This is a genomic window from Inhella proteolytica, assembly GCF_016093275.1.
Taxonomy (GTDB): Bacteria; Pseudomonadota; Gammaproteobacteria; order Burkholderiales; family Burkholderiaceae_C; genus Inhella; species Inhella proteolytica.
The window spans coordinates 1-45,241 of the sequence record NZ_JAEDAK010000024.1; the positions used below are offsets into that span (position 1 = coordinate 1).

Consider the following 45,241-nt stretch of genomic DNA (forward strand, 5'->3'; position numbering starts at 1 on the left):
CAGCGCGCCGCACGCCGCCGCCCCCGCGGCCCACCCCGCCCAACCCGCGGCCGCGGGCGCACCGGCGGCCCCCACCGGCACCTGGGGCGGCGCCACCGCCGTGGCCCCCAGCAACCGCCTGAACCCGGCGCTCACCTTCGACACCCTGGTGCCCGGCCGCGCCAACCAGATGGCGCGCACCGCCGCCCTGCACGTGGCCGGCGCCCCGGGCGCCATGTACAATCCGCTGTTCATCTACGGCGGCGTGGGCCTGGGCAAGACGCATTTGATGAATGCCGTCGGCAACCAGCTGATGAAGGACAAGCCGGACGCCCGCGTGCTCTACCTGCACGCCGAGCAGTTCATCACCGACGTGGTGAAAAACTACCAGCGCAAGACCTTCGACGAGCTCAAGGCCAAGTACCACTCGCTGGACCTGCTGCTGATCGACGACGTGCAGTTCTTCGCTGGCAAGGAACGCACCCAGGAAGAGTTCTTCAACGCCTTCGAGGCCCTGCTGGCCAAGAAGGCGCACATCATCATGACCTCGGATACCTATCCGAAGGGCCTGGTGGACATTGACGAGCGCCTGACCTCCCGCTTCGACTCCGGCCTGACGGTTGCCATCGAGCCGCCCGAGCTGGAGATGCGCGTCGCCATCCTGATGCGCAAGGCCGAGCAGGAGGGCACGCAGATGCCCGAGGACGTGGCCTTCTTCGTTGCCAAGAACGTGCGCGCCAATGTGCGTGAACTGGAAGGCGCGCTGCGCAAGGTGCTGGCCTATTCGCGCTTCAGCGGCAAGGACATCAACATCCAGCTCGCGCGCGAAGCCCTGAAGGACCTGCTCTCCATCCAGAACCGCCAGATCGGTGTGGAGAACATCCAAAAGACGGTGGCCGACTTCTACAAGATCAAGGTCGCGGACATGTACAGCAAGAAGCGCCCGGCCTCGATCGCCCGCCCGCGCCAGATTGCGATGTACCTGGCCAAGGAACTGACGCAGAAGAGCCTGCCCGAGATCGGCGACCTGTTCGGTGGCCGCGACCACACCACCGTGCTGCACGCGGTGCGCAAGATCGGTGGCGAGCGCCAGAAGGACACCGAGCTGAACCAGCAGCTGCACGTGCTGGAACAGACCCTCAAGGGCTGAACCGCAGAGCCGATCCGGCCGGCGGCCGGATCAGGGTCCGCCCCTCCAAGAGGGCGATGGGGCGCTGGGTGACAATCCCGCGCCCCCTAGAAGACTTGCTAGCCAGGAGACGCTCCAATGATCGTGTTGAAAGGCCCCCAGGACCAATTGCTCGCCGCCCTGCAATCGGTGGCCGGCATCGTGGAGCGCCGCCACACCCTGCCCATCCTGGCCAATATCCTGCTGAAGCGCGAGGGCGATGAGGTCGAGTTCATCTCCTCCGACCTGGAAATCCAGATCCGCACCCGCGCGCCCTTCGCCGGCGATGCCGAGCCCTTCGCCACCACGGTAGGCGCGCGCAAGCTGATCGACATCCTGAAGAGCCTGCCGTCCGACCAGATCTGCAGCCTCTCCAGCAGCCAGAACAAGCTGACCCTGCAGGCGGGCAAGAGCCGCTTCACGCTGCAGACCCTGCCGGCCGAGGACTTCCCGCTGGTGCAGGAAGCGCCCGATTTCGGCCCCGCCTTCGCCGTGCCGCAGGCCACGCTCAAGGCCCTGATCAACCAAGTGCACTTCGCCATGGCGGTGCACGACATCCGCTTCTACCTGAACGGCATCCTGTTCGTGGCCGAAGGCAAGACGCTCACGCTGGTGGCCACCGACGGCCACCGCCTGGCCCTGGCCCAGGCCGAGCTGGAGATCGAGATGCCCAAGCAGGAGGTCATCCTGCCGCGCAAGACCGTGCTGGAGCTGCAACGCCTCTTGAAGGACAGCAGCAAAGACGAGAACGCCGCCATCGAAATGCGCTTCTCCAGCAACCAGGCGCGCTTCAGCTTCAGCGGCATGGAGTTCGTGACCAAGCTGGTCGAGGGCAAGTTCCCCGACTACAACCGCGTGATCCCCAAAGGTCACCGCCACCACCTGGTGCTGGGCCGCCAGCCCCTGCTGGCCGCGCTCAACCGCGCCGCCATCCTGACCAGCGAAAAGTTCAAGGCCGTGCGCCTGTCCTTCGCCGACAACCTGCTCACCATTGCCGCCAGCAATGCCGAGCAGGAGGAGGCCAAGGAAGAGATCGAGATCGACTACGGCGGCGACCCGATCGAGACCGGCTTCAACGTCACCTACCTCACCGACGTGCTGGCCAACATGCCGCAGGAAATGGTGGGGCTGGACCTGCACGATTCGGCCAGCTCGGCGCTGTTCAGCATCCCGGAACGCACCGACTTCAAGTATGTGGTGATGCCGATGCGCATCTGAGGCCCGCACGCCTCCACCCAGCGGGCCTCGGCCCGCTTCTGTGTTTCTAGAGTTCCCCGAAAGTTCCTGTCATGAGCGACCAAGCCACCCCCGAGAACCAACCGCAACAGCCGGCCCCCGGCTACGGCGCGGACTCGATCCAGATCCTGGAAGGCCTGGAGGCGGTGCGCAAGCGCCCCGGCATGTACATCGGCGACACGTCGGACGGCACCGGCCTGCACCACCTCGTCTTCGAAGTGGTCGACAACTCCATCGACGAGGCCCTGGCCGGCCATTGCGACGACATCACCGTCACCATCCACTCCGACAACTCGATCTCCGTCATCGACAACGGCCGCGGCATCCCCACCGGCGTGAAGATGGACGACAAGCACGAGCCCAAGCGCTCGGCCGCCGAGATTGCGCTGACCGAGCTGCACGCCGGCGGCAAGTTCAACCAGAACAGCTACAAGGTCTCGGGGGGTCTGCACGGGGTGGGCGTGAGCTGCGTCAACGGCCTCAGCAAGTGGCTGCGCCTGACCGTGCGCCGCGACGGCAAGGTCCATCAGGTCGAGTTCAAGCAGGGCGTGCCGCAGGACCGCCTGATCGAGGTCGTCGACGGCTTCGAGACCAGCCCGATGCGCGTCATCGGCGAGACCGACAAGCGCGGCACCGAGGTCCACTTCCTGCCCGACACCGAGATCTTTCAGCAGAACAACGAGTTCCACTACGACATCCTGGCCAAGCGCCTGCGTGAACTCAGCTTCCTGAACAACGGCGTCAAGATCCGCCTGGTCGACGAGCGCAACCAGAAGGAAGACCTGTTCGCCTATGCCGGCGGCGTGAAGGGCTTCGTCGAGTTCATCAACCAGGGCAAGAAGACCCTGCACCCGAACATCTTCCACGCCATCGGCGACAAGATGAGCGAGCAGAACACCAACATCGGTGTCGAGGTCGCGATGCAGTGGAACGACGGCTACAACGAGTCCGTCCTCTGCTTCACGAACAACATCCCGCAGCGCGACGGCGGCACCCATCTGACCGGCCTGCGCGCCGCGATGACCCGCGTACTGAACAAGTACATCGTCGACAACGAGCTGGCCAAGAAGGCCAAGGTCGAGGTCAGCGGCGACGACATGCGCGAAGGCCTGGCCTGCGTCGTCTCGGTCAAGGTGCCCGAGCCCAAGTTCAGCTCGCAGACCAAGGACAAGCTCGTGTCGAGCGAAGTGCGCGCGCCGGTCGAGGACATCGTCAGCCGCCTGCTGAACGACTGGCTGCTCGAGAACCCCAACGACGCCAAGATCGTCTGCGGCAAGATCATCGAAGCCGCCCGCGCCCGCGACGCCGCCCGCAAGGCGCGCGAGATGACGCGCCGCAAGGGCGTGCTGGACGGCTTCGGCCTGCCCGGCAAGCTGGCCGACTGCCAGGAGAAAGACCCCGCCGGCTGCGAGATCTACATCGTCGAGGGCGACTCCGCCGGTGGCTCCGCCAAGCAGGGCCGCGACCGCAAGTTCCAGGCCATCCTGCCCCTGCGCGGCAAGATCCTGAACGTCGAGAAGGCGCGCTACGAAAAGCTGCTCAGCTCGAACGAAATCATCACCCTCATCACCGCGCTGGGCACCGGCATCGGCCGCACCGGCGGCAATGACGACTTCAACCCCGACAAGCTGCGCTACCACCGCATCATCGTCATGACCGACGCGGACGTGGACGGCGCCCACATCCGCACCCTGCTGCTGACCTTCTTTTACCGCCAGATGCCCGAGCTGGTGGAGCGCGGCCACATCTACATCGCCCAGCCACCGCTCTACAAGGTCAAGGTCGGCAAGCACGAGCAGTACCTGAAGGACGCCCACGAGCTCGACGGCTTCCTGCTCAAGGTGGCCCTGCAGGACGCCAGCCTGGACACCGGCGACGGCAGCACCTCGCTGAAGGGCGACAGCCTCGACACCCTGGCCCGCAAGTACGTGGCGGCCCAGTCCGTCATCGAGCGCCTGAGCAACTGGATGGACGGCGAGGCCCTGCACGTGCTGGCCGGTGGCCTGGCCATCAACCTGGACAGCAAAGACGCCGCCGAGGCCAGCGCCGCCAAGCTCAAGGCCGCGCTGCACGACGCCGAGGTCACCGCCGAGACCGACCCGCGCACCGACAAGTTCTTCCTCAAGATCGCCCGCATGCACCACGGCAACGTGCGCGCCAGCGTCATCCACGCCGACTTCGTGCATGGCGCCGACTACGAGGTACTGGCCGACGCCGGCATCAGCTTCCAGGGCCTCATCCAGCCCGGCGCCATCGTGCGCAAGGGCGAGGGCGAGAAGGCCAAGGAATCCAAGGTCGAAGACTTCCGCGCCGCCATGGCCTGGCTGATGCAGCAGGCCGAGAACGCCGTGGGCCGCCAGCGCTACAAAGGCCTGGGCGAAATGAACCCCGAGCAGCTGTGGGAAACCACCATGGACCCCACCGTGCGCCGCCTGCTGCGCGTGCAGATCGAAGACGCCATCGAAGCCGATCGCGTGTTCACCATGCTGATGGGCGACGAGGTGGAGCCGCGGCGGAATTTCATTGAGGCGAATGCGTTGAGGGCGGCGAATATCGATGCGTGAGCTGCACCGCTATCACAGCCGAATCCGGAAGAGCCCTTTTTTCGTTGTGAATTCAAGGGCTTAGCATCACAGCCGGAATTCCTCGCGTGGCGATCCTTAACCACTTTTGGCTTCCTGCGGCTATCACAGCGGAATCCGGAAACCGAAGAAAAACTCAAACAAATCAACAGCTTGCTATCACATGGCAACCAAGCTCTGGGTTTCGGATGCGCTTGAAGCCTTGGGCGAAAGCCTGACGCCGATTCCCCATGAGCTGAACGAGCTGGACTGGAAAGCCCGCCTCTCGGACCACAAGGACCGGCTGGCCGAGCACTTGATGGCATTCGCCAATCACCCCAACGGCGGCTACCTCGTTTTTGGAGTCGCCGATGACGGGCAGTTCGTTGGCGTAGCCCCTTCCGAGGCGCGCGAGATCACGGCCAGGCTCGCCAATCTGGGCCGTGAAGCGGTGGAGCCCCCAGTCGCCCTAGACCATGCCGTGGTCGACCACTCCAGTGGTGTGCCCCTCTTGTTGGTCCGCATCCCAGAGCAGCCGGTCAAACCCATCCATCGCCGCGGCAAGTCGGAGATGGAAACCTGGATTCGCTCGGGCGGCACCACCCGCAAGGCCTCGCGCCAAGAAGTCGGCGCGCTAATGCTCAACAGCAGCACACCCTGCTGGGAAGACCTCCGCGCCTCGCCCCTGCTCAAGCTAGAGGACGTGCAGGCCCTGCTGGACCTAGAGGCCATTGCCGCCTTGCTGCAGCGCCCCCAGCCCGAGGACCCCGATGACCTCGCCCGCTGGCTACTCGCCGAAGGCATTGCCATCCCAGAAGGCCGCGGCTACTACATCACCCACTTCGGCGCCATTGCCGCAGCCCGCAAGCTGGAAGACTTTCCCAGCTTGGATCGAAAGCGCATCCGCGTCGTGCGCTATCGCGGCACCAACAAGGTGGATGCCATCGACGAACTGCTGGGCCAGCGCGGCTATGCCGTCGGCTTCGAAGGCCTGATCACCCACCTGCGCCGGGTGCTCCCGCACTCCGAAGTCATCCAGCAATCCTTGCGCACCGAAACCACGGTCTACCCCGACATCGCGCTGCGCGAGCTGATTGCCAATGCACTGATCCATCAGGACTTCAACATCAGCGGCGCTGGCCCCATGGTGGACATCTACGCGGACCGCATCACCGTCACCAGCCCGGGCAGCCTGCTGCCCAGCAAGAAGCCGGACCGCCTGATCGGCACCACACCCGAATCCCGCAACGAGCGCTTGGCCAAGGCCTTCCGCCGCTACCGCATCTGCGAAGAACGCGGCACCGGGTTTCAGAAGGTGGTCAGCGCCATCGAGCTCTTTGGCCTGCCGCCGCTCGTCGTCACCCCGCATGAGAACGCCTTCAGCGTCACGCTCAGCGCGCCGCGCAAGTTTGCCGAGATGTCCGGCCCCGAACGCATCGAAGCCACCTACCAGCACGCGGTGCTGCAGTACCTGTCCAGCCAAGTGCTCACCAACACCTCGCTGCGCGAGCGCTTCAAGTTGTCCGACAAGCAGCGGAACAACATCACCAATCTGATCGGCGACGCCGTCGAGGCCGGCCGCATCAAGCGCAAGGACGGCAGCACCGGCAACAAGTTCGCCGAGTACATCCCCTACTGGGCCTGAGCGAGCCATCCGCTAGCGGAGGTCATGAGTTTGAGCTTCAGACCCATGCCCAGCCCCTCACCACCCCCATGAATTCCGACTGAGCTCCCGATGGCGATCAAGAAGTCTGACCTTTACTCCTCCCTCTGGGCCAGCTGCGACGAACTGCGCGGCGGCATGGATGCCAGCCAGTACAAGGATTACGTCCTGTTCATGCTGTTCATCAAGTACATCAGCGACAAGTACGCCGACTCCGACGACTTTGCGCCACCGGTGGTCATCCCGGCCGGCGCCAGCTTCAAGGACATGATCGCGCTCAAGGGCAAGAGCGACATCGGCGACAAGATCAACACCCAGATCATTCAGCCGCTGATCGACGCCAACGCCCGCCTCGCGCGCAGCGACTTTCCGGACTTCAACGATCCCAACAAACTGGGCGAAGGCGATGCCATGGTGCAGCGCCTGAGCAACCTGATCGCCATCTTCCAGAAGCCCGAACTCGACTTCTCGAAAAACCGCGCCGAGCATGACGACATCCTCGGCGATGCCTACGAATACCTGATGCGCCACTTCGCCACCGAGAGTGGCAAGAGCAAGGGCCAGTTCTACACGCCGTCCGAGGTCAGCCGCGTCATCGCCAAGGTAATCGGCATCTCACCGGACAACACCAAGGCCTCCACCACGGCCTACGACCCGACCTGCGGTTCGGGCTCGTTGTTGCTGAAGGTGGCCGCCGAAGCCGGCAAGCACATCACGCTGGAGGGGCAGGAGAAGGACGTGACCACCGCGGGCTTGGCGCGGATGAACATGATCCTGCACGACTTCCCGACCGCCAACATCCTCAGCGGCAACACGCTGGCCAACCCAAAGTTCCTGAACGGATTGCAGCTGCGCACCTACGACTACGTGGTCGCCAACCCGCCGTTCTCCGACAAGACCTGGAGCACCGGCCTCACCCCGTCCGACGACAAATTCCAGCGCTTCGCCTGGGGCGAGCCGCCGGCGAAGCAAGGCGACTACGCCTACCTGCTACACATCATTCGCAGCATGAAGGCCAGCGGCAAGGCCGCCTGCATCCTGCCGCACGGTGTGCTGTTCCGCGGCAATGCCGAGGCCGCCATCCGTAGGCAACTGATCACCAGCGGCGTCCTGAAGGGGATCATCGGCCTGCCGGCCAACCTGTTCTACGGCACCGGCATCCCGGCCTGCATCCTGGTGCTGGACAAGGAAAACGCCGCCGGCCGTAAGGGCGTGATGATGGTTGACGCCAGCAAGGGCTTCATCAAGGACGGCAACAAGAACCGCCTGCGCGAGCAAGACATCCACCGCATCGTGGACGTCTTCATGCGCCAGGCCGATGTGCCGCGCTACGCCCGCCAGGTGCCGCTGGCCGAGATTGCCGACGCGAGGAACGACTACAACCTCAACCTGCCGCGCTATATCGACAGCAGCGAGCCCGAGGACCTGCACGACATCACCGCCCACCTGCGCGGTGGCATCCCGGCGCGCGATCTGGACGATGCGGCCAGCCCACTGGCCCCCTACTGGCAGGTGCTGCCCGGTGTGCGCAGCAGCCTGTTCGAGCCCACTGGCCACGCGGGGTATGTGCAGCTCACGCTGCCCGTGGCGGAACTGAAGGCAGCCATCGGCGGCCACGCCGAGTTCCAGGCCTTCAACCAGCAGGCCACGCAGCGCTTTGCTCAGTGGCGCGCCGACGCCACCGAGCGCCTGAAGGAGTTCGAGGCGGGTGGCCATCCCAAGGCGCTGATCGAGACCTTGTCCGAGGATTTGCTCGCGGGTTTCAAGGACCTGCCCCTGATCGACGCCTACGACGTCTACCAGCACCTGATGGACTACTGGGCCGCCACCATGCAGGACGACGTCTACCTGATCGCTGCCGACGGCTGGGTGGCCAAGACCAGTCGCATCCTGGAGACCGACAAGAAGGGCAAGACCAAGGATCGCGGCTGGACCTGCGAGCTGATTCCCAAGCCCTTGATCGTGGCGCGCTACTTCGCCAAGGAGCAGGCTGCCATTGATGCCTTGCAGGCCGAACTGGACGCGGCCGTGGCCAGCCAAACCGAGCTTGAAGAAGAGCAAGGTGGCGAGGACGGCGTCTTCAACGGCTACGACAGCATCACAGCCGTGGCGGTGAAGGAGCGCATCCGCGAGATCGGCGCCAACCGCGACGGCGCCGAGGAGTTGAAGCTGCTCAAGCGATGGCAGGACCTGGGCAACTGCATCGCCGCTCTGAAGAGGCAGTGCCGCGACAGTGAGGCGGCGCTGGACACGCTGGCCTACGAAAAATACCCGGCGCTGACCCGAACCGAAATCCAGTCGCTGGTGATCGGTGACAAGTGGATGGCGACGCTGGCCGACACCGTGCGGGCCGAGCTCGACCGCGTATCGCAGACGCTAACGGGCCGCATCCGAGAACTGGCCGAGCGGTATGCGACGCCGCTGCCGAAGCTCACTGAACAGGTTGCCACCCTTGCCGCCAAAGTAGAGGCACACCTCGCGAAGATGGGGGCAAAGTGGAACTGACGTCCGGCTACAAGCGCACTGATGTCGGCGTGATTCCGGAGGATTGGGAGTGCGCGCCTATCGCAACAGTGGCGCGACTCGAGAGTGGGCATACGCCCAGTAAGCGAATGCCCAGTTACTGGGGAGGAAACGTCAATTGGGTCTCTCTGCACGACACCCAATCTCTAGACGGTCCGGAGATAAGTGCGACATCAAAATCGATCACAGAGGACGGGCTCAACAACTCATCGGCCCGACTACTCCCACAAGGGACAGTTGTCTTCTCGCGAACCGCCACGGTAGGCAAGGCAACAGTGATGGCTAGTCCCATGGCCACCAGCCAGGATTTCGCCAACTACATCTGCGGTCCCAAGCTGCATAACCACTTTTTGGTGTACCTCTTCCGCAGCATGGGGAGAACCTGGCGGGGGTTGATGGCCGGCAGCATCCACAACACGATCTACATGCCGGTTTTCGAAGCGCTGAAGATCGCGCTCCCTCCTGTGGCGGAGCAACATGCGATTGCGGCTGCATTGGGCGACGTGGACGCTCTGCTAGCCGGACTGGACCGCCTAATCGCCAAGAAGCGCGACATCAAGCAGGCCGCCATGCAGCAACTCCTCACCGGCCAGGCCCGGCTTCCGGGGTTTCAGGATGCGTGGGAGGTCAAACCTCTCGGCCAGTTGGTCAGCATCCAGAAGGGTCAGCTCATTACGGCCAAGACGTTGGCGCCCGGTCATGTTCCAGTGATTGCCGGTGGCAAGCAGCCTGCCTACTTCCACGCCTTTGCCAATCGATTTGGCCGCACGATCACGATCAGCGCTTCAGGGGCCAGTGCGGGTTATGTTGCCATCCACGAAGGACCGATATTCGCTTCGGATTGCTCAACGATTAGCGAAGCTGATGGCTACTCGCTTGACTTCGTCTATTACCAGCTTCTACTAAAGCAAGCACTGATTTACAAGGCTCAGACCGGTGGTGCGCAGCCGCACATCCATGCAAAGGACGTGAATCCAATTCCGTTCTTTGCACCTGCAGTCGATGAGCAGGCGGCGATTGCAGAGATTCTTCGATCCATGGACGCCGAACTGGCCGCCCTCGAAGCCCGCCGCGACAAGACCCGCGCCCTCAAGCAAGGAATGATGCAAGAGCTGCTGACCGGAAGGACCCGCCTCGTATGACGCCGCCCCTCCGCCCCGAACGCGTGACCCAGAACCGCGTCATCAAGCTGGTGACAACAGCCACCGCCGCAGATGGCCTCGGCTACACCAATCTAGGGGACTGGAGCAAGCGCGAGGGCAATCGCTGCATCGAGTTGGAGCTGCTTCGCGCCAACCTCAAGCAGCGCGGCTACTCCGACGCCCACACCTCGCAGGCTCTGCAGAAGCTGATGGCGGCTGCAGATGTCACTGGCATCACGCTGTACCAGGCGAATCTGCGCACCTACCAGCTGCTGCGCTACGGCGTGCCGGTGCAGGTAGCCGCAGGTGCGCCGCACGAGACGGTGCACCTGATCGACTGGACGACGCCAGGCAACAACCAGTTCGCGTTGGCCGAGGAGGTGACGCTGAAGGGCGGGCACGAACGCCGACCCGACATCGTGCTCTTCATCAACGGCCTGGCCGTGGTGGTGATCGAGCTCAAGCGCAGTTCCGTGGACGTGGCGAACGGCATCCGTCAGCTGATCAGCAACCAGGAAGCCATCTTCAACCAGGGCTTCTTCAGCACAGTGCAACTGGTGCTGGCGGGTAGCGACTCGCAAGGCCTTCGCTACGGCACGACGGGAACGCCGGAGAAGTTTTTCGTCGAGTGGAAGCACCACCTGAAGGCGGGCGAAGGTGCCACGCCTGCGGAAGGTGAACTGCTCGACGCGCCGCTGAGCCAGATCCTGGAGCCCACCCGGCTGTTGGACCTGATCCGCAACTTCGTCATCTTCGACGCCGGGCAGAAAAAGGTGCCGCGCCTGCATCAGTACGAAGGCGTGAAGGCCGCGCAGGAGCGCATCCGCAAGCGCGAGGGGGGCGTCATCTGGCACACCCAAGGCAGTGGCAAGAGCATCTTGATGGTGCTGATTGCCAAGTGGCTTCTGGAGCACGACCCCGAGGCGCGCATCCTGGTGGTGACCGACCGCGACGAGCTGGACAAGCAGATCGAAGGCGTGATGAAGAACGCCGGGGTGATCGGGGCCGAGGCGCCGTCGCCGCGCATCCAGTCGCGCCGTGAGCTGGTGGACAAGCTGGGCTCGGCCTCGCCGCGCTTGATGTGCGCGCTGATCCACAAGATCGATGTGGCCGACTTGAAGGGCGAGCCGCCGAAGATTGCCGGCCGCTTCTATGTGTTCGTGGACGAATGCCACCGCACCCAGGGTGGCGACATGAACAAGCAGATGAAGCGCTGGCTGGCCAGCGCCATCTTCATCGGCTTCACCGGCACACCGCTGCTGCGCCGCGACAAGCAAACCACGGCCAAGGTCTTCGGCACCTTCATCCACACCTACAAGTTCGACCAGGCGGTGGCCGACAAGGTGGTTCTGGACCTGAAGTACGAGGCGCGTGACGTGCCGCAGCGCCTGACCTCGCGCAAGGCCATCGACGACTGGTTCGAGAAGAAGACACAGGGGCTGAACAACTTCCAAAAGTCGGTGCTACGCAGGCGCTGGGCCACGATGGAAGAGCTGATGAGCGCGGGCGAGCGCAAGCAGCGCATCATTGCCGACATCGTTCACGACTTCGGCGTGAAGCCGCGCCTGAACAACGACCGCGGCACGGCCATCCTGGTGGCAGCTTCGATCTACGACGCCTGCCACTACTTCCGCCTGTTCCAGAACACGGGTTTCGGCGCCTACTGCGGGCTCATCACCTCGTACGAGCCGAACCACAACGCGATCTCGCAAGAGCCCAAGGACAGCGACGAGCGCTACAAGTTCGACACGTACACGAAGCACGTGCTGGCCAAAGATCAGACCACTGCGCAGTACGAGACCGAGATGAAGCGCCGCTTCATCGAGGAGCCGGCGAACCTGAAGCTGCTGATCGTGGTGAGCAAGCTGCTGACGGGCTTTGATGCGCCCAGCTGCACCTACATCTACCTGGACAACGAGCTGCGCGACCACAACCTGTTCCAGGCGATCTGCCGCACCAACCGCCTGGACGGTGACGACAAGGACTACGGGCACATCGTTGACTACAAGGAGCTGTTCAGCAAGGTGCAGGACGCGATTGCGGTCTACACCTCGGACGAGCTGGACATCGAGGCCTGCGGCGACGACGCCAATGTGGTGGTCAAGGATTGGCTGGAGGAAGGCAAGGCCAGGCTGGATGCGGCCCGTGAGGCGCTGATCTACCTGTGCGCGCCGGTGAAGCAGCCGCAGGGGATTGAGCAGCACATCCACTACTTCTGCGGGGATGCCGCCAACCCCACGGCGCTGAACGACACCGAGCCAATGCGGATCGCGTTCTACAAGGCCGTGGCGGCCTATGTGCGCGCCTACTCCGATCTGGTGTCCCATCTGCAGGAGGCGGGCTACAGCGCTGCGCAGATCGCGGCATTTGAGAAGGAGACGGACTTCTACGCGGAGGTCCGAGCGGCGATCAAGAACCACTCGGGCGAGGAGCTGGATATCAAGCCCTTCGAGGCGGACATGCGCCACCTCATCAACACCTACATCCAGGCTGACCCGGCCAATCCGCTGGGGGATTTGAGCTCGCTGTCGCTGACCGAGCTGATCATCGAGACCGGCATCCACGACGCGATCGCGAAGAAGCTCAACGAGAAGGGCAAGCTGTCGCGGGATGCGATCGCCGAGGGGATCATCAACAACGTCCGCAAGACCATCGTTCGCGAGCAGCTGACCGACCCCAAGTTCTACGAGGAGATGTCGAAGCTGCTGGAGGACTTGATCGAGCAGAAGCGCGATGAGACCGACGACTACGAGCAGTTCCTGAAGAACGCCGAGGCCTTGGTCAAGAAGCTGGCCCAGGGCAAGAGCGAGAACGAGGTGCCGGCCGAGTTGCATGGCAACAAGGAGGCGACGGTCCTCTTCAACAACCTGCCGACCATCTTGGCGGCTTCGGTGCAGCCCAACACGGCCGCAGAGCCGAGAGTCGTCCACGAAAGTGAACGCCTGTCCTTGGCCTTGAAGCTGGACAAGGCAATGCGCGAGAAGGCGCCCGCCGGCTGGAAGGGCGACCCGGCACGAGAGGCCCAGGTGCTGAACGCGATCTTCCCCATCATGGGCAAGGACAAGGCGGCCACCCTGGCGGTCTTCGAGATCATCAAGCACCAGCCGGGTTACTGATGGGTGACGTGATCGAGCTGGGCGAGGTGAGGATTCAGCTCACTCGCAAGCGTGTCAAGCATGTGCACCTGACCGTGCACCCGCCCAACGGGCGGGTGACGCTGGTGGCACCGCCGAACACTCGGCCTGAGGTGGCGCGTGCGTACGCGATCTCGAAGCTGGGGTGGATCAAGCAGCAGCAGAAGTCGCTCCTCAGCCAGGCGCGCGAGTCACCGCGGCGCTACGTCACCCGGGAGAGCCATCAGCTCTGGGGCCGGCGTCATCTGCTGACGGTCGTCGAAGCTGATGCCAAACCATGCGTGAAGCTCGACCATCGGCGTATCAAGCTGACCGTTCGCCCGGGTAGCGATGCTGCCAAACGCGCCGAGGTGATGCACGAATGGCACAAGCAGCTGCTGCACGCCGAGATCCCGGCCCTGATCGCCCGCTGGGAGAGGAAGCTACGCGTGAAGGTGTCGGGCTACTACCTTCAGCGCATGAAGACCAAGTGGGGCAGCTGCAACCACCGCGCCGGCAACATCCGACTGAACACCGAGTTGGTAAAGAAGCCCAAGGATCTGGTCGAGTACGTGGTGGTGCACGAGATGCTGCACCTGCTGGAGCCGACTCACAGCGAGCGCTTTGTGGCGCTGCTGGATCGGTGGTGGCCGCAATGGCAGGAGGCGCGGCGGGAGCTGAATGCGCTTCCATTGGCGCCTTAACTGATTCTGAGTGGCCGCCCTCCGCTGGCTAGGGCAAGGCCTGCCCTTTCGTCTCCCCCACCACCCGCACCAAGTACTCCACAAACGCCCGCACCCGCGCCGAGAGGTGGCGGTTGTGCGGGTACAGCACGTAGAAGGGGCGGGTGCGGCCGCCGGCCGGGCGCAGCACTTCCACAAGCTGGCCGGCCTCGACCAGGGGGCGCGCCACGAAGTGGTAGATCTGGAACAGCCCGCCGCCGGCCGCGGCCCAGCCCAGGCCGGCCAGCACGTCTTCGTGCACGCGCTGGCGGCTCTTGAAGGCGTAGTCGATCTCGTGGCCGTCGGCGTCGCGCAGGATCCAGGGCATGGGGCGGCCGGTGCTGGGCAGCACGAACTGGATGAGGTCGTGCTGGCGCAGGTCGTCGATGGACTTCGGGCGGCCGCGCCGCTTCAGGTACTGGGGCGCGGCGAACAGGCCCACCGGGGCGTCTTCGAGCTTGCGCGCCACCAGCCGGGAGTCCCGCGGCTCGCCCAGGCGGATGGCCAGGTCGTAGCCGTCCTCGATGAAGTCGATGTTGCGGTTCGAGACGTTGAGCTCCACCTCCACACCGGGGTAGGCCGCCATAAAACCGGGCAGCAGCGGCACCAGCCGGTGGTGGCCATACACGGTGCCCACGCTGATGCGCAGCAGGCCCTTGGGCACGGTCTGCCGGCCGGTGATGGCGCGCTCGGCCTCGGCGATCTGGTCCAGCGCCTGCTGGCACTGGGCCTGGTAGAGCTCGCCATCGGCGGTCAGGCGCACGCTGCGCGTGGTGCGGGTGAACAGGCGCACGCCCAGCCGGGCTTCCAGGCGCGCGATGGAGCGGCTGACCGAGGCCGGCGTCAGGCCCAGGTGCTCGGCGGCGGCAGTGAAGCTGCCCACCTCGGCGGCCTTGCAGAAGAGCTCGATGCTGCCGAGTTGGACGGGGTCGAAGGTGCGCCTCATTTGTTCATCGCCGTTATCAATCTTGTTCTTCTGGATCAGTTTATTGGCCGCGAGGTGCGCCCTACAGTGAGTGCACCGCGCCGCACAGCGCTTTACTGATGAACGACGGACACCCCATGAGCCCCCGCATCCTGATGATCGTGACCTCCAACGCCCGCATGGGCAGCACCGACAAACCCACCGGCCTGTGGGCCGAAGAACTGGCGGTGCCTTACTACGCGCTGAGCGACGCGGGCGCCGATGTGACGCTGGCCTCGCCGGCCGGCGGCCCGGCGCCCATCGATCCTTCCAGCGTGAAGCCGCGCGGCCAGAACGACGCCGTGGTGGAGCGCTTCCTGGCCGATGCGGCGCTGCAGGCCCGCCTGGCGGCCACGCCGCGCGTGAGCGACTTCGACGGCGCGCAGTTCGACGCGCTGTTCTTCCCGGGCGGCCACGGCACGATGTGGGACCTGCCGACCGACGCCGGCGTGACCCGCGCGGTGGAGCGTGCATTTGCGGGCGGACGCTTGATTGCTTCGGTGTGCCACGGCGCGGCCGGGCTGGTGACGGCGCGTCGCCCCGACGGTCAGTCCATCGTGAAGGACCTGCGCGTGAACGCGTTCACCGACGCGGAGGAGCGGGCGGTCGGCCTGCAGGACGTCGTGCCCTTCATGCTGGAAACGCGCCTGCGGGAGCTCGGTGGTCGGTTCGAGGGGGCAGACAACTGGCAGCCCTTCGCCATCCAGGACGGCCCGCTGGTGACGGGGCAGAACCCGCAGTCATCGCACCGGGTGGCGCAGATGCTGCTGCAGGCCCTGGGCGTGCGCGTGGCCGCCTGAGCCGCGCCGCGTTCAGGCGAGCTCGGCGCGCCGCGCCAGCAGCTCGGCAAACCGCTGCTCCAGGCCGGGGTGCACCGGCCCCAGGGCCTGCACCACGCGGGCGGCCCAGTCGAAGTACTGCTGGCGCCGCGCGGCGTCCCAGCCCTGCGGCGGGTGGGCCAGGATGTCGCTGAGGTTGCAGATCTTGTCGGCTAGCTTGACGAGCCGGGCCGCGGGCGAAAGCGTGGCCGCGTGCTCGATCTGCGCCTGCTTGCGCGCGGGCTTGGGCAGGCTCTTGTCGTCGGTCACTTCCTGCACCACGGCGGCGATCGGGGCGCCGAACAGGGCCTGCAGTTCCTCGGCCGTGGTTTCGGTGTCCTCCAGGGTGTCGTGCAGCACGGCGGCGCACAGCACGACGGGGTCGTGCACACCGCCCAGTTGCGCCAGCACCTGGGCCAGGGCAATGGGGTGGTTGATGTAGGGCGAGGCCTGGGCGTCTTTGCGGCGCTGGTGGCGGTGCTTTTCGGCCGCGAAGGCCACGGCTTGGACGAACAGCGGGAGGGGGTGGGTGGCTTGCATCGAAGGCTCCGGGAGTCGCTCTTGGGGGTTCGGGTTGAGTGTCAGGGCGAGGCGGCTGCCGGGCGCAAGCCCCTGGTGCAGCGGGTGAAAGGGCGGCTCCGCTAGGCTGGGCGCATGCCCAATTCCACGCTTCCCCGCCGCCTGGCCGTGCTGCTGCTGGCCCTGGCCGGCACCGCACACGCCAGCCCCGCCAGCCCCGCCAGCCCCACCACGCCACTGCCCGAGCTGAACCTGCCTGCCTACATGGGCCGCTGGCACCAGGTGGCGCTGGTCCCGAACCGCTTTCAGGAGCAATGCCTGGACAGCACCACGGCCACCTACACGCTGCTGGAAGACGGGCGCGTGCGGGTGCTGAACCGCTGCCGCACCAAGGACGGTTGGGACGAGACCGAGGGCATGGCGCGGCCGCGCACGGGCACGCAGCAGCGCGAGGGCAGCGTGGTGGCGCCGGCCTCGCTGGAGGTGAGCTTCCTGCCCGCGGCGCTGCGCTGGCTGCCAGTGGGCTGGGGCAAGTACGACGTGCTTCAGCTGGGCCCGCAGCAGCAGTGGGCGGTGGTGAGCGAACCGACGCAGCAGTACCTGTGGGTGCTGGCACGCACGCCGCAGCTGGATGCCGAGCAATGGGCGGCGGTGGAGGCCTTGCTGCGGGAGCGGGGCTTTGACCTGGGACGCCTGAAGCGCGAGGCGCCGCCGCAGGGAGGTTGAGGGCGCCTGAGCGCAGGGGCGAAGGGGCGCTTGCGCGCACCCGACATCGTCTTCCGCTCCTGGTGCGGCTAAAAGTTCCGCCCCGAGCAGGGCGCCGCTACAGGGGCAGCTCAGCCGCGCGCTGCAGGCGTTGCAGGTTGTCCGCCGCCACGGCCCGAAAGCCGTTGGAGATGCGGTCGTCTTGCGCCGCCTCGGCCCAGAAGGCCGTGGCCGCCGCCAGGGCCTGCCGCCACACATCGGCCTGCGCGGGGCTGGGCAGCGGCGGCGTGAACTCGCGCTGCGGCAGCTCGCCCCCGCCGAGCGGCGCGTAGGCCATGGGCAGCATGTCGTAGGCCGGCGCCATTTCGAAGCCGGAGCGGCCATCGGCCTGGCGCTGGGGCAGCAGGCCGAGGTTGCCGGCGTGCATGTCGCTGTTGGCGATCAGGCGGCCGAACGCATGCAGCAGTTCGATGCGCTGCAGGGTCTCGGCGCGAATGAACCCGACTTCCCGCAGCGCGCGGCCGGCCTGGGGCCACTCACCGGCGTGGCCGAGCAGGGCTGCATCCACCGTCTGCAGGCTGACGACCGGGCTGCGGCCGAAGCGGCCGTGGCGGTCGAAGCGCTCGCTTTCCAGGAAGGTGCGGCCACCGCCCTGCAGGATGCGGGAGCGCGCCACTGGCAGCGCGGTGTGCAGGGCCAGGGCCTGCAGGGCCAGGTGCTCGCAGACCAGCAGATCGGACCAGCGTTGCACGGTGGCCGAGCCGGCATCGGCGCCGGAGAACTTGACGATGCAATGCGGGGTGGCGGCCCCGGCCAGCTGGCGCTGGGTGATGAATTTGGGGAATTCGCCGGCGGCCGAGGAGCCGGCAATGCCTTCCTGCATCGTGCGCGTGGCCAGGTCTGCATAGCGCGCGCTCAGCTCGGCATCGCTTTCGGGTGTGGGGGGCGGCTGCAGCCATTGGGCACGCGCCTGCTCGAGCGCCGCATCGCCCAGCACCAGGTTGCCGGGCAAGTCCGCGCCCAGGCTGCGCAGCGCCAGCAGCACGGCGTCGTCGGACCAGCGTGTCGGGTCGGCGTCCAGCTGCAGCTCGCGCGCGTGGCGGCGCGCAAACAGGCGGCCCAGGAAGCCCTGCGGCCGCGCATCGGCCAGCGGGTAGGGCAGACCGGGCCACCAGCCCTCGCGCGCCTCACCCGCGCCGGATGGACCCAGGGGCCACAGCGAGGCGGTCAGGTCCAGATGGCAGCCCTCGGGTCGGATAGGGACCAGCCGGCCCAGCTGCGACACCGCCCCTGACGCATCGATGGCGTAGACGGGTTCATCAAAGAGCAGCCCGCGCAGCGCACGGCGCAGGGCAAAGCGGCGGCGGCGCGTCTGGCCCGCAGCCAGCAGCTCGGGGCCCAGCGCCTCCAGCTGACGCTGCAGGCTGCGCAGCGGCAGGCCGGTGCGTTCAGCAAGTTGCTGGCGCGACACCGGCGCGTGGCGGGCCAGGGTGGTGCGCAGGCTGTCTGAGGGGGGCGGCATGGCTGAATGGCCTGAAAATTGGCCCGAATCTTCGCACTTATGCGTTTGTCAAAACACGACTTTCGCCAAACAGACCCAAATTGTTGGCCTGAATAGTTCGGCAAATAAGCGGTACCCAGATCGGCATCCGCCACGCGCCGCGGCCCCTTTGCACACAGCGCATCTGTTCCACTCCCGCCGTGAAGTCCGCAACCCCTCCCGCCCCCAAGCCCCCCGCCCCGCCCTTCCCCCTGCCCCAGCCGCGCCACGCCGCGCGCCTGCCTGCGGGCCTGAAGCCCGAAGACTGGCAACGCATCCGCCAGGCCGCGCATGCGCTGCCGCAGGTGCTGGCGCCGGCCGACCTGGATGAGGACGGCGACGAGGCGCTGGAGCGGCTGGGCGCCATCCAGATCGGCAAGGCCGCGGCCGGTGGCCGGCCGAGCCGCTGGATCCTGCCGCAGCACATTGCCGTGGCGCTGGCCCAGCTGGACGCCACGCCGCTGAGCAACACCTTGCGGCCGCAGCTGCAGCAGCGCATGCAGCAGCTTGAATCCTTGGGCCTGCAGCGCGAAGGCCTGCTGTTCACGCGCCTGTGCATGCAGCCGCTGGAGCTGGCGCATGAGGGCTGGCGCATCGAGCTGGCGCACCGCGTGCCGGTGGACGAGGCGCCGCTGTGGGCCTTTGTGCGCGATGGCGACCTGGCCGCCCTGCGCCGCGCGCTGGGGCCGATGCCGCCCTACTCCCACCCGGCCGAGCTGACGCTGCACCTGAACCACCTGGTGGCGCGCAGCGAAGCCATGGGCCACCCCAGCCTGCTGCCATCCTTGCTGCCGCGCCTGCAGGCCGAGTGCAGCGTGCCGATGCCCTTTACGGAGCTGAAGGCGGCGCTGACGCGTGCGCAGGACCGCTGGGAAAACGCCGTCAACGAGCAGGACCGCCTGGCCAGCCTGGGCCGCGAGCTGGCCTTCCGCGGCTACCCGGACAGCTTTGATGTGGCGCGCCAGCTGGGCCGCCGGGTCACGCTCTTCCTGGGCCCGCCGAACAGCGGCAAGACGCATGCGGCGTTTGAGAAATTGGCGCAGGTGCAGAACGGGGCTTACTTGGCACCGCTGCGCTTGCTGGCGCTGGAGGGGCGCGACCGCCTGGCCGGCCGCGGCGTGCCCTGCTCGCTGCTGACGGGCGAGGAGCGCGTGCCGGCCGAGAACGCGCGCGTGGTCAGCAGCACCATCGAGATGGCGAACACGCGCGAGCCGGTGGACGTGGCGGTGATCGACGAGGCGCAGATGCTGTTCGACGACTCGCGCGGCTGGGCATGGACGCAGGCCATCTGCGGCGTGCCGGCGCGCGAGCTGATCATCATTGCCTCGGCCTACGCGGCACCCGCCATCGAGCGCCTGCTGGCGCTGTGCGGCGAGCGCGCCGAGCGGCGCCTCTTTGAGCGCAAGCAGCAGGTGCAGCTGATGCCCGCCCCGGTGCCGATGACGCATCTGCAGCCGGGTGATGCGGTGGTGGCCTTCAGCCGCCGCGACGTGCTGATGCTGCGCGACCAGATTGCCCAGGACGGCCACCGCGTGAGCGTGATCTACGGCGCGCTGCCGCCCGAGGTGCGGCGCCGCGAGGCCGAGCGCTTTGCGGTGGGCGCCAGCGATGTGCTGGTGGCCACCGATGCCATCGGCATGGGCCTGAACCTGCCGATCCGCCGCGTGCTGTTCTCCACCTTGGAGAAGTTCGACGGCGTGGGCGACCGCAAGCTCAGCGTGAGCGAGGTGCACCAGATCGCCGGCCGCGCCGGCCGCTACGGCCTGCACGACGAGGGCTTCGTGAGCGTGCTCAAGGAGAGCGAGGCCAGCGCCATGAAGATCCTGCGCGAGCTGCTGCCCAAGGAGCCGCGCGCGCCGCGCGACTTCAAGGCCCCGGTGGCGCCGAACTGGGGCCATGTGAGCACCATTGCCGAGCGCATGGGGGTGAAGAAGCTCTACGCGGTGCTGAGCATCTTCATGCAGCAGCTGCGCCTGGACGACGCCCACTTCGCCGTGGCCGAGCTGGAGCAGATGCTGGAACTGGCCGAGATGCTGGACCGGCACGCCGCGGGCCTGAGCCTGCAGGAGCGCTTCCGCTACGCGCAGGCGCCAGTGGATTCACGCCTGCCGCAGCTGCTGGAGCAGTTCCAGGGCTGGGCCGAACGCCACGCCCGCACCGGCCAGGCCGGCGCGCCGGAGTTCGTGGACGACGTGGACCAGCACGCCCGCCTGGACCGCATGGAGCAGGCGCTGCGCATGTGCACGCTGTGGCTCTGGCTGGATCTGCGCTTCCCCGGCGTGTACGGCCATGTGGACGAGGTGCTGGACCTGCGCGGGCGGCTGAACGACGGGATTGAGCGGCAGCTGAAGGGCAAGCGGCCGCTGTGGCAGCGGCGCGGGCGCTGAACTGACGAGGGGCGGTCGCCAGGCGAGCGCGCCCTGCCGGGTTCAGGCCTGCGCGAGCAACTGATCCAGCGCGCGCTCGAAGGAGCCCACGGTGCGGTCGATGTGCTGCAGCTTGTCCAGCCCGAACAGACCGATGCGGAAGCTGCGGAAGTCCGCGCCCTCGTCGCAGGCCAGCGGCACGCCGGCGGCGATCTGCAGGCCTTGGCCGGCCCAGGCGCGGGTGTTTTGCCAGTCGGCGTGCGGGGTGTAGCTCACCACCACGCAGGGCGCCTGGAAGCCCGGCGCGGCCACGCTGGGAATGCCGCGTACTTCGAGCAGGCCGCGCACGCGGCGGCCCAGCTCTTCCTGGGCGGCCTTGGCATTCGCGAAGCCGAAGGCGCGGGTCTCGGCCACGGCGTCGCGCAGCTGCGCCAGGCCGTCGGTGGGGTAGGTGGCGTGGTAGGCCATCTGGCCCTGCTCGTGCGCGGCCATGATGGCGGCCCACTTCTTCAGATCGAGCGCAAAGCTGCTGCTATTGGTTTCGGCCAGGCGCGCCACGGCGCGGGGCGAGAGCATCACCAGGCCGGCGCAGGGCGTGCTGCTCCAGCCTTTTTGCGGCGCGCTGATCAGCACGTCCACGCCGGTCTGGGCCATGTCCACCCACATCGCGCCGGAGGCCACGCAGTCCAGCACGAACAGGCCGTCGTGCGCGTGCACGGCCTCGGCAATGGCCTTGAGGTGATCGTCCGGCAGCATCAGGCCGGCGGAGGTTTCCACGTGCGGGGCGAACACCACGGCGGGGCGGGTCTGGCGGATGGTGCTGACGATCTCGTCCAGCGGGGCCGGGGCGAACGGCGCCGTGTCACCCGGCTGCAGCCGCCGGGCCTTCAGCACGGTGGACGAGGAGGCCACGCCCGCCATCTCGAAGATCTGCGTCCAGCGGTAGCTGAACCAGCCGTTGCGCACGATCAGCACGTCCTGCCCGCCGGCGAACTGGCGCGCCACCGCTTCCATGCCGTAGCTGCCACCCCCGGGCACCACCACCGCCGCGGCGGCGTTGTAGACCTCCTTCAGCCCGGCCGAGAGGTCTTGCATGACCTTGGCGAAGCGCTGGGAGAGGTGGTTCAGCGAGCGGTCGGTGTAGACGACCGAGTATTCGAGCAAGCCGTCGGGGTCGATATGGGGCAGCAGGCCAGGCATGGGGTTCCGCCTTCGTGGGTGTCTTGGGGTTGGTCGAGTGTAGGAAGCCGCGCGCGCCACCGCGCTGCCGCTTCACGCACCGAGAAGGCAAGCCCCACCGCTGACGGATCCGGAAGGGGGTGGGCGTTTTGACAATCCCCGCCATGAATGCGCTCCCTACCACCCCGCTGGCCGGCCTGAAGGTCGTCGAGATGGGCCAGCTCATCGCCGGACCCTTCGTCGGCAAGACCCTGGGCGACTTTGGTGCCGAGGTCATCAAGATCGAGCCCCCTGCCGGTGGCGACCCGCTGCGCGGCTGGCGTCTGCAGCAGGACGGTACGTCCGTGTGGTGGCAGGTGCAGTCGCGCAACAAGCGCTCGCTGGCGCTGGACCTGCGCGCGCCCGAAGGCCAGGAGATTGCGCGCCGCCTGATTGCCGAGGCCGATGTGCTGGTGGAGAACTTCCGCCCCGGCACGCTGGAGGGCTGGGGCCTGGGCTGGGAGGCGCTTTCGGCGCTGAACCCGCGGCTGGTGATGCTGCGCATCTCCGGCTATGGCCAGAGCGGGCCGTACAAGGACCGCCCCGGCTTCGGCATGATCGGCGAGGCCATGGGGGGCTTGCGCCACCTCACCGGCGAGAGCGGCCGCGTGCCGGTGCGCTGCGGGGTGTCGATCGGCGACACGCTGGCGGCGCTGCACGGCGTCATCGGCGTGCTGATGGCGCTGTACCACCACAAGGTGCACGGCGGGCCGGGCCAGGTGATCGACGTGGCCCTGCACGAGGCCGTCTTCAACTGCATGGAAAGTCTGCTGCCCGAGTACAGCGCCGCCGGCCTGGTGCGCGAGCCCGGTGGCTCGGCCCTGCCCGGCATCGCCCCCAGCAATGCCTACCCCTGCGTGGATGGCGTGGTGCTGGTGGCCGGCAATGGCGACTCGATCTTCAAGCGCCTGATGGCGGCCATCGGCCGCGCCGACCTGGGCCAAGATCCGGAGCTGGCGCACAACAGCGGCCGCGTGGCGCGGGTGGACGAGATCGACGGCGCCATCGCCGCCTGGACGCGCCCGCGCAGCGTGGCGGCGGTGCTGGAGGCCCTGACCGCCGCCGATGTGCCGGCCGGCAAGGTCTACACCGCGGCGGACATCGCCGCCGACCCGCATTACCAGGCGCGCGAGATGCTGCTGCAGCAGACCACGCGCACCGGCCGCACGCTCATGGTGCCGGGCATCGTGCCCAAGCTGCTGGGCACGCCCGGCAGCCTGCGCCGCCCAGCGCCCGGGCTGGGCGAGGACGGCGAAGCCGTGCTGGCCGAACTGGGCCTGACGCCGGAGCAGATCGCCGCGCTGCGTGCGCGTGGCGTGCTGGCCTGAGCCTCAGGGCTTCGGAAGACCCAGCGCCGCCTCCAGCGCCGGGTCCAGCCCGTACACATCCTCGAAGAAGCAGACCTCGCCGCCGCGCACCAGCGCGGTGCCGTAGGTGATCAGCATCGGCAGCGGCTCCGCCACCGCCACGGCCTGGGGGCGCGGGTCGGCCAGGGCGGCGCGCACGGCGGCCAGGTTCCAGCCCGGCTGGCCCTGCAGCACGAAGGCGGCCAGCGCGGCCGGGTCTTCGACGCGGATGCAGCCGTGGCTGAGGTCGCGCCGGCTGCGAGCGAACAGCCGCGTGGACGGCGTGTGGTGCAGGTAGACGGACTCGCGGTTCGGGAACACGAACTTGATGGCGCCCAGCGCGTTGCGCGGCCCCGGCCGCTGGCGGATGCGCAGGCGGCCGCGCAGCACCTCGGCCAGGCGGTCCTCGCTCAGCTCGGCCTCCACGCCCGCGGGGCCGACGAACTCATAGCCCTCGCGCGCCCATTGCGCGGGGTCGCGGCGCAGCTCGGGCACCAGCTCGTCTCGCGCAATCTTGTAGGGCACGTTCCAAAAGGGCTGGAATTCGATGCGGCGCAGGCTTTCCAGCAGCAGGGGCGTGCGGCGGTCCAGCGCCTGGCCGACGATGACGCGCATCTCCGCCCGCAGCGCCAGGCCTTCACCCTGCAGCTCGTAGGCGCGCAGCCGGTACTCGGGCAGGTTGATGACGAGCATGCGCGGTGCAGCGCGCAATGGCGTCCAACGCAGGCGTTCCAGCGCCAGCACCAGTTGGCGCAGGCGGCGGGCCGGCGGCACTTCCAGGGCGGCGCGCGTGGCGCGGCCCAGCACGCCGTCGGCTTCCAGGCCATGGCGGGCCTGGAAGCGGCACAGCGCGGCGAGCACGTCACCCTCCAGGCGCTCCGCCGCCACGGCTGTGGGCGCCAGATCACCCAGCGCCAGCAGGCGGGCGCTCAGCAGGGGCAGGCCTTCCCAGGCCTGGCCGGGCTCCAGGCGCTGGCGCGCGGGCAGGGCCGGCAGGCTTTGCGCCCAGGCGGGGTGCTCGGCCAGGGCGCGGTACTGCGCCAGGGCCTGGCGCAGGCGCTGGTACTGCGGCAGTGCGGGCGCGGCGGCGCGCTCCGCAGCGGCCAGATCCTGCAGCGCCAGCGCGGCCTGCAGGGCGGCGGCGGGGTCGAACGGCTCGCGCGGCGCGCCAAAGCCCAAGCCCAGCGCGGCCGGGTCCACACGCCCCAGGCGCAAATGCCGCAGGTAGCGCAGCAGGGCGGCCTGCAGGGTCTCGGCCAGCGCGGCGCGGGCGGTTTCATCGGGTGCTGCCAGCCAGGCGTCGGCCAGAGCCGGCAGGCCGTAGTCGGCCGGGTTCAGGCCGTGGCTGTCGGCCTGGTTCAGCAGGGCCAGCGCCTGCGCGGCCAGCGGGCTGGGCCGGTCGTCCTGCCACCAGGGGCTGGCGGCCGCACCCAGCGGCAGCAGCGCCAGGGTGCACAGAGAGCGGCGACGGTTCATGGCCAGTATGTTGCCGAAGGCTGAAACAAACGAAACACAAGACCCCCTTGCCGAAACCAGGGCACAACAAGCGCTGCCGAGACTGACGTCATTCCAGCCCCAACCGGGAGTGCACCATGGTCTTCTCTGCCGCTGAACTCGATCTGTCCCACGATCTGCCGCCCGGTTTGGTGGCTGAGGCCCCGGGCAGCTACCGCATCGAGCCCGCACGCATCACCGACTGGCCGCTGGTGCTGGACCGCCCCGGCCACTACCACCTGGCCGCCGACCTGACGGTGCCCCCCGGCGAGGACGGCCTGCTGGTGACGGCCGACAACGTGCACCTGGACCTGGGCGGCCACGAACTGGCCGGCCACTGCGAACCCGAGGCGCCCTGCCTGGCGCTGGAGATCACCGGCCGACGCGCCACGCTGAGCCGCGGCCGCGTGCATTCGCTCAGCGGCTGGGCGGTTTCGCTCGGCCCCGATTGCTGCATGGAAGACGTGGTGCTGGTCAGCCCGAGCGGCTTTGGCTACGGCTTCGGCGGCGCCAGCAACGCGCAGCCCACGCCGGCTCCGCTCAAGCCCGCGCTGGCCCGCCCCCGCCCCATGACCACCTGGCAAAGCCCGGCCTGCAACCCGAACGGCCTGCCGGTGTGGGTGTCGCTGCGCGAAAGCAAGGCGCGCCGCGCCGCGGCACGCCGCTGAGCCCGCGAAAAATCAGAGCACTTCGGCCAGCCGCACCGGAATGCGGCGCGGGCCGAAGCGGCCGGGCTGCGCACCCCAGCGCCCCGCGATGGCCGTGCCGCAATGCGTGCAATGACCTTGCGCGTCCAGCGCGTAGTGCAGCAGCCGGTACCAATCCCGCACCACCACCGCGGCGCCACAGCCCGGGCACAGGGTGCTACCGCCCTCGGGGTCGTGCACATTGCCGGTGTACACAAAGCGCAGGCCCTCGTCGCGCGCAATGCGGCGCGCCAGCGTCAGGGTCTCGGGCGGGGTGCGTGGCCGCTCCTGCATCTTGAAGTCGGGGTGGAAGGCGCTGAAGTGCAGGGGCACGTCCGGTCCCAGGTGCTCGTGCACCCAGCGGCTCAAGGCCGTCAGCTCGGCCGGACTGTCGTTCAGGCCGGGAATGAGGAGTGTGGTGATCTCCAGCCAGCAGTCGGTTTCGTGGGCGATGTATTCGAGCGTCTCCAGCACCGGCGCCAGGTGCGCGCCGGTCTGCTGGAAGTAGAAGTCTTCGGTGAAGCCCTTCAGGTCGACATTGGCGGCATCCATGGCGGCGAAGAAGGGCCGGCGCGGCTCGGCGTGGATGTAGCCAGCCGTCACCGCCACCGTCTTCAGCCCCGCCGCATGGCAGGCCGCCGCGCAGTCCAAGGCGTACTCGGCAAAGATCACCGGGTCGTTGTAGGTGAAAGCCACGCTGGTGCAGCCATGCTGGCGCGCCGCCTGCGCCAGTTGCGCGGGGCTGGCCTGGTCCATCAGCCGGTCCATCTCGCGGCTTTTGCTGATGTCCCAGTTCTGGCAGAACTTGCAGGCCAGGTTGCAGCCCGCCGTGCCAAAGCTCAGCACCGGAGTGCCGGGGTAGAAGTGGTTGAGCGGCTTCTTCTCGATCGGGTCAATGCAAAAGCCCGAGCTGCGCCCATAGGTGGTGAGCACCATGGCATCGCCGTCGCGCTGGCGCACGAAGCACAGGCCGCGCTGGCCCTCGTGCAGCTTGCAGTCACGCGGGCACAGATCACATTGAATGCGGCCGTCCTCCAGCCGGTGCCACCACTGCGCCGCATGGGTCATGCGATCACCCCTTCGCCGCCACGAACTTGCGCACTCGGTAGCGCTGCAACTGCAGGTCCTCGGCCCAGAAATCCGCCGCCAGGCCGGCCTTGCGCTTCAGCGCGGCCAGGAAGGCGCGGGGTTCGGGCAGCTGCTCCCACACCTGCGGCAGGAAGGTGGCGCGGTGGCCCTGCCAGCTCAGGATGACACCGTCCTTGCCCGGGCGCAGCTGGGCGCAGGCCTCGGCCTCGCTGGCCACCGGGAAGGGCTCGGGCGGGGCGAGCAGCGAGATCTCGACCTCGGTGTCCGGCCACTCCTCGGCACTCAGCGGCGGGAAGCGCGGGTCCTTGAAAGCGGCATTGAGCGCGTGCTGGCGCACGTCCTCGCCCAGCGGCCGCGTGGCCACCAGGGAGCCGATGCAGCCGCGCAGCCGGCCCTGGCGGTTGAGCGTGACGAACACGGCGCCGGGCTTGTCCAACAGCGGGTGGTCCGCCGGTGCGGGGCTCTCCAGGCCCAGGGCGCTGGCGATCTGGTGGCGCGCCTGGGTGAGCAGCGCGCGGCCCAGGCCCTGCAGGTCCTCGGCCTGCGCAGGGGCCGCCGCGCCGGGCTCGAACACCAGCGCGGCATAGCCCACCACGCGGCTCTTGTCGCCCGCGGTGTCGCCGCTGTTGCGCAGGTCCAGCAGGCGCGGCTGCAGGCCATGGGCGCGCGCCGCCAGCAGCGCGCCCGCGAGCGGCGTGGCGCCGCAGGCCTGGTCGTGCGTCAGCGTGGGGTCAAGGCGCAGCACCTGCTCAATCGTGCCCTGGTCCTTGGCGCGCGCCTCGGCGTAGGGCAGGTAGTGGCTGAGGTCGGTGCTGATGACGATCAGCGTCTCCTCGCCACCCCACAGCCGCTCCAGCAGCTGCGCCACCTGCTGCGGGCTGGCGCGGCCCACGGCCAGGGGCAGCAGCTGGAAGGGGCCGAGCACCTGCTGCAGGAAAGGCAGCTGCACCTCGAGCGCGTGCTCCTGCTCGTGCACGGCGTCGCTGACGCCGACGAAGGGCAGATCCGCCAGCGCGGCCAGCGCGGCGCGGTCGATCGGCACGGGGCCGAGCGGCGAATCGAAGGCCGCCACGCTGGGCGCGGCGATGCCCTGCACCGCCACGCGGTGCGCGGGCCCGAGCAGGATGACGCGCCGCACCCTGCCGGCCAGGCGCTGCAGGCTGGCGTAGCCGCTGGCCGCTACCGCGCCGGAATAGATGTAGCCGGCATGTGGCACCACCAGCACCTTGGGCGCGCGCGGCAGCGGCTGGGTGCGCACGCCGGCCATCAGCTCGTCCAGGGTGGTGCGCAGGGCCTCGGGCTGGCCGGGGTAGAAGCGGCCCGCCACGGCGGCCGGGCGCAGGGTCGTCGTTTCCATGCGTCGAGTGTGCGCCGGTTCGGGTTCCAATGCAGCCCTATGAGTGCCCTCAGCCCCCGCGATTTCGAGAGCTTGGGCGCGCGGCTGGTGCGCGGCCAGGGCGACCTGGGCCTGAACGCCGCCCTGCTGCACGCCCTGCTGGATCAGCTGCCGGTGCGCTGCACCATCGTCGGCCGCGACCTGCGCTACCGCTTTGCCAACCAGGCCTTCCTGGACGCCATGGGCCTGCGCCTGGCGCAGGTGCTGGATCAGCCGGCCCGTGCGGTGCTGGGCGAGGCCGTCTTCAGCACCTACCTGCCGGCGGCCGAGCGCGTGTTCGCCGGCGAGGCGCTGCGCTGGCGCGGCTGGATCGACTACGGCAGCGCGCACACGCGCTACTTCGAGCAGCACCTGATTCCCTACGCCAGCGGCGGCGGCGAGATCGACGCCATGCTGGCCTTCGGCCGCGACATCACCGACCTGGAGCAGCGCGATGCCGAGCTGGCCGCCACCACGCGCGCGCTCAGCACCACCGAGGCGCTGAAGTCCGCCATCGTGGACCACGCGCTGGCGGCCCTGGTCTCCACCGACGCCGAGGGCCGCATCGTCGAGTTCAACCCCGCCGCCGAGGCCATGTTCGGCCTGCGCCGCGCGCTCGTGCTGGGCCATTCGGTGGAGGAAGTGATCATTCCGCCGCAGCACCGCGCCGCCCACCACGCCGGCATGGCGCGCCTGGCCGCGGGTGAGCCCGCGCGCCTGCTGGGCCGGCGCATGGAGATGACGGCGCTGCGCGCCGACGGGCGCGAGTTCCCGGTCGAGATGGTGCTGTGGCGCACCGAGGTGGGCGGCAGCAGCTACTACACCGCCTCGATGGTCGACCTCTCGGCCCGCCAGGAGGCCGAGCGCGAGATCGAGCGCCAGCGCGAGGCGCTGCGCCAAAGCGAAAAGCTCAGCGCCATGGGCAGCCTGCTGGCCGGCGTGGCGCATGAGCTGAACAACCCGCTGGCCATCGTGCTGGGCCGCGCCACCCTGCTGGAAGAAAAGACCGGCGCCTACCCCGAGCTGCAGCAGGACGCCCAGCGCATCCGCGACGCCGCCGAGCGCTGCGGCCGCATCGTCAAGACCTTCCTGAACATGGCGCGCGCGCGCCCTGGGGCGCGCACCGCCGTGTCGCTGAACGAGCTGGTGCGCGCTGCCGCTGATCTGCTGTCCTACACCTGGCGTAGCCATGGTCTTCAGCTGGAACTGCTGCTGGCCGAGGACCTGCCGCGCGTGCTGGCGGACGCCGACCAGATCGGCCAGCTGGTGCTGAACCTGATGGTGAACGCCCAGCAGGCGCTCAGCCAGCAGGAAGGCCCGCGGCGCGTGCAGGTGGGCACCGGGCTGGAGGCGCTGCGCCCGGGCCGCGCGCCGCGCGTGTGGCTGCGCGTGGCCGACAACGGCCCGGGCGTGCCGGAGAGCGCGCGCACGCGCCTGTTCGAGCCCTTCTTCACCACCAAGAGCGAGGGCCTGGGCACCGGCCTGGGCCTGGCGGTGTCGCGCGCGCTGGCGCGCGAGCATGGCGGCGAGCTGCAGCTGGAGCCGCACGGGCCGCTGGGCGGCGCGAGCTTCCGCCTCAGCCTGCCGCTGACCGGCCAGGCCGAGGTGATGGCGCCGAGCCTGGAGCCGGCCAGCGCGGCGCCACCGGCCGCCCGCGCGCGCGTGCTGGTGGTGGACGACGAGCCCGAGATCGCCGAGCTGGCGCGCGCCATGCTGGAAGCCGCCGGCTACTCGGTGGCCCTGGCCCACAGCGGCCGCTCGGCGCTGGAGCGTCTGGCCGAGCAGGCCTTCGACGCCGTGGTCTCCGACCTGCGCATGCCCGACATGGACGGCGCAGCGCTGTGGCGCGCGCTGGGTGAGCAGTACCCGGCTCTGCGGCGGCGCGTGCTGTTCGTCACCGGCGACACGCTCTCCCCCGGCGCCCAGCAGTTCCTGGAGCAGACCGAGTGCCCGGCACTCGACAAGCCCTTCACCAAGGCCGAGCTGCTGGCCAAGCTGGCGCAGCTGCTCAGCTGAGCTTGGGCTGCGTGCGCACGAAGTCGGCGAAGGCGCTGGCGGACAGCGGGCGGGCGTACAGATAGCCCTGGATGGCGTCGCAGCCGCGCGCGCGCAGGAACTCGCGCTGCGCCTCGGTCTCCACGCCCTCGGCCAGCGTGTGCAACCCAAGGCTGCGCGCCATCTGGATGATGGCGGTGGCGATGGCCTGGTCGTCCGGATTGCTGTGCAGCTCGCGCACGAAGCTGCGGTCGATCTTCAGCAGGTCCACCGCAAAGCGCTTCAGGTAGCTCATCGATGAATAGCCGGTCCCGAAGTCGTCGATCGCCAGGCGCATGCCGGCCTGGCTGAGTGCCTCCATGGTGCGGCGCGCGGCCTCGGGGTCGCGCAGGGCCACGGCCTCGGTCAGCTCCAGCTCGATGCGGCGCGGGCCCAGGCCGGATTCATGCAGCAGTCTTTGCACCGTCTGCGCCAGATGGGGCTGCGCAAACTGCACAGCCGAGAGGTTCACCGCCACGCGCAGCGGCGGCAGGCCCTCGGCGTCCCACTGCGCGAGCTGCTGCACCACGGTGCGGAGCACCCAGTCGCCGATCGGCACGATCAGCCCGCTGCTTTCCGCCAGCGGGATGAACTCGGCCGGCGACACCGGCCCCCATTGCGCGCTGTGCCAGCGCAGCAGGGCCTCCGCTCCGTACAGGCCGCCGCCGTGCAGGTCCTGCTGCGGCTGGTAGACGACCGTCAGCTCCTGGCGCGCCAGCGCATGCCGCAGCGAGGCCGACAGCGCGAGCGCGCGCGCGCTGTGCTCCTGCATGCCGGGGTCGAAGAAGCGAAAGCCGTTGCGCCCTTCCTGCTTGACGCGGTACATCGCCGTCTCGGCACACATCAGCAGGGCTTCCAGGGTCTGCCCATCCTGCGGGTACTGCGCCAGGCCCAGCGAAGCCCCGATCACCAGCTCCTGGTCCTGCAGCGGCACCGGCGGCTCCAGCGCGGCCAGCAGCTGGCGCGCGTGCGCGGCCGCGGCATCGGCGCTGCAGCCCGGCAGCAGCAGGGTGAAGGCGTCGCCCGACTGACGCGCCAGCAGCTCGTGCTCGCGCAGCTGCCCGTTCAGCCGGTGCGCGGTTTCACGCAGCAGCAGATCGCCCACGGTGTGGCCGAGCGAGTCGTTGATGGCCTTGAAGTTGTCCAAATCCAGCCAGATCAGCGTGACCGGCTCGTGCCCCGGCGTGAGCAGGGCCTGCGCGCGCTGGGCGAACAGCGCGGGGTTGGGCAGGCCGGTGAGCTGGTCGAAGTGCGAAAGCTGCTGGATGCGTTCGACCGCGGCACGCTTGGCGCTCACGTCCTCCTTGTGCGCCAGGTAGTTCACGACCCGCCCGCTGGGTTCGCGCACCGGGTAAATCAGCGCCTCCTCGGTGTACTCGCTGCCATCCTTGCGGCGGTTGATGAACTCGCCGCGCCAGGGCTCGCCGGCATGCAGGCGGTCCCACATCTCCCGGTAGGTGCTGGCGGGGGTGCGGCCTGACTGGAGCAGGCGCGGGTTGCTGCCCATCACCTCGGCCTCGCTGTACCCCGTCATGGCCTCGAAGGCCGGGTTGGCGTACTCGATCGCGCCCTGCGCATCGGTCACCACCACCGCATAGGGGCTCTGCGTCAGCGCGGTGGACAGGGTGCGGATGGCCGCGTCCTGCGCGCGCCGCTCACCCACATCGCGCCCGGAGGCATAGACCAGATCGTCCAGCACGCGCACCCGCCACTCCACCGGGTGCGCGCTGCCGTCCGGGGCCAGGCAGCGGTGCTCGAAGTCGGCCTCGCCGTCCTGACCCAGCGTGTGCAGCACCGCCTCGGTGGCCGCGCGGTCCTCGGGGTGCACATGGGCCTGCAGGCTGTGCCCCTGCAGTTCGCCGGCGCGCAACCCCAGCAACTGCGCCAGGGCCCCGTTGACGCGTTGCAGCTGGCCCTGGCGGTCCCAGATGGCGAACAGGTCCCGGTTGGCATTGAAGAAGTAGTCCAGCTCCTGCTGCTGCTGGCGCATGCGCAGCTCCTGGCGGCGCCGCGCCGCCAAGCGCCAGAGGGATTCAGCCAGGATGCGCAAGCCCTCCAGGTCGCGCGGCCCGTAGGCCGCCTGGGTGCGGCCCACGCCCAGCAGCAGGCGCACCTGGCCCTGCTCCAGCGCCGGCAGGGCCAGCAGCGGCGGGCGTGAGGGCACGCTGTGCTGCAGCTGGCGCGTCTGCTGCGCTGTCCAGGCCAGCGCCTCCCAGTCGGGTGGCGCGGCATCGCTGCGCAGGTCCAGGCGCGCTACGTTCTGGCCGGCCTCGTAGACGCGCAGGCAGACCCAGGCGCTGTCGTTCAGGTGCTGCACCAGCGGCAGCGCATGGCGCAGGAAGTCTTCCTCGCCCAGGCCGTCGGCCAGTGCCGGCAGGCCGAGCAGGATCTGGTTCAGACGCGACTCCTGCTCCAGCGCCAGCTGCTGCTCGGCCAGGGTGGTGACGTCGCGCGACAGCACCAGCAGCACGGGCTCGCGCCCCGGCTCGCCTTCCTTGCGCGCCACTGAGAGCTCGAAGTGCCGAAGGCCATCCGGCAGAGGCAGGCTGATGCGCTGACCCTGCGCATGGCCCATTAGGGCGGCCACGCGCAGCGCCTCCAGGCAGATCTGTGCGGACTCGGGCGGCATCACCTCCTGCACCGAGCGGCCCACCAGGGTCTCGGCCGGCGCCGCCAGACCGGCATGCTGCGGCGTGTGCACCGCCAAGTAGCGCCCGTTCGTGTCCATCTCGAACAACAGATCCGGCAGCGCGGCCAGGGTGGCGCTCAGCTGGTGCTCGGAGGAGGCCAGCGCCTGGTAGGGCTGGTGCACGGTATCGATGAACAGCGCCCAGTACAGGAATCCGTAGGCGACCACCTTGTAGACGTGGCCGAGCAGGTTGTAGACGTCGGTGACGTTGCCGTAGAGCGTGAAGAAGAACTCACTCATCGCCATGATGAGCGCGGCCGCCAGCAGGGCACTGGCGTTGAAGCGCCGCGGCGCGCGCAAGCGCCGCAGCAGCACCCCCGCGGCCAGCAGGCAGAGCACGATCAGCGCGTACTCGTACGCACGCTTGAAGCCCGTCAGGCCCTGCCCCTCCACAAAGGTGCGCGGCAGCAGTTGCGGGTGGAAGAGCACCACCAGATGCACCAGCAGCACCAGCAGCAGCACCCCAATCAGCAAGGGATAACGGCGCGGCGTGTCACCGAGATGCCAACGCGAAAACGCGGCCAGCAGCAGGCCGCCCACCGCCAGGCTGCGCGCCGCCAGCCAGAAGTTGATGGCCTTCTCCGAGCCCGAAGCGGTGATGAAGTCCGGCATGCCCTGGTAGGACAGGGTGTGCCCCAGATCCAGCAAGGCGACACCCAGGAACAGACAGCCCAGCGTGGCCACCGTGAGCGAGCGCACATGGCGCGTGGTGGCCCAGCCGATGGCGAACACCAGGCCCGAGACGGTGATGGAGAACACCTCCAGCACCGTGTGCAGCGGCGCGTACTGGGCCAGGCCGCGGCTGGTTTCACTGGCCGGCAGCACCAGCGCCACCAGCAGCAGCAGGGCCAGCAGGCCCACGGCGGGCAAGCTCTCCAGGGCTTCGGTGCGGTGGCTGCGGTGCATCACCGCCTCATCCTACGGGCAGCGCCGGGCCTCCCTTACAGTGCGCCGGCCTTGTCTTCTGCCCCCCGAACCGTGTTGTTGTGCCCCGCCCACCTCTTCCCGGGCCTGCTGCTGGCGGCCTGCCTTTCCGCCTGCACCAGCACGCAGCTCCCTCGCGTGGGCGGCCGGCCCGACCCGGTCTACACCCGCGAGACCTTCCAGGCCGACGAAAAGCACTCGCGCCTGTTCGACGCCCCGCCCGAGGAAGCCTGCGAGGGCGCGCGCCGCGCCCTGCTCAGCCAGGGCTATGTCATCAGCCGCGCCGATGCCGGCCTGGTGCAGGGTGCCAAGCGCTTCCAGCCCGAGGGCGAGGTGCATGTGGAGATCAGCTTCCACATCGTGTGCGCGCGCGAGGGCGAGCGCACCGCCACCCTGTTCGTGAGCGCCCAGCAGGACAAGTACGTGCTCAAGAAGAACCCCAACGCCGCCTCGATCGGCGTCAGCGCCCTGGGTTCGATCTCGGTGCCGGTGGGCGCCACCGAGGACTCGCTCGTCAAGGTGGCGAGCGAAACCATCCCCGCCGGCAGCTTCTACGACCGCTTCTTCAGCCTTGTGCATCGCATGGTAAAGAGCCAGGCGGATGAGCGCCAAGTCGGCACTCCGGCACAAAGCCTCGACCCGCCGAGCAAATAGTTGCACGCGAGTTCGTCGAGACCGCTGCATTTCGATGACAATGCGCACCGCTTTGCCGCTCTAGACCTCGAGTTCTGGGGTCGTGACGGGCCCGGACACCGGGTGCCGTCTCGGGTTTTGGGTTTCTGTGTGTTGGGGCAGTGCAGCGCGGTGTGACTCGAGAGTCCCACCATCTTTTATTCACCCCCTCGCAAAGGAAATTCCATGAGCACCTCGCAAACCGGCACCGTCAAGTGGTTCAACGACGGCAAGGGCTTCGGCTTCATCACGCCTGACAACGGCGGCCAAGACCTGTTCGCCCACTTCAGCGCCATCACCGGCAAGGGCTTCAAGTCCCTGCAGGAAAATCAGCGCGTTGAATTCGACGTCGTCCCCGGCCAGAAGGGCCCGCAAGCCGCCAATATCCGCCCGCTGTAACTAGCTGTCGGGCCGCAGCCGGGGTGCGCGTAGGCGCCCCCGGCTTTTTCGTTTTTTCCGATTCCGACCTTGCAAGGAGCACGCGATGGCGAAAGAAGAATTGATCGAAATGCGCGGCAAGGTGGACGAAATCCTGCCGGACTCGCGCTACCGCGTGACCCTGGAGAACGGCCACCAGCTGATCGCCTACACCAGCGGCAAGATGCGCAAGCACCACATCCGCATTCTGGCGGGCGACAGCGTGGCCCTGGAAATGAGCCCCTACGACATGGGCAAGGGCCGCATCACCTTCCGCCACCTGGACAAGCGCAGCTGAGCGAGCCCGACCTCCGCGTCACGCTCGTTCCACGAAGGGCCGGTGCCAAGCCGGCCCTTTTGCTTTTTTTGGTGCATCGCCGGCTGACGCCGGCCGCAAGGCTTTGTAAATTCGGCCAACCCAGGGCGCCGCGCCGGCGTTGTGCCCTCCCCATGGCCCCTTCCCGGAGTTCCGCATGAAGCGCTTTTCCCTTGCCCTGCTGCTCGGCCTGACCGGGTTCATCGGTTCCAGCCAGGCGGCCGATGTCGGCGTCTCGATCTCGGTCTCGCAACCCGGCGTGTACGGCCGCATCGACATCGGCCGCTTCCCGCAGCCGGTGCTGGTGCAGCCCCAGCCCGTCGTCATCCACACCCCGCGCGTGGCCGTGCAGCCGGTCTACCTGTGGGTGCCGCCGGGCCACCAGAAGAACTGGCGCAAGCATTGCCATCGCTACCAGGCCTGCGGGGTGCCGGTGTATTTCGTGCAGGAGGGCTGGTACCGCGAGCATGTGATGGTCACGGAGCCCGCACATGACCACCACCCCGGCAAGGGACATGGCAAGGGTCGCGGCAAAGGTCACGATTGATGACCCTCGCTTCCGCTAGGGCTTGAGCCCCGACCACCCAAGACCCCGGCGGAGTACGCAGAATGGGCGCCACGATGCGCGCCCTGGCCTGCCTGCTGTTTGCTTGCTGCACCCTGGGGGCGCAGGCCGAGTGCCCGAGCCCGCTGCGCATCGCCTTTCTGGACAAGCCGCTGCCGCCCATGCTGAATGGCGAAGGGCCGCGCTTCCCCGACCCCCCCGGTGAGTTCGTGCGCTGGACACGCGACGCGCTGGCGCGGCTGGAATGCGACGCCGAGCTGGTGCGGGTACCGCAGCGTCGCCTGATCTCCGACACCGCGGCAGACGTCAACCAGCTCACCCTCTTCCTGGCGCACACCCCGGAGCGCGCCGCCCAACTGGCCTTTCCGCTGCGCGAGGACGGCCTGCTGGACACCCGGCTGGCGCTGGGTGAGTCGCAGCTCGCGCTTTATGTGCGCGAAGACCGCCGCCAGACCGTCCATTGGGATGGCCAGCGCCTGAGTCCGCAGGGGCTGCGCGTAGGCATCGTCGGCGGCGGCGTGGAAGAACCCATGGCCCGCGCGGCCGGCTGGCAGCTCGATCTGGCGCTCAGCCACCAGGGCAGCATCGCCAAACTGCGCCGCGGCCAGGTGGACGTGGCCGTGCTGCCCACCGTCAGCTTCAATCCGCAGACCCTGGCCGAGCCGCCGGCCCTGGTGCCCCTGCAGCCGATGTTTGCGCCGGTCTACTTCTTCGCCCCGGCCAGCCCCGCCTTCCAGCAGCGCCACAACGCCTGGCTGCGCCGCTTCTGGCGCGCGCTTTGTGAAAGCGCACGCGGGCCGCGCACCCTGCCCAGCTGCCACTGAAGGCTCGCAGACCCGCTTGTGGCATTGCACCAAATATGTGACCATTTGGTCACTTATGAAGCCTGACGAACTGGACGCCACCTTCCACGCCCTGGCCTCGGAGCCGCGCCGGCGCATGCTCGACTGGCTGCAGAAGGAACCCGGCTGCAATGTTCAGCGCCTGTGCGAATGCTTCGAGGGCGAGCTCAGCCGCTTCGGCGTGATGAAGCATCTGCAGGTGCTGGAGCGCGGCAATCTGGTCATCTCGATCAAGGAGGGGCGCGAACGCCGGCTGTGGTTCAACGCCGCCCCCATCCAGCTGATCCACGAGCGCTGGACCACCGAGTTCAGCGCCTACTGGTCGGCCCGACTGACGGGGCTGAAGTACGCCGCCGAAGGCGCCGAAGTCCACCCCCTCCCCAAGCGCAATAAAGGAACGGCGCCATGACCGACCGCGTGTTTCGCATCCAGATCCAGGCGCCGATCGAGCGCGTCTGGCGCGAGCTGACCAAGACCGACGAGGCGCAGGGCGCCGTGTTCAACGCCTGGCTGCACACCACCGTGCTGGGCGAGGGCGCGCCGCTGCAAATGCGCACCGGCACGGGCAAGAACGTCATCGTGGACGGCCGCGTGCTGGTGCACAAACCCTACACCCACTTCGCCCACACCCACCGCTTCACGCAGTACGAGGACCCGGTCTGCGAGGTGCACTACCTGCTGAAGGAAAAGGATGGCGGCGTGGAAGTGACGCTGCGTGTCGTCGGCATGCCGGCGGGTACCCCCACTGCCAAGAGCATGGAGAGCGGCGGCGAATTCATCCTCAAGCACCTCAAGCGCCTGGCCGAGGGCCAGGGCCTGCCCTTCGGCACCAAGCTGATGTACGGGCTGATGGGTTCGATGGAATTCATGCTGCCCAAACGCTGCCGCTCCACCCACTGGCCGATGCAAGGAGACTCCCATGGCTGACCCGACTGCCGCGCTGCTGACGCAGCTGAGGAACATCCAGGCCAAGACCGGCCAGACCTTGGCCCAGCTGCACCAGCAGCTGGAGGGCTGCGGCCTGGCCAAGCATGGCGAGAAGCGCAGCTGGCTGATGGAGAAGTTCGCACTCGGCTATGGCGACGCCAACACCGTCGTCACCCTGCAGGGCAAGCCCGTGCCGGCCGGGTTGGACGGCGCCACGGCCACGGCCGCCGCAGCGCCCCAGGACGACCCGCTGGATGCCATTTACACCGGCAAAAAGGCCGCGCTGCGGCCGCTGCATGAAGCGGTGATGGCGCGCATCAGCGAACTCGGCGGCTTCGAGATCGCGCCCAAGAAGACCTACCTGAGCCTGCGCCGCAGCAAGCAGTTCGCCATGGTGGGCCCCGGCACGGTCAGCGAGCTGGAGATCGGCCTGAACTGCAAGACCCTGGCCGAGCACCCGCGCCTGAAACTGCTGCCGCCTGGCGGCATGTGCCAGGCCAGCACGCGACTCAGCAGCGCCGAGCAGATCGACGACACGCTGATGGGCTGGCTGCGCGCCGCCTACGAGGCGGCGGCCTGATCAGTTCCGTGCGTGGCCGATCTCAAAGGCTTCGATGCCTTCGAGCTTGGACAGATCTCCCGCCAAGCCGGTGATAGGCAGGGCCTTGCGGCGATCCACCTCGATGGCGACGAAGCGCCAAATGTGCCGCCCCTCGCTGAAGCGCACGCTGAAGGAGCCGCCGGCGACCTGGTAGCCGCGGTCGCGCGCGGTGCGGTCCAGGGCCTCGCGGCTGGGTTGCACGCCGGGTTTGTAGGTCAGCGTCAGTGCAATAGCCGGGCGCGCCGGCAGCAGGCGCTCGATGCGAGCGGCCCACATCATCAGCGAGGCCGAAAGGCCGGTGAGCAGGATGGCCGCGGCATAGAAGCCCACGCCCACAAGGATGCCGATGGCCGAGCTGGCCCAGAGCGATGCGGCGGAGGTCAGGCCGCTGATGGACAGCCCGTCCTTCATGATCATGCCGGCGCCCAGGAAGCCGATGCCGGTGACGATGCCCTGCACCACCCGCGTCGGGTCGGGCGCGAAATGGGTGCCGAACCAGGCCGCGTGCGCGCCGCCGAACCAGTGCTGCGGGTAGCCGGAAAAGATCGTCAGCGCGCAGCTGGCCATGCAGACCAGGCCGTAGGTGCGCATGCCCGCCGCCCGCCCGTGGTAGGTGCGCTCATAGCCCGCCACCAGGCCCAGCAGCAGCGCGCCCAGGATGTTGGCGAACAGCAGCAGATTGACCCAGACCTCGTTCGGGCTCCAATAACTGCGCAGGGCTTCCAGGGTGGGCATGGGGGCCTCTTGGTGGGGTGCGGCAGCCCTATCGTGCCGCAGTCGCGCGCCCGCAGGGGCGTCGCGTGGCGCTCAATCCACGCCCGGCTCGCTGCTGCGCGCGAAGGTGTAGGAAAGCCCCAGGCCGGCGCTCCAGCCCAGGGTCTGGCGCACCAGCGGGCTGTCGCGGTTGGCGGCGCCGGCCACGCTGTCTAGCCGGGCGAAGCCGAACAGGCGCCAGTCCGGCCCCAGCGGCCGGCTGAAGCCGCTGGACAGGCGCCAGGCCACCAGGCCGGCCCGCGCGGCGTAGGCGGGGCGTTCGGGCAGGGCCTGGGCGGGCCGCACGCCGTAGAAGGTGTCGGCCAAGCGCCGGTCGGCCGCGATGGCGCCGATGCCGAGCGAGTAGCGCCAGCCGCAGGCGCTGCGGCGGGCGTAGATGAGCTCGGGCTCGAAGGCCCAGCCACGCCGGGCCATGCCGTCGCTCAGGTCGAACACCGCGCGCAGCGGCATCAGCGCCTGCCAGCGCCCCTGGGCCGGCGCCGGCCCGAGGTTCCACTTCAGGCGCGGGCCCAACTCCACCAGGGTACCCAAGCGCGGCATGCCGCGGCGCGCGTCGACGTCCTCGGCGCTGCTGCCGAAGGAGCCGGCAAAGCCGACATCGAATTCGAACTGTGCGGTGCGCAGCGCGCGCAGGCCGGTGGTCTCGCCGTCCGAACGCAGCAGCGGGCCGCGGTACAGCAGGTAGGGCAGCACCAGGGTGCGCTGCACCTGCTGGTCCGCCCCCGGGTAGGCCTGCTGGCTCACGCCCAGCGCGAAGGCGCCGAGCTCCCAGCGCGGCGGAGGCGCGGCCGGGGCGTCGCCCTCGGCCCAGACCGGGGAGCTGGCCAGGGCCAGCGCGCTCAAGGCAATTCGTCGCATCGTGAGGTCCTCGTCAGCGTGTCAAGGCGCGGCGCGTCCAGACACTCAGTCCATCCACCAGCGCCACCAGCAAGAGCATGGCGGCCAGCACGCTGGCGGTCTTGTTCATGTGGAACAGGCCCATGTGGAAGGCCAGCATCTGGCCCAGGCCGCCGGCCCCCACCACGCCCAGCACGGCGGCGGCGCGGATGTTGTTTTCCCAGCGGTACAGGGTGTAGGAGAGCAGCTGCGGCAGCACCGTGGGCAGGGTGGCGTAGGCGAACACCTGCACCGCGCCGGCGCCCTGCTGGCGCAAGGTGGTGGCGGCCAGCGGTGGGGCGTTTTCGAGCGCATCGGCAAACAGGCGGCCCAGCACGCCGGCGGTGTGCACGGCCAGCGCCAACGTGCCGGCAAAGGGCCCCAGGCCGGCCAGGATGATCAGCAAGGCCGCCCACACCAGCTCGGGGATGGCACGCAGCGCATTCAGCAGCGCGCGTGCCCCCGTGCGGCCCAGGCCGCCCCCGGCGGCGGGCAGCGCGATCAGCAAGCCCAGGCCGGCGGCCAGCAGGGTGCCCAACGCGCTCATGGCCAGGGTCTCCCAGGCGGCCGGCAGCAGCCGGGCCAGGAAGCCGGGGCTGACGTCGGGCGGCCAGAACTCGGCCACGAAGCGCCCCATGCTGGCCGCGGCGGTCGGGCTGAAGAAGCCCGCCCATTGCAAGTCCAGGCTCCAGAAGCTTGCGACGATCAGCGCCAGCAGGCCAAACAGCAGGGCACGCAGCTTCATGCCAGGGCCTCGCGCAACCAGCGGCTCAGGCGGTCCGCCAGCGCCACCAGCAGCATGAAGACCAGCAGCATGCTGGCCACCTCGCCGCCGTTGAACATCTTCATGCTGCCGTCCATGGCCTGGCCCAGGCCACCGGCGCCCACGAAGCCCAGCACCACCGAGCTGCGGATGGCGCATTCCCAGCGGTACACGGTGTAGCTGGCCAGCTCGGCCGCCTGGGCTGGCAGCAGCGCGTAGAAGAAGGCCTGCAGGCGGCCGGCGCCGTTGCGCAGCAGCGCCTGGGCGGGCGCGGCGTCGCCGCTTTCCAGGATGTCCGCATAGACCTTGCCGAGCATGCCGCCGTAGGTCAGCGCGATCGCCAGCACGCCGGCCGTAGGCCCCAGGCCCACCACGCGCACGAACACCAGGGCCCACACCAGCTCGGGCACCGAACGCAGCACGATGGCCACGGCGCGCACCGCCTGGCGCAGCAACGCCGGGCCGCGCGCCATCCGCCCACTCAGGCCGCTGACGGAAAGGCTGGCCACCGCACCCAGGGCCAGCGGCACGGCGATGGCGAAGCCCAGCGTCAGCCCCGCGGTGGCCATGGCCACGGTGCGCCAGCTGTCCTGCGCGAGCTGGCGCAGGAATTCGGCATCCAGGCGCGGCGGCACGAAGCTGGCGAGGAAGTGGCCGCTGACCTGCAAAGCCTGTGCATCGAACAGCGCGGCGGGGCGGAACTCGGTGGCCCGCAGCAGCAGCCAGGCCAGCAGCAGCGCGGCCAGGGCCCAGAACAGGCGGCGCTGCCAAGCGGGATCGTGCAGGCGCGGGTCGGCCATGGCTCAGCGGCGATTCAACGACAGGTCAGCGGCACCGGGGCCACGACCGGTGGCTCGGGGCTGGCCAGCGGCTGCAGCAGCTCGCTCTCGTGCTGGGCATAGAGCGCGCTCAGCAGCGCCGGGCTGACCTCGGCGGCCGGCCGGTCGAACATCAGCTCGCCCTCGCGCAGGCCGATGACGCGCGTGAAGCTGCGCAGCGCAAGCTCCACATGGTGCAGGCTGGCCACCAGGGTGACGCCGCGCGCGCGCGCCGTGCGCAGCAGCAGCTCCAGAGCCTCGGCGGCGCGCGTCGGATCCAAGGCGGACAGCGGTTCGTCCACCAGCCACAGCCGCGCCTCGCCCACCAGCGCGCGCGCCAGGCCCACGCGCTGGCGCTCGCCACCGCTCAGGCGGTCCACCCGCTCCCACAGCTTGTCGCCCAGACCCAGGGCCTCCAGCGCCGCAAGGGCGCGCTCGGGCTCCTGCGGGCGCAGCAGCGACATCAGGCTGCGCGCCAGCGACCACTGCGGCAGGCGCGCTGCCAGCACGGCGGTGACGACACGCTGGCGCGGCGGCAGCGGTGGTGTCTGCGGCGCCAGCAGCAACTGCCGGCGCAGCGCGCGCAAGCCGGCCGCGCCGCTGCGCCAGGGGTCCTGGCCGTCCAGCAGCAGCCGGCCCTGGCAGGGCGGCAGCGCGGCGCCCATCAGCTGCAGCAGGCTGGTCTTGCCCGCGCCGGAGGGGCCGATCAGGGCCACCGCCTCGCCGGCGCCGATGCGCAGATCGAGGCCGCGCAGGGTGTCCGGCGCCTCCGGCCGCAGGGCCGGGTGGCGGGCATGGACAGCGCTCAGTTCAATCTGCATCGGATGCGGGCAAAGGGCAAGGCGCGCATTGGAGCCGATTTCCACGCGCCGCCCAGCCCATAGGGACAGGCCCTAGACTTCGCGCCCATGACCTTGCGACTCTTGCTGGCTGCCCTGCTCACCCTGGCCCTGTTGGTGCCGGGTGGCGTGCGCGCAGCTGCGGCAGCCGCAGCGCCGGAGCCGCCCGCCTGGAGCGCGCTTCACACCCTGGCCGGCGCGCCTGCAGAGGCCAACCCGTCCGACCCGGCCTGGCCGGCCGGCAGCGACAGCAGCTCGGCCGCCGAGGCCCTGAGCGAACCCGCCAGCGCCCTGCCCGGCAGCACCCGCCTGCCCACGGCCGAGCGCGGCATGGAGGCGCCGGTGCGCCCGCCGGCGCCCTGGCCGGCCGAAGCGCCCGGCTCAGGCATCGAGCGCCCGCCCCGGGCCTGAGCGTTTCCGCACGCCGCGCACCCTGCGTGGCGCCCTGACCCGCTCCCCGCGGCCCTGCACGGCCGCCCGCCAAGCCCCATGGAATTTCTGCTCGACCCCAACCTCTGGATCGCCTTCGCGATGCTGACGGCGCTGGAAATCGTTCTCGGCGTCGACAACATCATCTTCATCTCCATCCTCGTCGGCCGCCTGCCGCCCGAGCAGCGCGACCAGGCGCGGCGCCTGGGCCTGGGCTTCGCCATGCTCTCGCGCCTGGCCCTGCTGTTCTCGCTCAGCTGGGTCATGGGCCTGACCGCGGACCTGTTCCAGGCCTTCGGCCAGGGCATCAGCGGACGCGATCTGGTGCTGCTGCTGGGCGGTCTGTTCCTGCTCTGGAAGGCTTCGCACGAGATCTTCGTGGAGGTGGAGGCGCGCGAGCAGCATGGCCCGCCGCCAGCCGACCCGGATGCCGTGAAGGCCGCCGGGCGCAAGCTGTTCCTGAGCGTGATCGCGCAGATCGCCATCATCGACATCGTGTTCTCGCTCGACTCGGTGATCACCGCGGTCGGCATGGTCGACCGCATCGGCGTGATGGTGGCGGCGGTGGTGGCTTCGGTGGCCGTGATGCTGGTGGCGGCCAAGCCGATCGGCGAGTTCGTCGACCGGCACCCCTCCGTCAAGGTGCTGGCCCTGGCCTTCCTGGTCATGGTCGGCACGGCGCTCACCTCCGAGGCCTTCGACGCCGCCATTCCCAAGGGCTACATCTACTCGGCCATGGCGTTTTCGCTGGCGGTCGAGGCTCTCAACATCCGGGCCCGGGGCAAGCGCCGGGCTCTTGCGGGCGAGTAAATCGCCCCCACATTGCCTTTCCAAAGGAGTACTGCCATGAACCAGACTTTTATGAACGCCTACGGCGGCACCGTCCTGTCCACCCAGGAACGCAACCGCGTGCTGCGCAACACCTATGCGCTGCTGGCGCTGTCGATGATCCCCACCGTGGCCGGCGCCTGGCTGGGCGTGGCCACCGGCGCGCTCAAGGGGATGAGCATGGGCATGTTCATGCTGATCTTCCTGGGGGGCGCCTTCGGCTTCATGTTCGCCATCGAGCGCAGCAAGAACTCGGCTGCCGGCGTGCCCATCCTGCTGGCCTTCACCTTCTTCATGGGGTTCATGCTGTCGCGCCTGCTGGGCATGGTGCTCGGCCTAGCCGGCGGCGCCGGGCTCATCATGACGGCCTTCGCTGGCACCAGCCTGATCTTCTTCGGTATGGCCACGCTGTCCAGCATCATCAAGCGCGACCTCAGCGCCATGGGCAAGTGGCTGTTCGTCGGCGCCATCATGTTGCTGGTGGCCGGCTTCGCCAACATCTTCCTGCAGTCCAGCGCGCTGATGATCGCCCTGTCGGTGGCCGCCATCGGCATCTTCTCGGCCTTCATCCTGCATGACCTCAAGCGCGTGCAGGACGGCCTGGAGACCAACTACATCAGCGCCACCCTGGGCGTCTACCTGAGCATCTACAACGTGTTCAGCAACCTGCTCGCCCTGCTGGGTCTGACCAGCAGCAACGAGTAAACGCGCTGGCCGTCCGCCTGCTCAGTGCAGGCGGACGGCGCTGTCGAACTGCCAGCTGCGGCGGATCTCGACCACGTCGAACTCCTGCGCCAGCAGCGGCGAAAAGGCCGGGTACGGCGCCTGGGCCTGCACGATGCGGCGGATCTCCTCGTCGAGCGCGGGCAGGCCGCTGGAGGTGATGAAGTTCACCGCCTCCACCGTGCCATCGCGGCGGATCGCCACCGTCACCAGCGCCTGGCCATGCGGCTGCTGCAGCAGCGGGCGCAGGCGCTCCAATGAGGTGTTGAGCTGGATGCGGCGCGCCCAGGCCTCGGCGTAGGCCACCAGCTCGGCATTCGGGTCGCTGCGGCCGAACAGCCGCCCGCGGCGCAGGCTGCTCCACGAGGAGGGTCGCGTGTCGGCCGCGCGTGCGGCATCGCGCCGCGCCGCTTCCTCGTCCAGTTGCCGCCCCATCGCCCGGCGCGCCGCCTCGCGGCGCTCTTCCTCGTCCAGCACGGCCTGCCGGCGCGCGGCCTCGACGCGGGCGGCCTCCAGGCGAGCGGCGTCCTGACGTGCCGCTTCGAGACGCGCCGCTTCGGCCCGGGCCGCCTCGGCGCGAGCGGCCTCCTGACGCTGGGCCTCCGCCCGGGCCGCAGCCTGGCGCTCGGCCTCCAGACGAGCCGCCTCCACGCGTGCGGCTTCTGCCCGCGCTGCCTCCACCCGCGCCGCTTCCAGGCGAGCGGCCTCGGCCTTGGCCGCCTCGGCGCGCGCCGCTTCCAGGCGGGCCGCTTCGCGACGCTGGGCTTCTGCCTGCGCTGCGGCCTGGCGCTCGGCCTCCAGGCGGGCTGCCTCGGCCCGTGCCGCTTCCACACGCGCCGCTTCGAGTCGGGCAGCCTCCTGGCGCAGCGCATCCTGCCGCGCCGCCTCGGCCGCCGCCACGCGCTGCGCCTCGCGCCGCTCGGCTTCGCGGCGCAGCGCCTGCGCCCGCTCGGCCTCCTGGCGGGCCGCGGCCTGCG

39 protein-coding genes are annotated in these 45,241 nt (G+C 69.0%); 25 read left to right on the top strand and 14 right to left on the bottom strand.

What is annotated here, in order from left to right; translation table 11 throughout:
• The 8 genes from dnaA to I7X39_RS21610 all read left to right on the top strand — a co-directional run.
• On the top strand, positions 1-1,129 hold a 1,129-nt coding region (dnaA, locus tag I7X39_RS21575; protein ID WP_232352120.1), incomplete at its 5' end, for a chromosomal replication initiator protein DnaA.
• Between the two features lie 117 nt (positions 1,130-1,246).
• Positions 1,247-2,365: a DNA polymerase III subunit beta gene (gene dnaN, locus I7X39_RS21580; protein ID WP_198113446.1), complete on the top strand. Its 1,119-nt coding sequence runs from the start codon at positions 1,247-1,249 to the stop codon at positions 2,363-2,365.
• 71 nt (positions 2,366-2,436) lie between these two features.
• On the top strand, positions 2,437-4,947 hold the full coding sequence (gene gyrB, locus I7X39_RS21585) for a DNA topoisomerase (ATP-hydrolyzing) subunit B (protein WP_198113447.1): 2,511 nt from the start codon (positions 2,437-2,439) through the stop codon (positions 4,945-4,947).
• A 181-nt stretch (positions 4,948-5,128) separates the two neighbouring features.
• Positions 5,129-6,589, top strand: a complete 1,461-nt coding sequence (locus tag I7X39_RS21590; RefSeq protein WP_198113448.1) for an ATP-binding protein — start codon at positions 5,129-5,131, stop codon at positions 6,587-6,589.
• A 90-nt stretch (positions 6,590-6,679) separates the two neighbouring features.
• Complete coding sequence (locus I7X39_RS21595; protein ID WP_198113449.1) at positions 6,680-9,112, top strand: N-6 DNA methylase; 2,433 nt, start codon at positions 6,680-6,682, stop codon at positions 9,110-9,112.
• 68 nt (positions 9,113-9,180) lie between these two features.
• Complete coding sequence (locus I7X39_RS21600) at positions 9,181-10,272, top strand: restriction endonuclease subunit S (RefSeq protein WP_375140809.1); 1,092 nt, start codon at positions 9,181-9,183, stop codon at positions 10,270-10,272.
• Positions 10,269-13,388 (top strand): type I restriction endonuclease subunit R, encoded by a 3,120-nt coding sequence (locus I7X39_RS21605; protein WP_198113451.1) that lies wholly within the window; start codon positions 10,269-10,271, stop codon positions 13,386-13,388. Before I7X39_RS21600 ends, I7X39_RS21605 begins: the two co-directional genes overlap by 4 nt.
• Entirely contained in the window at positions 13,388-14,089 is a 702-nt protein-coding gene (locus tag I7X39_RS21610; RefSeq protein ID WP_198113452.1) for a M48 family metallopeptidase, read from the top strand. Before I7X39_RS21605 ends, I7X39_RS21610 begins: the two co-directional genes overlap by 1 nt.
• A 28-nt stretch (positions 14,090-14,117) precedes the next feature.
• Here I7X39_RS21610 and I7X39_RS21615 read toward each other — a convergent pair whose 3' ends face one another.
• Complete coding sequence (locus I7X39_RS21615; RefSeq protein WP_198113453.1) at positions 14,118-15,053, bottom strand: LysR family transcriptional regulator; 936 nt, start codon at positions 15,051-15,053, stop codon at positions 14,118-14,120.
• Between the two features lie 116 nt (positions 15,054-15,169).
• On the opposite strand from I7X39_RS21615, the gene I7X39_RS21620 reads away from it, so the two are divergent.
• Positions 15,170-15,871, top strand: a complete 702-nt coding sequence (locus I7X39_RS21620) for a type 1 glutamine amidotransferase domain-containing protein (protein ID WP_198113454.1) — start codon at positions 15,170-15,172, stop codon at positions 15,869-15,871.
• Between the two features lie 12 nt (positions 15,872-15,883).
• Here I7X39_RS21620 and I7X39_RS21625 read toward each other — a convergent pair whose 3' ends face one another.
• Positions 15,884-16,429 carry an HD domain-containing protein gene (locus I7X39_RS21625; protein ID WP_198113455.1) on the bottom strand — a complete coding sequence of 182 codons (546 nt, stop codon included), beginning with the start codon at positions 16,427-16,429 and terminating at the stop codon, positions 15,884-15,886.
• 114 nt (positions 16,430-16,543) lie between these two features.
• On the opposite strand from I7X39_RS21625, the gene I7X39_RS21630 reads away from it, so the two are divergent.
• Complete coding sequence (locus I7X39_RS21630) at positions 16,544-17,134, top strand: lipocalin family protein (protein ID WP_198113456.1); 591 nt, start codon at positions 16,544-16,546, stop codon at positions 17,132-17,134.
• A gap of 97 nt (positions 17,135-17,231) precedes the next feature.
• On the opposite strand, the gene yjjJ is transcribed toward I7X39_RS21630, so the two are convergent.
• A complete protein-coding gene (gene yjjJ / locus I7X39_RS21635) occupies positions 17,232-18,635 on the bottom strand; it encodes a type II toxin-antitoxin system HipA family toxin YjjJ (RefSeq protein WP_198113457.1) in 1,404 nt (467 codons plus the stop codon).
• A gap of 179 nt (positions 18,636-18,814) precedes the next feature.
• Here yjjJ and I7X39_RS21640 point away from each other — a divergent pair, with 179 nt between their 5' ends.
• Positions 18,815-21,040 carry a helicase-related protein gene (locus I7X39_RS21640; RefSeq protein WP_198113458.1) on the top strand — a complete coding sequence of 742 codons (2,226 nt, stop codon included), beginning with the start codon at positions 18,815-18,817 and terminating at the stop codon, positions 21,038-21,040.
• A gap of 42 nt (positions 21,041-21,082) precedes the next feature.
• On the opposite strand, the gene I7X39_RS21645 is transcribed toward I7X39_RS21640, so the two are convergent.
• Positions 21,083-22,219, bottom strand: coding sequence for an aminotransferase class V-fold PLP-dependent enzyme (locus I7X39_RS21645; RefSeq protein ID WP_198113459.1), 1,137 nt, complete (start codon positions 22,217-22,219; stop codon positions 21,083-21,085).
• A 143-nt stretch (positions 22,220-22,362) separates the two neighbouring features.
• Here I7X39_RS21645 and I7X39_RS21650 point away from each other — a divergent pair, with 143 nt between their 5' ends.
• The gene (locus tag I7X39_RS21650; protein ID WP_198113460.1) at positions 22,363-23,565 is read left to right on the top strand and encodes a CaiB/BaiF CoA transferase family protein; all 1,203 of its coding nucleotides are present in this window, start codon (positions 22,363-22,365) and stop codon (positions 23,563-23,565) included.
• 3 nt (positions 23,566-23,568) lie between these two features.
• Here I7X39_RS21650 and I7X39_RS21655 read toward each other — a convergent pair whose 3' ends face one another.
• Positions 23,569-25,059, bottom strand: coding sequence for a L,D-transpeptidase family protein (locus I7X39_RS21655; RefSeq protein ID WP_198113461.1), 1,491 nt, complete (start codon positions 25,057-25,059; stop codon positions 23,569-23,571).
• Between the two features lie 116 nt (positions 25,060-25,175).
• Here I7X39_RS21655 and I7X39_RS21660 point away from each other — a divergent pair, with 116 nt between their 5' ends.
• Entirely contained in the window at positions 25,176-25,745 is a 570-nt protein-coding gene (locus I7X39_RS21660) for a hypothetical protein (protein ID WP_198113462.1), read from the top strand.
• A 12-nt stretch (positions 25,746-25,757) separates the two neighbouring features.
• Here the strand turns inward: I7X39_RS21660 and amrS are convergent, their stop codons facing one another.
• On the bottom strand, positions 25,758-26,831 hold the full coding sequence (gene amrS, locus I7X39_RS21665) for an AmmeMemoRadiSam system radical SAM enzyme (RefSeq protein WP_198113463.1): 1,074 nt from the start codon (positions 26,829-26,831) through the stop codon (positions 25,758-25,760).
• A gap of 4 nt (positions 26,832-26,835) precedes the next feature.
• Positions 26,836-28,209, bottom strand: a complete 1,374-nt coding sequence (amrB, locus tag I7X39_RS21670; protein ID WP_198113464.1) for an AmmeMemoRadiSam system protein B — start codon at positions 28,207-28,209, stop codon at positions 26,836-26,838.
• Between the two features lie 39 nt (positions 28,210-28,248).
• Between amrB and I7X39_RS21675 the strand changes: the two genes are divergently transcribed.
• The gene (locus I7X39_RS21675) at positions 28,249-30,243 is read left to right on the top strand and encodes a hybrid sensor histidine kinase/response regulator (protein ID WP_198113465.1); all 1,995 of its coding nucleotides are present in this window, start codon (positions 28,249-28,251) and stop codon (positions 30,241-30,243) included.
• Here the strand turns inward: I7X39_RS21675 and I7X39_RS21680 are convergent.
• Entirely contained in the window at positions 30,236-33,856 is a 3,621-nt protein-coding gene (locus tag I7X39_RS21680; protein WP_232352121.1) for a bifunctional diguanylate cyclase/phosphodiesterase, read from the bottom strand. The two genes, I7X39_RS21675 and I7X39_RS21680, sit on opposite strands and share 8 nt — an antisense overlap.
• Positions 33,857-33,928: 72 nt before the next feature.
• On the opposite strand from I7X39_RS21680, the gene I7X39_RS21685 reads away from it, so the two are divergent.
• The 8 genes from I7X39_RS21685 (at position 33,929) to I7X39_RS21720 (ending at position 38,193) form a co-directional block, all read left to right on the top strand.
• Positions 33,929-34,528: a DUF2242 domain-containing protein gene (locus I7X39_RS21685; protein ID WP_198113483.1), complete on the top strand. Its 600-nt coding sequence runs from the start codon at positions 33,929-33,931 to the stop codon at positions 34,526-34,528.
• Positions 34,529-34,732: 204 nt separating this feature from the next.
• Complete coding sequence (gene cspE, locus I7X39_RS21690; protein ID WP_198113467.1) at positions 34,733-34,945, top strand: transcription antiterminator/RNA stability regulator CspE; 213 nt, start codon at positions 34,733-34,735, stop codon at positions 34,943-34,945.
• An 85-nt stretch (positions 34,946-35,030) separates the two neighbouring features.
• On the top strand, positions 35,031-35,261 hold the full coding sequence (gene infA / locus I7X39_RS21695; protein WP_198113468.1) for a translation initiation factor IF-1: 231 nt from the start codon (positions 35,031-35,033) through the stop codon (positions 35,259-35,261).
• A 175-nt stretch (positions 35,262-35,436) separates the two neighbouring features.
• Complete coding sequence (locus I7X39_RS21700) at positions 35,437-35,826, top strand: hypothetical protein (protein WP_198113469.1); 390 nt, start codon at positions 35,437-35,439, stop codon at positions 35,824-35,826.
• Between the two features lie 62 nt (positions 35,827-35,888).
• On the top strand, positions 35,889-36,668 hold the full coding sequence (locus I7X39_RS21705; protein ID WP_198113470.1) for a transporter substrate-binding domain-containing protein: 780 nt from the start codon (positions 35,889-35,891) through the stop codon (positions 36,666-36,668).
• Between the two features lie 55 nt (positions 36,669-36,723).
• The gene (locus I7X39_RS21710; protein WP_198113471.1) at positions 36,724-37,095 is read left to right on the top strand and encodes an ArsR/SmtB family transcription factor; all 372 of its coding nucleotides are present in this window, start codon (positions 36,724-36,726) and stop codon (positions 37,093-37,095) included.
• Positions 37,092-37,613 (top strand): SRPBCC domain-containing protein, encoded by a 522-nt coding sequence (locus tag I7X39_RS21715; RefSeq protein WP_198113472.1) that lies wholly within the window; start codon positions 37,092-37,094, stop codon positions 37,611-37,613. Before I7X39_RS21710 ends, I7X39_RS21715 begins: the two co-directional genes overlap by 4 nt.
• Complete coding sequence (locus I7X39_RS21720; RefSeq protein WP_198113473.1) at positions 37,606-38,193, top strand: DUF5655 domain-containing protein; 588 nt, start codon at positions 37,606-37,608, stop codon at positions 38,191-38,193. Before I7X39_RS21715 ends, I7X39_RS21720 begins: the two co-directional genes overlap by 8 nt.
• Here the strand turns inward: I7X39_RS21720 and I7X39_RS21725 are convergent, their stop codons facing one another.
• From I7X39_RS21725 to I7X39_RS21745, 5 genes are all read right to left on the bottom strand, one after another.
• Positions 38,194-38,949, bottom strand: a complete 756-nt coding sequence (locus I7X39_RS21725) for an MgtC/SapB family protein (RefSeq protein WP_198113474.1) — start codon at positions 38,947-38,949, stop codon at positions 38,194-38,196.
• Between the two features lie 72 nt (positions 38,950-39,021).
• The gene (locus tag I7X39_RS21730) at positions 39,022-39,846 is read right to left on the bottom strand and encodes a MipA/OmpV family protein (protein WP_198113475.1); all 825 of its coding nucleotides are present in this window, start codon (positions 39,844-39,846) and stop codon (positions 39,022-39,024) included.
• Between the two features lie 13 nt (positions 39,847-39,859).
• On the bottom strand, positions 39,860-40,609 hold the full coding sequence (phnE, locus tag I7X39_RS21735) for a phosphonate ABC transporter, permease protein PhnE (RefSeq protein WP_198113476.1): 750 nt from the start codon (positions 40,607-40,609) through the stop codon (positions 39,860-39,862).
• The gene (locus tag I7X39_RS21740) at positions 40,606-41,427 is read right to left on the bottom strand and encodes a PhnE/PtxC family ABC transporter permease (RefSeq protein ID WP_198113477.1); all 822 of its coding nucleotides are present in this window, start codon (positions 41,425-41,427) and stop codon (positions 40,606-40,608) included. The genes phnE and I7X39_RS21740 overlap by 4 nt, the downstream gene beginning before the upstream one ends.
• A gap of 14 nt (positions 41,428-41,441) precedes the next feature.
• Positions 41,442-42,266: a phosphonate ABC transporter ATP-binding protein gene (locus I7X39_RS21745; protein WP_198113478.1), complete on the bottom strand. Its 825-nt coding sequence runs from the start codon at positions 42,264-42,266 to the stop codon at positions 41,442-41,444.
• Between the two features lie 87 nt (positions 42,267-42,353).
• Here I7X39_RS21745 and I7X39_RS21750 point away from each other — a divergent pair, with 87 nt between their 5' ends.
• The 3 genes from I7X39_RS21750 to I7X39_RS21760 all read left to right on the top strand — a co-directional run bounded on the left by I7X39_RS21750 (position 42,354) and on the right by I7X39_RS21760 (position 44,246).
• Entirely contained in the window at positions 42,354-42,695 is a 342-nt protein-coding gene (locus I7X39_RS21750) for a hypothetical protein (protein WP_198113479.1), read from the top strand.
• Positions 42,696-42,773: 78 nt separating this feature from the next.
• Positions 42,774-43,523 (top strand): TerC family protein, encoded by a 750-nt coding sequence (locus tag I7X39_RS21755; protein WP_198113480.1) that lies wholly within the window; start codon positions 42,774-42,776, stop codon positions 43,521-43,523.
• A 36-nt stretch (positions 43,524-43,559) separates the two neighbouring features.
• Positions 43,560-44,246, top strand: a complete 687-nt coding sequence (locus I7X39_RS21760) for a Bax inhibitor-1 family protein (RefSeq protein ID WP_198113481.1) — start codon at positions 43,560-43,562, stop codon at positions 44,244-44,246.
• Between the two features lie 21 nt (positions 44,247-44,267).
• Here I7X39_RS21760 and I7X39_RS21765 read toward each other — a convergent pair.
• A partial coding sequence (locus I7X39_RS21765; protein ID WP_198113482.1) for an energy transducer TonB occupies positions 44,268-45,241 on the bottom strand: 974 nt, incomplete at its 5' end.

What these genes read in the sequence shown, in the direction of transcription:
- dnaN (WP_198113446.1), top strand. Translation starts at nt 1,247, where the DNA reads ATGATCGTGTTGAAAGGCCCCCAGGACCAATTGCTCGCCGCCCTGCAA.
- gyrB (WP_198113447.1), top strand. Translation starts at nt 2,437, where the DNA reads ATGAGCGACCAAGCCACCCCCGAGAACCAACCGCAACAGCCGGCCCCC.
- I7X39_RS21590 (WP_198113448.1), top strand. Translation starts at nt 5,129, where the DNA reads ATGGCAACCAAGCTCTGGGTTTCGGATGCGCTTGAAGCCTTGGGCGAA.
- I7X39_RS21595 (WP_198113449.1), top strand. Translation starts at nt 6,680, where the DNA reads ATGGCGATCAAGAAGTCTGACCTTTACTCCTCCCTCTGGGCCAGCTGC.
- I7X39_RS21605 (WP_198113451.1), top strand. Translation starts at nt 10,269, where the DNA reads ATGACGCCGCCCCTCCGCCCCGAACGCGTGACCCAGAACCGCGTCATC.
- I7X39_RS21610 (WP_198113452.1), top strand. Translation starts at nt 13,388, where the DNA reads ATGGGTGACGTGATCGAGCTGGGCGAGGTGAGGATTCAGCTCACTCGC.
- I7X39_RS21615 (WP_198113453.1), bottom strand. Translation starts at nt 15,053, where the DNA reads ATGAGGCGCACCTTCGACCCCGTCCAACTCGGCAGCATCGAGCTCTTC.
- I7X39_RS21620 (WP_198113454.1), top strand. Translation starts at nt 15,170, where the DNA reads ATGAGCCCCCGCATCCTGATGATCGTGACCTCCAACGCCCGCATGGGC.
- I7X39_RS21625 (WP_198113455.1), bottom strand. Translation starts at nt 16,429, where the DNA reads ATGCAAGCCACCCACCCCCTCCCGCTGTTCGTCCAAGCCGTGGCCTTC.
- I7X39_RS21630 (WP_198113456.1), top strand. Translation starts at nt 16,544, where the DNA reads ATGCCCAATTCCACGCTTCCCCGCCGCCTGGCCGTGCTGCTGCTGGCC.
- yjjJ (WP_198113457.1), bottom strand. Translation starts at nt 18,635, where the DNA reads ATGCCGCCCCCCTCAGACAGCCTGCGCACCACCCTGGCCCGCCACGCG.
- I7X39_RS21645 (WP_198113459.1), bottom strand. Translation starts at nt 22,219, where the DNA reads ATGCCTGGCCTGCTGCCCCATATCGACCCCGACGGCTTGCTCGAATAC.
- I7X39_RS21650 (WP_198113460.1), top strand. Translation starts at nt 22,363, where the DNA reads ATGAATGCGCTCCCTACCACCCCGCTGGCCGGCCTGAAGGTCGTCGAG.
- I7X39_RS21655 (WP_198113461.1), bottom strand. Translation starts at nt 25,059, where the DNA reads ATGAACCGTCGCCGCTCTCTGTGCACCCTGGCGCTGCTGCCGCTGGGT.
- I7X39_RS21660 (WP_198113462.1), top strand. Translation starts at nt 25,176, where the DNA reads ATGGTCTTCTCTGCCGCTGAACTCGATCTGTCCCACGATCTGCCGCCC.
- amrS (WP_198113463.1), bottom strand. Translation starts at nt 26,831, where the DNA reads ATGACCCATGCGGCGCAGTGGTGGCACCGGCTGGAGGACGGCCGCATT.
- amrB (WP_198113464.1), bottom strand. Translation starts at nt 28,209, where the DNA reads ATGGAAACGACGACCCTGCGCCCGGCCGCCGTGGCGGGCCGCTTCTAC.
- I7X39_RS21675 (WP_198113465.1), top strand. Translation starts at nt 28,249, where the DNA reads ATGAGTGCCCTCAGCCCCCGCGATTTCGAGAGCTTGGGCGCGCGGCTG.
- I7X39_RS21680 (WP_232352121.1), bottom strand. Translation starts at nt 33,856, where the DNA reads ATGCACCGCAGCCACCGCACCGAAGCCCTGGAGAGCTTGCCCGCCGTG.
- cspE (WP_198113467.1), top strand. Translation starts at nt 34,733, where the DNA reads ATGAGCACCTCGCAAACCGGCACCGTCAAGTGGTTCAACGACGGCAAG.
- infA (WP_198113468.1), top strand. Translation starts at nt 35,031, where the DNA reads ATGGCGAAAGAAGAATTGATCGAAATGCGCGGCAAGGTGGACGAAATC.
- I7X39_RS21700 (WP_198113469.1), top strand. Translation starts at nt 35,437, where the DNA reads ATGAAGCGCTTTTCCCTTGCCCTGCTGCTCGGCCTGACCGGGTTCATC.
- I7X39_RS21705 (WP_198113470.1), top strand. Translation starts at nt 35,889, where the DNA reads ATGGGCGCCACGATGCGCGCCCTGGCCTGCCTGCTGTTTGCTTGCTGC.
- I7X39_RS21710 (WP_198113471.1), top strand. Translation starts at nt 36,724, where the DNA reads ATGAAGCCTGACGAACTGGACGCCACCTTCCACGCCCTGGCCTCGGAG.
- I7X39_RS21715 (WP_198113472.1), top strand. Translation starts at nt 37,092, where the DNA reads ATGACCGACCGCGTGTTTCGCATCCAGATCCAGGCGCCGATCGAGCGC.
- I7X39_RS21720 (WP_198113473.1), top strand. Translation starts at nt 37,606, where the DNA reads ATGGCTGACCCGACTGCCGCGCTGCTGACGCAGCTGAGGAACATCCAG.
- I7X39_RS21725 (WP_198113474.1), bottom strand. Translation starts at nt 38,949, where the DNA reads ATGCCCACCCTGGAAGCCCTGCGCAGTTATTGGAGCCCGAACGAGGTC.
- I7X39_RS21730 (WP_198113475.1), bottom strand. Translation starts at nt 39,846, where the DNA reads ATGCGACGAATTGCCTTGAGCGCGCTGGCCCTGGCCAGCTCCCCGGTC.
- phnE (WP_198113476.1), bottom strand. Translation starts at nt 40,609, where the DNA reads ATGAAGCTGCGTGCCCTGCTGTTTGGCCTGCTGGCGCTGATCGTCGCA.
- I7X39_RS21740 (WP_198113477.1), bottom strand. Translation starts at nt 41,427, where the DNA reads ATGGCCGACCCGCGCCTGCACGATCCCGCTTGGCAGCGCCGCCTGTTC.
- I7X39_RS21745 (WP_198113478.1), bottom strand. Translation starts at nt 42,266, where the DNA reads ATGCAGATTGAACTGAGCGCTGTCCATGCCCGCCACCCGGCCCTGCGG.
- I7X39_RS21750 (WP_198113479.1), top strand. Translation starts at nt 42,354, where the DNA reads ATGACCTTGCGACTCTTGCTGGCTGCCCTGCTCACCCTGGCCCTGTTG.
- I7X39_RS21755 (WP_198113480.1), top strand. Translation starts at nt 42,774, where the DNA reads ATGGAATTTCTGCTCGACCCCAACCTCTGGATCGCCTTCGCGATGCTG.
- I7X39_RS21760 (WP_198113481.1), top strand. Translation starts at nt 43,560, where the DNA reads ATGAACCAGACTTTTATGAACGCCTACGGCGGCACCGTCCTGTCCACC.